This window comes from Psychrobacter lutiphocae DSM 21542, from assembly GCF_000382145.1.
Classification (GTDB): domain Bacteria; phylum Pseudomonadota; class Gammaproteobacteria; order Pseudomonadales; family Moraxellaceae; genus Psychrobacter; species Psychrobacter lutiphocae.
Genome location: NZ_KB907637.1, coordinates 1 through 57671, shown reverse-complemented (window position 1 = coordinate 57671; position 57671 = coordinate 1). Strand labels below are relative to the sequence as shown.

At 40.9% G+C, this 57671-nt stretch carries 46 protein-coding genes and 1 other RNA gene; 15 read left to right on the top strand and 32 right to left on the bottom strand.

All coding sequences use genetic code 11. From position 1 onward, the window contains the following. Positions 1-878: 878 nt before the first annotated feature. Positions 879-2483, top strand: coding sequence for an acetyl-CoA C-acetyltransferase (locus H140_RS0107515; protein WP_455233765.1), 1605 nt, complete (start codon positions 879-881; stop codon positions 2481-2483). 180 nt (positions 2484-2663) lie between these two features. On the opposite strand, the gene H140_RS0107510 is transcribed toward H140_RS0107515, so the two are convergent. From H140_RS0107510 to rsmG, 7 genes are all read right to left on the bottom strand, one after another. Further along, on the bottom strand, positions 2664-3839 hold the full coding sequence (locus H140_RS0107510) for a DNA polymerase III subunit delta' (RefSeq protein ID WP_019673049.1): 1176 nt from the start codon (positions 3837-3839) through the stop codon (positions 2664-2666). A gap of 51 nt (positions 3840-3890) precedes the next feature. Next, positions 3891-4787 carry a 3-deoxy-manno-octulosonate cytidylyltransferase gene (gene kdsB, locus H140_RS0107505; protein WP_019673048.1) on the bottom strand — a complete coding sequence of 299 codons (897 nt, stop codon included), beginning with the start codon at positions 4785-4787 and terminating at the stop codon, positions 3891-3893. A gap of 130 nt (positions 4788-4917) precedes the next feature. After that, positions 4918-6036 (bottom strand): tetraacyldisaccharide 4'-kinase, encoded by a 1119-nt coding sequence (gene lpxK / locus H140_RS0107500; protein ID WP_019673047.1) that lies wholly within the window; start codon positions 6034-6036, stop codon positions 4918-4920. A gap of 26 nt (positions 6037-6062) precedes the next feature. Beyond that, entirely contained in the window at positions 6063-7910 is a 1848-nt protein-coding gene (gene msbA / locus H140_RS0107495) for a lipid A export permease/ATP-binding protein MsbA (protein ID WP_019673046.1), read from the bottom strand. A 39-nt stretch (positions 7911-7949) separates the two neighbouring features. Further along, positions 7950-9008, bottom strand: coding sequence for a ParB/RepB/Spo0J family partition protein (locus H140_RS0107490; RefSeq protein WP_019673045.1), 1059 nt, complete (start codon positions 9006-9008; stop codon positions 7950-7952). Between the two features lie 458 nt (positions 9009-9466). After that, positions 9467-10234, bottom strand: coding sequence for a ParA family protein (locus H140_RS0107485; protein WP_019673044.1), 768 nt, complete (start codon positions 10232-10234; stop codon positions 9467-9469). 370 nt (positions 10235-10604) lie between these two features. Beyond that, complete coding sequence (gene rsmG, locus H140_RS0107480) at positions 10605-11279, bottom strand: 16S rRNA (guanine(527)-N(7))-methyltransferase RsmG (RefSeq protein ID WP_019673043.1); 675 nt, start codon at positions 11277-11279, stop codon at positions 10605-10607. A gap of 230 nt (positions 11280-11509) precedes the next feature. On the opposite strand from rsmG, the gene H140_RS0107475 reads away from it, so the two are divergent. From H140_RS0107475 to H140_RS0107465, 3 genes are all read left to right on the top strand, one after another. Next, complete coding sequence (locus H140_RS0107475) at positions 11510-14068, top strand: Lon protease family protein (RefSeq protein WP_019673042.1); 2559 nt, start codon at positions 11510-11512, stop codon at positions 14066-14068. Between the two features lie 40 nt (positions 14069-14108). Further along, entirely contained in the window at positions 14109-15200 is a 1092-nt protein-coding gene (locus H140_RS0107470; protein WP_019673041.1) for a helix-turn-helix transcriptional regulator, read from the top strand. Positions 15201-15506: 306 nt separating this feature from the next. Further along, a complete protein-coding gene (locus H140_RS0107465) occupies positions 15507-16262 on the top strand; it encodes a TerD family protein (protein WP_019673040.1) in 756 nt (251 codons plus the stop codon). 203 nt (positions 16263-16465) lie between these two features. Here H140_RS0107465 and H140_RS0107460 read toward each other — a convergent pair whose 3' ends face one another. From H140_RS0107460 to aceE, 3 genes are all read right to left on the bottom strand, one after another. Then, positions 16466-17461, bottom strand: coding sequence for an ion transporter (locus tag H140_RS0107460; protein ID WP_019673039.1), 996 nt, complete (start codon positions 17459-17461; stop codon positions 16466-16468). A 324-nt stretch (positions 17462-17785) separates the two neighbouring features. Continuing rightward, entirely contained in the window at positions 17786-19534 is a 1749-nt protein-coding gene (locus H140_RS0107455) for a 2-oxo acid dehydrogenase subunit E2 (protein ID WP_019673038.1), read from the bottom strand. A gap of 42 nt (positions 19535-19576) precedes the next feature. Beyond that, positions 19577-22339 carry a pyruvate dehydrogenase (acetyl-transferring), homodimeric type gene (gene aceE, locus H140_RS0107450; protein WP_019673037.1) on the bottom strand — a complete coding sequence of 921 codons (2763 nt, stop codon included), beginning with the start codon at positions 22337-22339 and terminating at the stop codon, positions 19577-19579. 613 nt (positions 22340-22952) lie between these two features. Here aceE and H140_RS0107445 point away from each other — a divergent pair. Then, a complete protein-coding gene (locus tag H140_RS0107445; protein WP_019673036.1) occupies positions 22953-23591 on the top strand; it encodes a hypothetical protein in 639 nt (212 codons plus the stop codon). 312 nt (positions 23592-23903) lie between these two features. Here the strand turns inward: H140_RS0107445 and zapE are convergent, their stop codons facing one another. Both zapE and H140_RS0107435 read right to left on the bottom strand, forming a co-directional pair. Next, positions 23904-25031 carry a cell division protein ZapE gene (zapE, locus tag H140_RS0107440; RefSeq protein WP_019673035.1) on the bottom strand — a complete coding sequence of 376 codons (1128 nt, stop codon included), beginning with the start codon at positions 25029-25031 and terminating at the stop codon, positions 23904-23906. A 64-nt stretch (positions 25032-25095) separates the two neighbouring features. Then, a complete protein-coding gene (locus tag H140_RS0107435) occupies positions 25096-25761 on the bottom strand; it encodes an alpha/beta hydrolase (RefSeq protein ID WP_019673034.1) in 666 nt (221 codons plus the stop codon). A gap of 771 nt (positions 25762-26532) precedes the next feature. Here H140_RS0107435 and H140_RS0107430 point away from each other — a divergent pair. Beyond that, complete coding sequence (locus H140_RS0107430) at positions 26533-26919, top strand: hypothetical protein (protein ID WP_019673033.1); 387 nt, start codon at positions 26533-26535, stop codon at positions 26917-26919. A 113-nt stretch (positions 26920-27032) separates the two neighbouring features. Here the strand turns inward: H140_RS0107430 and H140_RS0107425 are convergent, their stop codons facing one another. The 10 genes from H140_RS0107425 to H140_RS0107380 all read right to left on the bottom strand — a co-directional run bounded on the left by H140_RS0107425 (position 27033) and on the right by H140_RS0107380 (position 37713). Then, complete coding sequence (locus H140_RS0107425; protein WP_019673032.1) at positions 27033-28067, bottom strand: ABC transporter permease; 1035 nt, start codon at positions 28065-28067, stop codon at positions 27033-27035. A 3-nt stretch (positions 28068-28070) separates the two neighbouring features. Further along, positions 28071-29144 (bottom strand): microcin C ABC transporter permease YejB, encoded by a 1074-nt coding sequence (locus tag H140_RS0107420; RefSeq protein ID WP_019673031.1) that lies wholly within the window; start codon positions 29142-29144, stop codon positions 28071-28073. 53 nt (positions 29145-29197) lie between these two features. Continuing rightward, positions 29198-29980 (bottom strand): hydroxyacylglutathione hydrolase, encoded by a 783-nt coding sequence (gloB, locus tag H140_RS0107415; protein WP_019673030.1) that lies wholly within the window; start codon positions 29978-29980, stop codon positions 29198-29200. 240 nt (positions 29981-30220) lie between these two features. After that, the gene (locus H140_RS0107410; protein ID WP_019673029.1) at positions 30221-32077 is read right to left on the bottom strand and encodes an extracellular solute-binding protein; all 1857 of its coding nucleotides are present in this window, start codon (positions 32075-32077) and stop codon (positions 30221-30223) included. 70 nt (positions 32078-32147) lie between these two features. Continuing rightward, positions 32148-33287 carry a 3-phosphoserine/phosphohydroxythreonine transaminase gene (gene serC / locus H140_RS0107405; protein ID WP_019673028.1) on the bottom strand — a complete coding sequence of 380 codons (1140 nt, stop codon included), beginning with the start codon at positions 33285-33287 and terminating at the stop codon, positions 32148-32150. A 338-nt stretch (positions 33288-33625) separates the two neighbouring features. Continuing rightward, on the bottom strand, positions 33626-34453 hold the full coding sequence (locus tag H140_RS15165; RefSeq protein ID WP_156819118.1) for a hypothetical protein: 828 nt from the start codon (positions 34451-34453) through the stop codon (positions 33626-33628). Between the two features lie 315 nt (positions 34454-34768). Next, a complete protein-coding gene (locus H140_RS0107395) occupies positions 34769-35674 on the bottom strand; it encodes a MetQ/NlpA family ABC transporter substrate-binding protein (RefSeq protein ID WP_019673026.1) in 906 nt (301 codons plus the stop codon). Between the two features lie 78 nt (positions 35675-35752). Continuing rightward, the gene (locus tag H140_RS0107390; RefSeq protein ID WP_019673025.1) at positions 35753-36436 is read right to left on the bottom strand and encodes a methionine ABC transporter permease; all 684 of its coding nucleotides are present in this window, start codon (positions 36434-36436) and stop codon (positions 35753-35755) included. Between the two features lie 3 nt (positions 36437-36439). Next, complete coding sequence (locus H140_RS0107385) at positions 36440-37195, bottom strand: methionine ABC transporter ATP-binding protein (protein ID WP_019673024.1); 756 nt, start codon at positions 37193-37195, stop codon at positions 36440-36442. Positions 37196-37506: 311 nt separating this feature from the next. Beyond that, a complete protein-coding gene (locus H140_RS0107380; protein ID WP_019673023.1) occupies positions 37507-37713 on the bottom strand; it encodes a DUF2905 domain-containing protein in 207 nt (68 codons plus the stop codon). A 484-nt stretch (positions 37714-38197) separates the two neighbouring features. Between H140_RS0107380 and purD the strand changes: the two genes are divergently transcribed. Then, positions 38198-39481 carry a phosphoribosylamine--glycine ligase gene (purD, locus tag H140_RS0107375; protein ID WP_019673022.1) on the top strand — a complete coding sequence of 428 codons (1284 nt, stop codon included), beginning with the start codon at positions 38198-38200 and terminating at the stop codon, positions 39479-39481. Between the two features lie 354 nt (positions 39482-39835). Continuing rightward, entirely contained in the window at positions 39836-41293 is a 1458-nt protein-coding gene (locus H140_RS0107370) for an ABC1 kinase family protein (RefSeq protein WP_019673021.1), read from the top strand. A gap of 293 nt (positions 41294-41586) precedes the next feature. On the opposite strand, the gene H140_RS0107365 is transcribed toward H140_RS0107370, so the two are convergent. Then, positions 41587-42471, bottom strand: coding sequence for a class I SAM-dependent methyltransferase (locus H140_RS0107365; RefSeq protein WP_019673020.1), 885 nt, complete (start codon positions 42469-42471; stop codon positions 41587-41589). Positions 42472-42628: 157 nt separating this feature from the next. Here H140_RS0107365 and H140_RS0107360 point away from each other — a divergent pair, with 157 nt between their 5' ends. Then, the gene (locus H140_RS0107360) at positions 42629-42853 is read left to right on the top strand and encodes a DNA gyrase inhibitor YacG (RefSeq protein WP_019673019.1); all 225 of its coding nucleotides are present in this window, start codon (positions 42629-42631) and stop codon (positions 42851-42853) included. 96 nt (positions 42854-42949) lie between these two features. Beyond that, complete coding sequence (locus H140_RS0107355) at positions 42950-44146, top strand: aspartate aminotransferase family protein (RefSeq protein WP_019673018.1); 1197 nt, start codon at positions 42950-42952, stop codon at positions 44144-44146. Positions 44147-44244: 98 nt separating this feature from the next. On the opposite strand, the gene ruvA is transcribed toward H140_RS0107355, so the two are convergent. The 3 genes from ruvA to H140_RS0107340 all read right to left on the bottom strand — a co-directional run bounded on the left by ruvA (position 44245) and on the right by H140_RS0107340 (position 46791). Beyond that, on the bottom strand, positions 44245-44883 hold the full coding sequence (gene ruvA, locus H140_RS0107350; protein WP_019673017.1) for a Holliday junction branch migration protein RuvA: 639 nt from the start codon (positions 44881-44883) through the stop codon (positions 44245-44247). A 163-nt stretch (positions 44884-45046) separates the two neighbouring features. Further along, complete coding sequence (locus H140_RS0107345) at positions 45047-45367, bottom strand: hypothetical protein (RefSeq protein ID WP_019673016.1); 321 nt, start codon at positions 45365-45367, stop codon at positions 45047-45049. 215 nt (positions 45368-45582) lie between these two features. Beyond that, positions 45583-46791 (bottom strand): phosphoglycerate kinase, encoded by a 1209-nt coding sequence (locus H140_RS0107340; RefSeq protein ID WP_019673015.1) that lies wholly within the window; start codon positions 46789-46791, stop codon positions 45583-45585. Positions 46792-47214: 423 nt separating this feature from the next. On the opposite strand from H140_RS0107340, the gene H140_RS0107335 reads away from it, so the two are divergent. Next, positions 47215-47544 carry a TraR/DksA family transcriptional regulator gene (locus tag H140_RS0107335; RefSeq protein WP_019673014.1) on the top strand — a complete coding sequence of 110 codons (330 nt, stop codon included), beginning with the start codon at positions 47215-47217 and terminating at the stop codon, positions 47542-47544. Between the two features lie 218 nt (positions 47545-47762). Here H140_RS0107335 and H140_RS0107330 read toward each other — a convergent pair whose 3' ends face one another. After that, the gene (locus H140_RS0107330; RefSeq protein ID WP_019673013.1) at positions 47763-48830 is read right to left on the bottom strand and encodes a serine hydrolase; all 1068 of its coding nucleotides are present in this window, start codon (positions 48828-48830) and stop codon (positions 47763-47765) included. A gap of 737 nt (positions 48831-49567) precedes the next feature. Here H140_RS0107330 and H140_RS0107325 point away from each other — a divergent pair. Further along, on the top strand, positions 49568-50203 hold the full coding sequence (locus H140_RS0107325) for a response regulator (RefSeq protein WP_019673012.1): 636 nt from the start codon (positions 49568-49570) through the stop codon (positions 50201-50203). Positions 50204-50273: 70 nt separating this feature from the next. Here the strand turns inward: H140_RS0107325 and H140_RS15160 are convergent, their stop codons facing one another. Both H140_RS15160 and gpmI read right to left on the bottom strand, forming a co-directional pair. Then, positions 50274-51851: a S41 family peptidase gene (locus tag H140_RS15160; protein ID WP_019673011.1), complete on the bottom strand. Its 1578-nt coding sequence runs from the start codon at positions 51849-51851 to the stop codon at positions 50274-50276. Between the two features lie 300 nt (positions 51852-52151). Further along, positions 52152-53744, bottom strand: coding sequence for a 2,3-bisphosphoglycerate-independent phosphoglycerate mutase (gpmI, locus tag H140_RS0107315; protein ID WP_019673010.1), 1593 nt, complete (start codon positions 53742-53744; stop codon positions 52152-52154). A gap of 293 nt (positions 53745-54037) precedes the next feature. On the opposite strand from gpmI, the gene ssrS reads away from it, so the two are divergent. Next, positions 54038-54230: non-coding RNA, 6S RNA (gene ssrS / locus H140_RS15515), on the top strand. A 302-nt stretch (positions 54231-54532) separates the two neighbouring features. On the opposite strand, the gene H140_RS0107310 is transcribed toward ssrS, so the two are convergent. Then, positions 54533-55180, bottom strand: coding sequence for an FxsA family protein (locus tag H140_RS0107310; RefSeq protein ID WP_019673009.1), 648 nt, complete (start codon positions 55178-55180; stop codon positions 54533-54535). 313 nt (positions 55181-55493) lie between these two features. On the opposite strand from H140_RS0107310, the gene ruvC reads away from it, so the two are divergent. Continuing rightward, positions 55494-56078 carry a crossover junction endodeoxyribonuclease RuvC gene (gene ruvC, locus H140_RS0107305; protein WP_019673008.1) on the top strand — a complete coding sequence of 195 codons (585 nt, stop codon included), beginning with the start codon at positions 55494-55496 and terminating at the stop codon, positions 56076-56078. An 18-nt stretch (positions 56079-56096) separates the two neighbouring features. Here the strand turns inward: ruvC and H140_RS14195 are convergent, their stop codons facing one another. Together H140_RS14195 and H140_RS14190 are read right to left on the bottom strand one after the other, a co-directional pair. Next, a complete protein-coding gene (locus tag H140_RS14195) occupies positions 56097-57008 on the bottom strand; it encodes an META domain-containing protein (RefSeq protein ID WP_019673007.1) in 912 nt (303 codons plus the stop codon). 89 nt (positions 57009-57097) lie between these two features. Beyond that, positions 57098-57385: a glutathione binding-like protein gene (locus tag H140_RS14190; protein WP_019673006.1), complete on the bottom strand. Its 288-nt coding sequence runs from the start codon at positions 57383-57385 to the stop codon at positions 57098-57100. Between the two features lie 40 nt (positions 57386-57425). Between H140_RS14190 and H140_RS15510 the strand changes: the two genes are divergently transcribed. Next, a partial coding sequence (locus tag H140_RS15510) for a helix-turn-helix domain-containing protein (RefSeq protein ID WP_156819117.1) occupies positions 57426-57671 on the top strand: 246 nt, incomplete at its 3' end.

Genomic DNA, 57671 nt, shown 5'->3' with positions numbered 1-57671 from the left:
TTAAAAAGTGTTTGCTCGATTAAAAAGCTATCTGCTTAAAAAGTAATGCGCTTAGAATAATAATGCTATTGGTCTGTGTAATTTTCAAACGCCTACTGACCGCAATTGGTAAAAAACAACGACTCACCAGTTCAACTTTTATCCGTCTGTTAAGCAAAGACCGGTATATCCTCCTAACCTAACGGCAATCAGATGCTGACAATCAAAACGATATCTAGCTTAACACCTTTATTTCACGGTGTTTCAATGTTCCTGTAAACAAATGTATAGCAAATTTAATCGTGTAACACTCACTTCACACTTGTCACCAATCTCACACCAATACACACGATCAGTGATTGCCTATTATTAGCGATGTGATAAAATAAAAAACCTAATGTTATGATTGCACACAGTAAACATAACATTATATTATTATAGAGTAAGTTCCGACACAATACTTTAGTAACAATGTTAAAATAACCTCGATAGTTAAAATAACCTCGATATAATGACTTCCTAGTACGAGTTAATGCCTTACTACAAAAAGAAGTCGCTAATACCGATATCTGTTATACAGCCCCTAGCCAATATGATATCAAATGACTTATTTATAAGGATATAGACTTAAAATGAGCAATTCAAAAAAAACCAACAAACAAGCTGCGTCAAAAAGCTCTGTTACTTCAACTGTGGTAAGCAAAGATGGTGAAGCCTTGCTAGATGAGACTCAAACTGCACAAAACGAAACAATAAATAACTCAGTGGACTTTTCCAAACTACAAAAAGAAGTCGCTAATACTGAAAAATCCGAGGCAGATGCGGTTATCAGTGAAGACAGAGCAGCAAAACAAAAAATAATTGCTGACGCCAAAGCGCAAGCCGAAGAAGATGACAACTTGTCACAACCAGATGCGCCAGAAGCCGCAAACAAAAAGCCGGAAGCAAAAGCTGAGTCTAAAAGCGATACTAAAACTGAGTCTAAAAGCGATACTAAAACTGAGTCTAAAAAAGCTGAATCTGATAAGGCTGAGAAAAAAAACGCTAAAATGCCAGAAATTGAAAAATCTGAAAAACCAGCAGAACCAAAAGCTGCTAAACCTGAATTAAAAACTGAAACAAAAGCTGAAGATCAAGCAGCAACAACCCCTAACCAGGTAGCTCCTGCCAAAACTAACACCACAACAAACAATAAGGAAATCCCTATGTCAAACGAAACAAAACTTCCACGCCGCGTCGCTATTTTAGGCGGTAACCGTATCCCATTCGCCCGTTCAAATGGTGCCTATGCAGATGCCAGCAACACAGACATGTTAAGTGCTGCTCTAAACGGCCTAGTAGAGCGCTATGAGCTACAAGGCGAGCGTGTTGGTGAAGTGGTCGCAGGGGCTGTATTAAAGCTAAGCCGTGACTTAAATCTAACGCGAGAATCTGCACTAAACACAGCACTTGACCCACAAACTCCAGCTTATGACGTCTCACAAGCCTGTGGTACTGGTCTACAAGCCACCTTTGCTTCAGCCAACAAAATTGCCCTAGGTATCATCGATTCAGCCATTACTGGTGGTGTTGATACAACTTCTGATGCCCCTATCGCAGTAGGTGATGGCCTACGTAAAGCACTGATCAAACTAGGCGCTGCCAGAACCAACAAACAACGCTTGACTGCCCTAACCAGCATCAACCCAAAAGATCTAATTGATGCCCCACAAAATGGTGAGCCACGTACTGGACTATCTATGGGTGAGCACCAAGCCATCACCGCCCTTGAGTGGAATATCTCACGTGAAGCACAAGATGAGTTGGCAGTAAACAGCCATCATAATCTTGCTCGTGCTTATGAAGACGGCTTCTTTGATGATCTAATCACCCCATTCAAAGGTCTAACCCGTGACAATAACTTGCGTCCTGACTCTTCATTAGAAAAATTGGCAACATTAAAACCAGTATTTGGTAAAAATAATGCCAACCCAACTATGACAGCCGCCAACTCTACACCACTAACTGATGGAGCTTCATGCATCCTATTAGGTACAGATGAGTGGGCAAAAGAGCATGGTCTAAAACCATTGGCTTACATTGCACATCAAGAAACAGCAGCGGTCGACTTCATTGGTAAGAGTGGACCTAAAGAAGGGTTATTAATGGCGCCGGCTTATGCCGTACCTCGTATGCTTGAGCGTGCTGGTTTAACCTTACAAGACTTTGACTTTTATGAGATTCATGAAGCATTTGCCTCACAAGTCTTATCAACATTGGCCGCTTGGGAAGACGAAACTTTCTGTAAAGAGCGCCTAGGTCTAGATGCACCACTAGGGTCAATTGACCGTAGTAAACTAAACGTCAATGGTTCATCATTGGCCGCTGGTCACCCATTTGCGGCAACAGGTGGTCGTATCCTAGCCACAGCTGCTAAATTATTAGATCAAAAAGGTGGTGGCCGTGCACTAATCTCTATCTGTGCTGCCGGTGGTCAAGGTGTGACTTGTATTCTTGAAAGATAAGATTTTTAAAAGATCTTGAAAGAAAGATAAGCCTAATCGCTTAATTTCTTAGCAAATATATGCACACCATAAAAAAGAGCCTAAACTGAATTTGGGCTCTTTTTTTATCGATTTATGTTTTCTATGTTTTTATAACTGATAAAAATAACTGCTAAAAAATCGTCATCAATAAAATAAAAACTATAAACGGGCAAGCGACGCCATCAAATGATCATAAGCTATCTTATCTTGTACATTTTGTTTACAAGACAATTTGATATCATCTATTTCTGCTAACAAAGCACAAATAGATTCAAGCGGAAGTTGCAACAGTTGTGGCTCAAACTGCACATCCCTCTGCAAACTTGCTATTCCTAGGTTATAACGACTGATATCCATCAGCATAAACTCTGATAGCTTAATAAAATCGTCTATTTCTAGTGTTTTTTGCCAATAATCGCTGGCCGCAATACTACTACGCCGACCTGATCTCAACGCCATCCATGCATTAAGCCAAATTTGACGGAATCCATACCAAGCACTGGTCAGCATCTTCAAAGCCGTTAGCGGTGCACCATTAGCTAGGGCCAACGCCTGATTAATTTGTTGTGCAAGATTACTCTCATCAGTATATTCAAACAAGGCCTCTGTTTTAACCTGTTGCATCAAATATGCTTGCACCGATTGCACAGCAGTTGGCGCAACTGCCACCTGCTGTACCCGACTTTTAATGGTCGGCAACAAGCGGGTGGGCATATCAGATATCAGCAAAATATGGACACCATCCCTTGGTTCTTCTAGCGTCTTCAACAAGGCATTGGCTGCTGCAACTGTCATTTGATCAGCATTATCTATCACACATACTCGGCGACCGCTGCTACCTTGACTAATAAAGGGAAGTAGCTGGCGAATATCCTCTATTTTTATTGTAGTTGATAAAGCTGGGGTGGTTGCTTTATTGCTTTTTGTTCCTTTAGTCGCTTTTTCAGAAGCAGAAGTTTTTTTATTTTTAGATTTACTATTATCACCTGCCATGCCTGCATATTGTGACTCTATCTCTGTTGGTAAACTGGCGACTGGCAACACTTGCAAATCAGGATGTGTACCTGATGTCAGCCACTGACAACTTTGACAGTGACCACAACCACCCTGCTCACTTGCTGGCTTGGTCAGATTTTGATCTCGATACTCACACAATAGCCAAGCGACAAAACGCCAAACAAATGCCCGCTTCCCGATGCCTTGCATGCCAGAAAATAGTAACCCATGCGGTAGCCTGTCATAACGGGCAAGTAACCGTGCCCATGCCTGCTGTTGCCAAGGAAATATAGGTGCAAAATAAACACTTGGTTGGCTTTGTTGGGTATGCTGATTCATAAAAATGCCACTTGCTTGGTTAACACCTGCTGAAGATTAACTGCTAGCAGATTATTGTAGCACACTAATAGGCAGCGCATTTAATCGATCTAAGTCTTGCTGTATATCAACCCCAGGAGGCAGCTGAACGCTGGCCTGATCTATTGCAATTTTGCCACCATTTTCAAGGACGCGTAGTTGCTCTAGGCTTTCCAATGTTTCTAATGATCCAGCAGGCCAACATACAAAGTCCTGTAATAGTTTGACACGATAAGCATAAATACCCAAATGACGGTAGGCATTTTTTGGAACCCTTAACTGAATTGCTGGTGCTTGGCTTGCCATCGCGCTTGCCGTATTATCCGCATTATTAGAGTTAGAGTTGGCAGCAGATTGCGCCATGACCTGCGCATGATCTCGATCACAAGGAATGGGAGCACGGCTAAAATAAAGCGCTTGTTGCTGATTGTCAGTTACTACTTTTACCACAGAAGGGCGTATAAATTCAGCATAATCAATAATGGGCTCATATAACGTCGCCATCACACACTCGGGTTTATCAATTAGCAGGTCTTTTACCTGTTGCAACAACTGTGGCGGTACTAATGGCTCATCACCTTGCATGTTCACCACAATGTCCTCAGCATCCCAGCCCTTGATTTGCGCCACTTCACTTAACCTGTCCGTACCAGACGCATGGGCAGCATCGGTCATCACCACATCATAGCCCGCTTGCTGACATACAACTGCTATGCGCTCATCATCGGTGGCAATACATAAGTCATCAGCGAAAGTAGCTTGGCTTGCTTTTTGTGCCACCCATAAAATCATCGGCTTACCATGAATCTCTAGCAAAGGCTTGCCGGGCAAACGACTACTTTGAAAACGAGCAGGTATCACAATATGCACTTTTGATTTTGATAATTTTGATAACTTAGAGGATGTAACGGTAGATTGTGACGCACGCATTTAACTTCTCACTGTTGTGGTTACTAGACTTTTTATTTTTAAGATTGGTTGGTCATTTAAGTATCAAACAATTCCCCTAACGAACAATTCCCCTAACGAACAGCTTTCTCAATAAGACAGGACAGACCCATTAATCAGACAACACCTTTAGCGCCTTGAGCTGTTGTCTCAGCCAAATATAACAGCTATCTGATAGCTGAGCCTGTACTGGCAGCACCCAGATAGATCTTTGTTTTAGCAATGGATTATTGGCAACCAGTGGCGCTATTTTGACCGCATCTTTGGCCGTCACCACCACAGGATAGTCTGATAACGGCAACAAATCAGCCTCGCTAAACTGGTGATGATCTGGCATCGGCTTTTTTATCACCTGATAGCCCAAACTGGTTAAAGTATCAAAAAAACGTTGCGGATAACCGATACCACTCATGGCATAGACCTGATTGTTTGCGCTATTTGGATTGGGCTTATCTTGCGCGCTTTGATTGGCTAATAAAGGCTCCAACGCATTGGGCATCAGTTGCATAGTAAGTCTATCAGAGACATCGGATACAGGTTGCTGACTGCTAGCAAGGCTGTTATGCGGTGCAGGTTTTTGATGAAAAATCACCGTACCTTGTTTTAATCGAGACAAAGGCTCACGCAAAAAGCCAGTTGGCAACAGCTGTTTATTACCAAAACCGCGACCACTGTCCACCACAATCCATTCAATATCACGCTGCAATTTATAGTGTTGTAACCCATCATCGGCAATAATTAACTGAGTATCGGGTTGCTGCTTCAGTATTAATTCAATGGCCTGCTGGCGATTGGGGCATACCGCAACACAAGCCTGAGTTTCACGGAAAATCAAACAGGGCTCATCCCCTACTTGCTCTGGACGACTGGTTGCAGTGACCACTTTCGGCATCACAGACTCATCACCACCATAACCTCGGCTTATCACCCCGACCCTGATATCTTGTGATTGCAAATACTTTACCAGCTCAATAATCAGCGGTGTTTTACCACTGCCACCAAGAGTAATATTGCCTACCACCAACACTGGAATAGGCGCTTTATAGCGAGAAAGCAAGCCTTTGTCATATAGTTGACGGCGCACCAATACAACCGCACCATACAACCAACTGACTGGTAATAATAGCCATAGCCACCAAGCCTGTGCTTGCCATGCTGCAACCATTTTTAATTCAAGACTAGGCCTAGACTTGCTAAGCTGACTTGCTGTTGGGTGCTTATGCTTACTCATTATTATCTGCTATCTATGTTGCCTAACTAAGAACCATAATTACTCATCTGCTGTTCAGCAAAATCCCTATCATACATATGCGCATATTGACCTGACAGTGCCATTAACTCATCATGAGTACCCATTTCGATGACGCGTCCTTTATCCAGCACCACAATTTTATCAGCAGACTCAATGGTAGTTAGTCGATGCGCAATGACCAAAGTGGTTCTATCTTGCATGATATTTTCTAATGCTTGCTGAATAAAATATTCAGACTCATTATCTAACGCACTAGTCGCCTCATCTAAGATTAAGATAGGTGCATCTTTTAATAAGGCACGCGCGATAGATAAGCGCTGACGTTGCCCACCTGATAACTGTAATCCTTCTGCACCAATAGAGCTGTTATAACCTTCAGGCAACTGCATAATAAAATCATGTGCAAAAGCTGACTTAGCAGCAGCAATTATCTGCTCCTCACTCTTATCTGCCAGATCACCATAAGCAATATTATGACGGACAGTATCATTAAACAACACTACTTGCTGATTTACCATGCCCACTTGTGAGCGCAATGACGTTAATGAAATATTTTCAATAGGTACGCCATCAATATAAATACAACCCTGACTTGGCTCTAAGGTTCGAGTTAATAGGTTAACCAAGGTAGTCTTGCCAGCCCCACTTTTACCCACAAACGCAACGGTTTCACCAGCTTTAACAGTTAAGCTAAAGTCTTGTAAAGCAATGGTGCCATCTGGATACTGTACTGCTACATTATCAAAAATGATTTCACCATCAACCCGCTCTAATATGGTGCCACTAGCATCTTCCTCAAGTTCATCGAGCAGCGCAAAGATAGACTGACCTGCGGCAATCCCACGCTGCAACTTTTGATTAACATCAGTCAAGCTACGTACTGGCTTACTAATCAGACCCGCAGCTGTTAAATAAGCAATAAACTCGCCTGCGGTGGTATTGGCAATCACCTCTGGGCGCAAAGCTAACCAGATAACTATTGATAATGCACTGGCCATCAGTAATTGTACAGCTGGCGTATTAATACTATTGGTCACCACTATCTTCATGCCTTGTTTTAAGTTCTCTAACGAGGCACGTTCAAAGCGTTTCTGCTCATAGGTTTGACCACCATAGTTTTTGACTACTTGATAACCACCAATGATCTCATTGGTAATATGACTCACATCACCCATGGTCTTTTGGATACCCATCGATAAGTTTAAATAGCGCTTAGAAGCTTTTTGGACAAGCCATAAAATAGGTGGCAATACCAAAAATAAAATTAACGTCAAACGCCAATTGGAATACATCAGATAGCCTAACAATGCCAATACAGTTAAGCCGTCACGCAACAAGGTTTTTAATGAATCTGTACTGGCGGCAGTGACCTGCTCAACATCAAAGATAAGCTTAGATGAAATGGTGCCTGATGGATTTTCTAAGAAAAAAGAATTAGGTAGGCGTAACAGCTTTTCAAACACCTCCACCCTTAGCTGATAAACCAAGTTACGTGAGATCAACGCTGAAAAGTAATTACCTAAAAACGTACCAAAACCACGGATAGTAAATAACACCACGATTAAAAAAGGAAATAAATTGCGCTGACTTTGGGTACCTGTGTTAATGGCGTCGGTAATAAACTGAATTAGCTTAGCAATACCAATTTCAGTCGCTGAATTAATAACAAATCCTAAAATAGTCAGCAAAATAGCCCACCAGTAAGGCTTGACGTATTTTAACAATCTAATATAGGTTTGAGTGCGTGTTGGTTCAGGCTGACTATTAGCAACACCAGATTGTAGCTGTTGGTTTGCTTGTTGGTCAGATTTTTTAGAAGTTGACGCAGCATCCTTGGTTGATGTAGTGGTCATCATATGCCTTTTTTAAGTTGCGTAGGGTGCGGCTAACGCTTAAGATTTGAAATGTTGTAACAAAGCATCCAGCTCTTCTGGACTATGAAAGAATATCTCCATACTACCTTTACCATCTTTCTTTTGTTTTAATTTAACGGTCGCCCCCAAATAATCTGATAGCTGCTTATTCAGTCGCTCTACTTCAGCGTTACTTTGCTGTTTACGCTTGTCCTCTTTTTGTGGGTTTAAAATAGACTTAACCAGCTTCTCTGCCTCTCTTACTGTCATAGAAGCATCGATAATTTTTTCTGCAATAATTGGCTGTTGCTCAGAAGACAAAGACAATAATGCACGTGCATGCCCCATATCTATCTTACCATCATTTAAATAAGTCTTAACGTCTTCATGCAAGTGATTAAGTCGCAACAAATTAGACACTGTGGTCCTGGCCTTACCGACAACATCGGCAATCATCGCATGACTCATACCAAACTCAGTATGAAAGCGCTGTAAGGCAGCAGCCTGCTCGATAACAGATAAGTCTTCACGCTGAATGTTTTCAATTAGCGCCAGTGCAATAGCCAACTCATCGGATAATGCACGTTCAATAGCTGGTATTGTCGTTTGCCCTGCCAGCTTAGCAGCCCGCCAGCGACGTTCACCAGCAATAATTTCATGCGTAATACTATCGGCAACCTTCTCTTCAGTCGCTAATAATGGACGAATAACTATTGGTTGCATCACACCATGTTGCTTGATAGAAGAGGCCAACTCACTCAAAGCAGTTTCGCTCATATCACGTCTTGGCTGATATTTCCCTGCTTGAAGACGCTCAACATCTATCTGCACTAAGGTCATCTCTTCATCTAAAAGATCTTTACCAGTTTTTACTACTGGCTCAGCTTTTGTGGTATCTGTGGCTTTTTTTCTGCCCGTCGTTTTTTTTGACTCTACCACCTGCTGTGTAGCTTTTGCACCACTATTTTCTATGTTGCGATCACTGTTAAGCGTGCTGTCATCACGTAAAGCGGCTGCGGTGATGGCTTTTTCTTTTTTAATAGACCCGAGTAGAGCATCTAACCCTCGGTTTGCAGCTAATCCACGCTTTTTTGCCATGTTGGTTATCCTCTACTACCTGCTTACCTGAATCTATCCAGTTGCTTGGTTTTATTTAGCTATACCTAGGTGAGTTATGCTTAGATTGATGTGTCGCTATATTGATTTATCTCGGACAACAAAACCTTAGCACAATAAAACACAACCAAACAACAGTCAAGGTCATCAATATTTAATTTCGTTCAATCTGTAAAACTTTAAATACTCAACAACTATTTTTGGGCTGTCCATTGTAATGAACTGTGCGTAGCTTGCAAGGGCAATACACATTTTAATTATAATCTAAGTAGTTCTCTGACTATACTTAGTTAAGCCCGTACAGTACCACATAAACAACAAACACATAAACAAGGCTCAGCAATAAGCTCTCGGGACTCGATAGTAACTAAAACCAAGAACCAAGTAAAACCAAGAACCAAGTAAAACCAAGAACCAAGTAAAACCAAGAACCAAGCTGATTAAGCTAAGGGTGATTGCTGACTTTGCTTAATCACTTCTGAGGCCAATTTGCGATATGCCTGCGCCCCTTTTGAGCCTTTTTCATAGGATAGTACCGGCACACCATGTGCTGGTGCTTCCGCCAAACGTACGTTTCTTGGGATGATGGTAGCAAACATTAAATCACCAAAATGCGCCTCTAATTCAGCAGATACATCATTGGCCAATGTATTACGTGAATCAAATAACGTTCTTAATACCCCGCGAATATGAAGTTTTGGATTTAACTCTTTGAGTCTATCTATGGTTTGTGACAAATCAGCCAATCCTTCAAGTGCATAATACTCACACTGCATTGGAATAATGACGCCTTGGGTAGCCACCATCGCATTAATGGTTAACAAGTTTAAGCTTGGCGCACAATCAATAATGACATAATCATAACCTTCAAGCGACCCCATCGCCTGACTTAATAATAAATGACTGTCGCTTTTGTTCATTAAGGTAATATCAATACCAGATAAATCTCGATTAGCGCCAACCACATCAAAACCAGCTGGACTTTGATAAATAGCGTCTGTTAGTGCAATACCATCTAACAGTACATCAGCAATGCTCAACGGCAACTCTCTTTTTTCTAGCCCAGTCCCTGATGTGGCGTTTCCCTGTGGATCTAAATCAATGAGTAATACTTTTTTGCGTCTAGCAGCCAAGCTAGCAGCTAAGTTCACTGCTGTTGTAGTTTTGCCGACACCGCCTTTTTGATTTGCAATTGCCAATATTTCCATAGGGTTACTCTATTACCTCAATAAAAGCAAGGATGATATGCGTTGAAGTTGATAATTGATTTGATTATTGTTTGTTAAAAGTCAATTATTATATTATTAATAGTTTATTGTTAAGGGTTAATGCCTAACAATGAGTGGTTAATAGTTATGAGTGGTTAATAGTTAATAGCAGCCAGTTATTATCAGCCACTATAATTGTAGTCAGATAAATGAGTTACAAGGCAACCGAGTACAAGTACTACTGAAGTAGGCTAAACGAGCCGCTGTAACTCTTTTAAACGGCTGTGACTATCATAGCAAAAGCATAGCAAAAGCATAGCAAGTAATAATAACAGCAATTAGAGCAATCAGATTATATTAAGCTTATCAGTTAAATAAGCTTATATAGATTAGTCAAATGACGGGTCTCATTCAAAAAAGGCACAGCTAATGCTACATTTTCAATCTGCCAAGTAGCAACTAAGCTTGCCGTATCTTCTTCCTCTGGTGCTAATCCTTTCATTGCTTGCAACCACCCACCTTTAGCAAGGGCTGGCTCAGCAGCAGCCACAAAATCTGTTAAACTAGCAAAAGCTCTGGAAGTCACTACTGCAAACTTTTGTGCCTCTTCAAGCTCAAAGTTTTCAATACGGCTGGCCACAGGGGTAACATTATTTATTTGAAGCTCTGTGATAGATTGGCGAATAAAGCGAATCTTTTTTTGGTTACTATCTAGAACCGTCACTTCACGCAGTGGCTCACAAATAGCCACCACAACACCAGGCAACCCAGCCCCTGTGCCGATATCTAGCAACTTACCTGACTTTAAATGCGGTAAAATAGCCAAGCAGTCAATAATATGTTTAATTAAGGCCTGTTTTGGCTGCTTAATAGCCGTCAAATTATAAGCTTTATTCCAAAATAGCAGCTTATCCAAGTACAACAACAGCTTAGTTTGTTGCTCAGCAGTGATGCTAAGTTTAAGCTGTGTAATCGCTTGTGATAACAGCTGATTTAGCTCATCATATTGAGAATGTATTACGTTAAAATCAGTGGGGTTTATCATTTTATCATTACCATACCGTATTATAATGCCAGCAAAGTCCAAGCCAACAAATTAAATAACTCTGGTATTTTCCAATCAATTTGTGACATTTTATGAAAACTTTATCAAATCAAGCCAAGCTAGCCGAACATTATAACACGTTCACAATTTTTTTAGATGTTATCAAACCAGCATCTAAGTAGTAATTTTCCTAGATTTGGCACTGCCAAAAAAAATAAGCTAATTAAACTATGTCAAACTCAAAAAAACACAATTTAAAAAAATACAGTAAAAAAATGCAAAACCGTCAAAATATTGCCAAAATAATCAATGACTGCAAAGTCGCACCTGCACAACTAAAAAAATACAGTGACAGCAGCATCTTGCCAAAATCTACCAAGCTGGCACCTAATCTAGATTTAAACTTTGGTCAAGACCGAGCAGTACATGCGTTGCAAACGGCTTGTGCCATTAAGGCTACTGGCTATCATGTTTTTGCTGCTGGTGAAAACGGCTTAGGTAAACGCACCTTTATTCAGCATTATCTTCACCAATATGGCGTACCACAAGCACCTTTGGTTGAATGGGTCTATGTGGCTAACTTCAAACATCCCCAACAACCAGTTGCCCTAGCTCTAGGCAAAGGGGACGCACAGCTATTGACCACAAAATTAACCGAAATTTGGCAACAGCTATATCTGAGCTTATCACAAAAAGTCATCGATTCTAAATCTACAACCAAGATTGATGCCAATATCACAATTAATACTGATGCTAAGATAGCCAACACCAACACCAACATCAGCCCTAAACTGGTTAATACCGAGCAAACTAAAATAGCACAGCTACTACTAATACACGCACACCACTATGCTAAACCCTTATTTACAGACTTATATAACACCTTTGCCCACCATAGCAAACTTATAAACTATTTACAGCAATTACAAAAAGATATGCTGAATGAAGTGCTGGTCAAGGTGCTAACAGATACGCCAAGCCTCAGTCAGCTATACCAGTTAAACAAAGCTCAACAACAGCAAGAGTGTGGCAAAAAAAAGACTCAAATAGCTAATACACCCTTTTCTCTTTATTTGCCAGAAAAGTATCACCTACAAACGATGCTCAAGCACCCTGAGTCTCAACAGCCTGATCCTCAACACAAAGTCAGCCAGCATGGTGCACCGATTGTATTTGTGCCAAACCCAAGTTTGGCCAATTTGTTTGGGCGTATATATTGCAATCAAACTAATAATGTGACTAGCAAGCCACATACTAGCTCAGATGAGCTTTGGTTTTTATCTGACCACCACAATCCAAATCAAAATCAACCTCAAAATCCGCTTATCCAAGCGGGCGCGCTACATCAAGCCAATGGCGGCTATTTATTAATCGAAGCTCATCAACTTAACGACTATCCTGATGCTTGGCGAGCGTTAAAGTTAGCATTAAGATCCAATCAAATTGACTTTGACTATGCTCAACAGCATCGAAGTATCACTACACAGCCAAATCGTCCACTTATCACCCCAGAACCGATACCACTGGCAGTGAAGGTTATCTTGCTAGGTGATCCAGATTTATATGATATGTTTGCAGATCAAGATGTTGACTTTACCAGCTTATTTAAGATTCGTGCTGATTTCCATCCAGAAGTTGCTAGAACTGCCGCCAATGAACGGCAAATGAGTGCCAAACTAGCAGATATCATTGATAAATATCAAATTAATCATTTTGATGCCGATGCACAGGCAGTGGTACTAGAATATTTGAGCTTACAATCTGAAGATCAAAATAAGCTAAGCTTGCATGCAGACAGCCTTATTCAGCTGATGTTAGAAGCTAGCCGTCATGCAGACCTAGAAGCAAGCCATAGCAAAAAGCAGAGGCAGCAGTTAGTCAATGCCACCCATGTCAAACAAGCACTTAGCGACATGATCTACCGTAGCAGCTATCTAAAAGAGCTATATTTGCAGGACATCACCGATGGACAACAATTGATCAGCACTTCTGGTACTGCCATTGGTCAAATCAATGCCTTAACCATTATTGATTATGCCAATAGCGAGTTTGGAATGCCTGCTTTATTAACTGCAGTAGTACAAAACAGTGTCGGTTCTGGTGATATCTTAGATATTGAGCGTGATGTCGAGCTAGGTGGCAGTTTACATGCTAAAGGGATGTTAATTATGAATAGCTACCTGCGTGCTTTGTTTAGCCCCTACTATCCACTTAACTTCACCGCATCATTGGCCTTTGAGCAAAGTTATGCTCATATTGATGGTGACAGCGCAACCTTAGCAGAAGCCTGTGCCTTATTGTCTGCTCTAGCAGAGACTCCTATCTCGCAAGAGTTAGGAATTACAGGCTCTATGAATCAGCTAGGACGAGTGCAAGCAGTTGGAGGTATCAATACCAAGGTGGCGGGATTTTTTGATGCTTGTGTGCATCAAGGTTTAACTGGAAATCAAGGCGTTATTCTGCCTATTGCCAACATCTCACAACTCATGCTGCGTGATGATATCATTATGGCAGTCAAGGCAGGAAAGTTTCATGTTTATGGAGTAAAAACGTTAAGTGATGCATTGACCATCTTGGCAAATAAATCTGTCGATAGCAAAAATAAACACGGTCATTACCGTAAGTCTAGCTTATTTGGCAAAATTATTACAAACTTACAAAAATGGGAAGAGCAGCTAAACCCACCAGAGCAGACAGAGGAAGCAAGCAACTGCAATACAAGCACCATACCTAACAGCAAGCCAAAAATTAAGTCAAGAAGTAAACTAAAAACGAAAAACAAAACATAACCCAACCACAGCTCAACACATTGTCATTAAGGGTAATAGCATGGCTAATAACAAACAAGGTAACAACACCAAATCCAGCAAAAAAACCAACAATACATCCAGTAACAGCCACGACAGTGCTGGTAACAAAACCGCTACGACAGCACGTCAATGGGAGCTACTAAGCTTACTCCAACGAGGCAGCTGGCGAGGCACGCAGCACTTGCATGATCAATTGTTACTGGCTGGATTTGATATTAGTTTGCGCACTGTACAGCGAGATCTAAACGCCTTGGCCAAACGCTTCCCCATTGAAAAAAATAATGCCAACCCACAAGGCTGGCGCTGGCGTGATGATGCACCTGTACAAAGCTTACCACATATAAATTTATCTCAAGCAGTGGCCTTTAGTATGGTAGAAGCTAATTTAGTACAACTACTGCCCCCTGCTATCTTAGATGCACTTAGACCTTGGTTCGATTTAGCCAGACAACATCTTCGCAATAGTAATTCCAGTTATACTTGGCTAGATCGAGTGCGGATTGAGCCTGCTACCCAACCATTAATTGCACCAAAAATCTGTCGTGACTGCCAAGATGGTATTTACCAGGCCCTCTTTGAAAACCTACAAATCTATGCCCTTTATACCCCACGTAACAAAGATGTTGCTGGCGAATACTGGTTAAATCCTATTGCAATTATTCAACGTGGTGTTGTCATCTATTTATTGGCAACCAAAATAGATGATCCTGAACAAATCATACGTATTTTTGCCCTACACCGCTTTAGCTCAGTGACCGTTGAGGAGACAAATGCGATAATACCAACTGGCTTTGATTTAACTACCTATTTAGACTCAGGCGGTATGGGTTTTGCGCATTATTTGTTCAAAGATTTACCCAACCACGGCAAAAACACTAAAATTACGCTGGTTTTCCAAGGCAATGCCAGTACCAACTTATTAGAAAGTCGCTTGAGTGAAGATCAGCAGGTGGTTTTTGATCCAGAACATGGAACGCAGACCATTACCGCAACGGTTAACCTAACCTCACAGCTTGTTTGGTGGTTACGTGGCTTTGGCAAAAAGCTGCTGTCTATTGAGCCTGAGATTTTGGCAACTGCAGTATATCAGGATGATCCTGAGAGCTCTTAAATAAGGTTTTATACAGAGCCTATTAACCTTCACATAAAATGCTATAATCACATCCGTTAGCATCTTAATAACTTAGCATCTTAATAACTTAGCATCTTAGCAAGTAACATAATAGCATAGTGAATAGAGTTAGTAGATAAGACATAGTGTCTCACTCTCAACGCTTGATGTCGGCTGTGGCCCAGTATTTTAAATAAAAGGTCACATATCGCTAGACTAAAAGCCAGCTTACAATGAGTTTTAATAAGTTGAGGATGGGATATATAGTAGAATGGGATATATAGTAGAATGTAATAGGAGTTTCTTTTGAGCTTAGACAATACCCATCTAGACAGTGGCACATCAGGCAATAGTGTGTCAGACAGTAGCAAGCAGCCAAATAGTAATAGTAGCCAAACCACTAGTAATCAAACGACCAGTATCGACGTACCAATTGCTGATGATGGTGTTGCCCAGTCAAGCCTATTAAGCCAACTGCCTATTCAAGGCAGTACTTTGCTATATGGACTTAACTTTAAATATACCAAAGTCACGAAAAAAGGACTGTTCAATCGAATCAAAGGTAATACCCAAACCTTAGATCTAGACATATCCTGCTTACTATTTGATGATAAGCTACAACTAATTGATACTGTTTGGTTTAAGCAACTTAGAGACAGCTCAGAAGCCATCCGCCATCAAGGCGATAGTATTAATGGCAAAGATAGAGGCTCAGCAGCACAAATAGATCGCAATGTTGATATGGAAACGATTGAGTTACGCTTATCACGCCTACCTGAAACCGTAACACATCTGGCGCTGCTGCTGTCCTCTTATTATGACTATCCAATTCGCCAAGTTGAACGTGGTAACCTTTATATTAGTGATGATGAAGGCAGTGAGGTATATACCTCAGATTTGACCTTACTTTCTCATGATGGCACTGCTATGTGTATTGCTATTTTAAGTCGTGAGTTGGGAGAATGGCGATTGACCATCAAAGACTTAGTATTAAACAGCCCCAATATACAGCAGATGATTAAGGCTATTCAGCATGATTTGGCTCGTATTTATGCTACTTAGAGCCTATATTTACTTAGAGTCTATATTTACTTAGAGCCTATATTTACTTAGAACCTATATCTATAAGCTACAATTGGCTATTTATGCCTAAATATAAACATAAGCCACTGACTAACACTTAGCCAGCTAACTTTTGACTCAATAACACTTAGACAGCTAACTTTTTACTAACACTAGCTCTTTACCACTCGGCTTAACGATAGCTACAAATGCTCACCACAGTGTGGGCAGAAGTTCTTTTTGTCTAGTTCAGTAAGTTTTTGCTCATACTCATGCTCACGTAATAGCTGTAAGATTATCTCCTGCGCTTGCTCTTTGTTTAAACCCAACTCACGGCGAATTTTATCAATTTTGTATCTATCTTTGATTAAATCGATGTGCTCATCTTCTAACAACAATTCACGGAATCTTTGCTCCAGTTGCTCACGTCTTTGCTCAAGCTCTGAAGCCAAACCAGACGCCAAGATACCCGCTGGTAAAGCAGCCAGTCCCACCCCTAAAATGGTCATCACAGCTCCCAAAAATTTGCCCATAGTGGTAACTGGAATCACATCTCCATAACCGACCGTTGTTAAGGTCACAACTGCCCACCACATTGATTTTGGAATAGACTCAAATACCTCTGGTTGTGCTTGATTTTCTACCACATAAATACCACTAGCAGCGGTAACAATCATAATAATTAAAATAAAAACAACCGCTTTAAACGATTCTTTTTCTTTATTTAATACGATTAACAAAATACGCATGGCAGCAAAATAACGGGTAAGTTTTAATAATCTAAATAGCCTCAATACCCTTAAAAAACGCAGGTCAACAGTGACAAAGTAGTTAATAAATGCAGGTAAAATAGACACAAGATCAATGATAGCACCTGGGCTCTTAATCCAGTTCCAGCGTCTTTTCCAGTTTGGTATGTCTGAGTTTTTGTCTTTATCACGTTCGACAATCGACCAAACCCTTAGCATATATTCAATACTAAAGATCACAATGGAGAAGTCTTCAAAGGCATGAAATAGATGTTGGTTAGGAAAATACCAGCGATCGACAGACTCGGCAATCACTGCCGATACATTCAATAGAATTAAGATAATTAAAAACTTATCGACAAATCTACTTAAAGGCGTTTTGTACGCATCATTTTCAATAATATCGTATGTTCTATTTCGCAGCTGTTGATAGAGGTGGTTTTTAATCATATGTAGTTTACAGTCATTATCAAAAGTAAGCAGATATTATAGAGGACAGCCAACCTTTATACTATTACCAAAATATATTTTTAAAGAGCGCAAAACACATTTTTAAAGAATGTCAGAATACATGTTGATAATCATCAACAATAATAATACCAAATCTGAAAATTAAAATATCAAGCAAAACAAGTGCAAACGCTACAAGTAGTAGGCTTATTGAGTTTGGCAAAGATAGATTATTTTTCAAAAAAGGTATAACCCTAAAACTCAAAGCCTTTGACCACTATTGTGATCAAAGGCTATTTGTGTGATTAACAATATGTACGGAAGTTATAGCAAAATACGTCTTGGATCTGCTAACAGCTTAGCGATATAACGGGTGAATACGGCAGCATCAGCACCATTAATCACTCTGTGATCATAAGACAATGACAGTGGCAACATCAATCTTGGCTCAAAGCTTTGAGTTTGCGTATTCCAACGTGGTTGCATTGATGCTTCAGAAACACCCAGAATACCAACTTGTGGCCAGTTAACCAGTGGTGTAAAGTAAGTGCCACCTAGATTGCCTTGGCTTGAAATAGTGAAGCTTGCACCTTGAAGTTCTTTTACGCTCAATTTTTTGTTACGTGCTTTTTCTGCCAACTCACCAATTTCGATTGCAATTTGTTTAATTCCTTTAGTTTGTGCATCTTTTATTACGGGTACAGTTAAGCCATCATCAGTAGCAACTGCAATACCCATATTCACAGTTTTTCTAACAAGGATTTGGCTATTGTCATCGCTCAGGTGACTGTTAAACTTGGGATGCTGCATCAGCGCATAAGCAGTGGCTTTTACGATAAAGGCCAAGATAGTCAAGCCGATACCTTGCGCTTTGAACTCAGCTTTTAACTCACCACGAAGTTTTTCAGTTTCTGTAATATCTGATAAGTCAAACTGAGTTACTTGAGGCAAATACGTGTTGTAGTTTAACTGAGGAATAGACACTTTTTGTAAGCGACTAAGCGCTTGTGTTTCTATGTCGCCCCAGATATCTTGCTTACTCATATCTGGCAAGCTTGGTAAGCCTGAGCCAATCACACTATCGCCTGCTGATGTAGCTTGTGATGAAGCTTTCATACGATTTTTGACATAATCAAAAACATCTTCTTTGACGATACGCTGGTTGATGGCTGTTCCTGTCACTTGAGTAATATCTACCCCAAGTTGACGGGCAATTTTTCGTACTGCAGGTCCTGCATAGACATTAGACAGTTTGGCATTCACTTCAGATTCAGACAGCTTATTAGCGGGTGCCTGTGCGCTTTGTTTTTGCGCAGCTGGTTTTTGAACTGGCTCAGCTTTTGATTGAGCTTTTGACTCTGTTGTGATTACTGACTTGTCAGCCACAGGCTCAGACTTGCTTGGCGCCTCTTCAGACGCTGTGCTAGTGCTATCAGCTTGACTGCTTTTGATTACAATATAATCTTGACCATTGGCAACAGTATCACCGGTATTGACCAAGATTTGCTCAACGGTTCCAGACACAGGTGATGGCACTTCAACTGAGGCTTTATCAGACTCAACTAATAAAATCGACTGCTCTGAATCGATCTTATCACCGACGCTGACCATAACCTCCGCTACCATTGCCTCATCGACACCTAAATCAGGCAGTGCATAAGTTTGCGAACTACTCAGTTGCGTCGCTTGTGATGTGACTTGAGCATCCTCGTCACTGGTATTTTTTGACGACTCTTCAACTTCTGGCTGATTGGTTGTCGTTGTGTGTTGCTCCGACTCATTTAACGTCTCGCCAGCATCAGTTGCACCATCAGCATCAGTTGCACCATCAGCATCAGCCTCAACATTAGCAGGCTCAATCTCAATCAAAACAGAACCTTCAGAGATACTATCCCCTACGGCGACGGCTACTTTGGTGACTTTACCTGCAGCTGAGCTTGGTACTTCAACTGCTGCTTTATCAGATTCAACCAATATAATATTATCTTCTTCATTAATTACGTCACCGACAGTGACATAAATTTCACTGATTTCGGCACTATCTACACCTAGATCTGGGGCTTTAATTTGCATGTTATTCTCCAGCATATACTGTATTGGATAAAAAGCGATTACTTAATCTTTACCGTCATCCTCTTCTTCTTGCAACTCAGGCACTGGATTTGGATTTACTTCAGAAGGTGCTGGAGCATCTGGGAAATGATCAAACTGTGGTTGTGGTTGCCATGCTGGCGCTTGTTCAGTATCAATACCTAGGCTAACAATAGCATCTTTCACCAAGCGCATTTCCACCTCTCCTTCATCAGCAAGACGCTTCAAGGTCGCCACAACAATATGCTCTGCATTGACATGGAAGAAATTACGTAACTGCTCACGGCTATCTGAGCGACCAAAGCCATCGGTACCTAAAGTGGTATAAGGACGGCTATCTGGTAACCAAGCACGGATTTGCTCTGCATAATTGCGCATATAATCCGTTGCAGCAACGACCACACCTTCATGCTGTGCTAACTGCTCTGTAACCCATGGCACTTTTTCTTCTTCCATTGGGTGTAAGCGGTTGTAGTCATCACAGGCCATACCATCACGAGTAAGCTCATTAAAGCTGGTGACACTCCAAACGTTAGCGCTGATGTTAAACTCTTCAAGTAAAATCTTAGCCGCACGGCGTACTTCACGTAAGATCACACCTGAACCTAATAGCTGTACATGGGTGCTGGCTTGCTTGTCGCTGTTGTCTTCAAGCAGATACATACCACGCTTGATGCCTTCTTCAGCACCTTCAGGCATGGCTGGATGCTCGTAGTTTTCGTTCATTACAGTGATGTAGTAGTACACACGCTCGCCTTCACCGTACATACGGCGTAGACCATCATGCATAATTACTGCTAGCTCATAGCCATAGCATGGGTCATAGCTGACACAGTTTGGCACAGTACCAAATAGGATGTGTGAATGACCGTCTTGGTGCTGTAGACCTTCACCGTTTAGAGTTGTACGACCTGCGGTACCACCTAATAAGAAGCCTTGTGCCTGACAGTCTCCTGCTGCCCAAGCCAAGTCACCAACACGTTGGAAACCAAACATAGAGTAGAAGATATACACTGGAATCATTGGCAAGGCGTTTACTGAGTAACTGGTTGCTAAGGCAATCCAAGCACTCATTGCGCCCGCTTCGTTAATACCTTCTTGTAGCATGTGACCATCTTTGGCTTCTTTGTAGCCCATTAAGGCATCACCATCTTCTGGGGTATAGGTCTGACCAACAGAAGAATAAATACCTAACTGGCGAAACATCCCCTCTAGTCCAAACGTGCGCGCCTCATCTGGTACGATAGGCACCACACGATCTTGAATGTCTTTATTTCTTAACATGGCTGCCAAGATACGCACAAAAACCATGGTAGTTGACTGCTCTTTACCGTCGCTACCTTTTAATATGCGATCAAAAATAGAAAGCTCTGGAATATTTAGCGGAATATGGCCACTACGACGGTTGGGCAAATGACCACCCAAGGCTTCACGGCGGCCACGCAAATACCTCATCTCTGGCGTATTTTCATCAGGACGATAAAACGGAAGTTTATCTAACTCTGCATCTGTAAAAGGTAAGTCAAAACGATCTCTAAAATAGACCAAACCTTCCTTGTTTAGCTTTTTGATTTGGTGTGCTCTGTTAACGGCCTGTGCTTGGGTTGATAAACCATAACCCTTAACGGTTTTAACCAAGACAACAGTTGGTTGACCTTTGCTCTTCATCGCTTCACTGAAGGCTGCATAGACTTTGATTGGGTCATGACCACCACGGTTTAAGTGAAGGATATCATCATCAGTTAACTCCTCTGCCATTTCAGCAAGTTCAGGGTATTTACCGAAAAACTCTTTACGGGTAAAAGCACCATCGCGCGCTTCATATAGCTGATACTCACCATCAACTGTTTCATGCATACGTTTTTTCAATGCACCTGAATGATCTTTGGCAAGTAACGTATCCCAGCGACCGCCCCAGATAACTTTAATTACGCGCCAGCCAGCACCACGGAATACAGACTCTAACTCTTGAATAATCTTACCATTACCACGCACTGGACCATCTAAACGCTGTAAGTTACAGTTAATAACCCAAATTAGATTATCTAGCTTTTCACGACCAGCTAATGAAATGGCACCTAAGCTTTCTGGCTCATCGGTTTCACCATCCCCTAAAAATGCCCAGATTTTGCGATTTTCATCTTCTAATAAACCACGGTTCACTAGATACTTTTGAATATGACCTTGATAAATTGACATGATAGGGCCTAAGCCCATTGAAACTGTTGGGAACTGCCAATAATCTGGCATTAAATAAGGATGTGGATAGCTCGACAACCCTTTACCACCCACTTCACGGCGATAATTATCTAATTGCTCTTCTGACAAACGCCCTTCTAAAAATGAACGAGCATAAATACCAGGCGCTGAATGACCTTGGTAATAAATCATATCACCACCAAAGTGATCACTAGCCGCACGGAAAAAATGGTTAAATCCAGTTTCATAAAGTGTGGCACTTGAAGCAAAAGAAGCCAAGTGGCCACCTAACTCATCATCATTTTGGTTAGCACGCATCACCATCGCCAACGCATTATAACGAACGAGCGCTCTAATCTTACGCTCAATAGTCAAATCGCCAGGGTAAGTCGGCTCATCTTCTACTGGAATGGTATTGATATAAGCCGTATCCAGTCGGTTAAAAGGCAATCCCTCTTGTACAGCCATATCATATAAGGCTTTTAACAAAAAACGAGCCCTATCTTTATCTGCATTCTTAATCACAGACTCGAAGGCATCAAGCCATTCTTGCGTTTCTGTATGATCGACGTCATTATAATATTTCATAATTATTATCCTTTAGTATAGGGTTAAACTAGTATAGGGTTAAACCTGCTATACAAAATAAAACAAAGCTTTTCAAATAAACCTAATATCTAGGGCGTATCCTTATTTTGAAAATGGTAATAAAAATAAGAAAAATCGCAGTCAATCTAGGAAAAAACACAGATTATATCATGATATTAACCCGTTATTTGACGCTATATGACAAGATTTAGTTATTTTTAGCCCATCCAAATATCATTGCACGAGTTGAAAACACATCTAACCTAGTTCAGGTTATGTCAAAGGTTGCTAATAACCAAATCTAACAAAGTATAAACTCTTAATCCGTTAAAATGAGTAAACACTTGTAGCGTCTTTAAGTATACCTCTATTTTCTAAACTTACCTATTTTTTAAAAAAAATGATTATGACAAAAGTATTTCGCTATAAAATACCATAACCTGCTATGATAATTGCAGATGCTCAGATAATTGTAAATACTCGCTTTAACGACTATATTGTACTAAAATTAATGTGTCTAAAATCTAAGGAATATCCCCTAACAAGTTTGAGTGTATTGGTAATAGACCCTTGTTAATCTTTTAATTTAACAAGAACCAAAAAGGAGTTTATCTTGTTCGTAGTTAACTCAAGACCCAAGTTAGTCACAAACGCCCCCTTATCACTATTACTTATAGGCCTACTACCAGCAAACCAATTGCTGCTTAAAAGTCGATTATTATTAACAGAAGATTTACTGAAACACCCGTTACTTTTTAAAAAATGGCAGTTACTCAAACACCTATTTACAACTGCCACACCTGCTTTTATCGCCTGCGTCATTAGCATACTATGTGGATTTGTTCCCTCACCATCTGCGCATGCTCACGATGCCTTAAAGATGACACTCACTTCAAGCAAAGTCATCATAAGCCAAGATGGTAGCCGTAGTTATATTCCTGTACGCACTGCAAAAGTAGGCACCCTAATTCAATACAAAGCTACTTATAACAATACCTTAGATACCCCTATCCAAAATACCACCATTACCCTACCCATCCCCACCAATACTGAATTTAATGGTGAGGCTTATCCACCAAGCGCCCAAGCTTCAATTGATTATTATAATTACCAAGACATCCCTTTAAGACGTGTTATAGAGGGCAAAATAGTGGACATCCCTTTTTCTGAATATAAATCTTTACGCTGGAACATCAAGTATATTCCTGCCCGCAAGTCCATTAACGTCGCCTTTAACACCATAGTTAATTAATACTAAAACTAATTAACATCAAAGCCAATCAATGCCAAATTTAGTGAGCATTATAAGCAGTTAATTAATACCAAATCTGAAAATTAAGTTATTGAGAAAACAAGTGCAAACGTTACAAGTAGTAGGTTTAGCGAGCTTGATAAAGATAGGTTATTTTTCAGAAAAAGTATAATCTCTTATATACACACAATACACACACAAAAAAAAGGCTTATCTTTGAGCAGATAAGCCTATATTGCGATGATGGTGTTAGTGAGTTATTAGAGAGTGTCTTTAATTGGTGCAATGGTTTTTTTAAATGGGCTAAAACAGCTAAATCTCAGTGGCATCAACATCACTTACACTATTTGTGTCCAACCTATGCTCAAGCTTTAGATAGTCTTCAGATTGCATTTCTAGCAGACGTGAACGAGTACGCTCAATTTCAAAGGCCAGCTTTTCACCATGATATAGCTCTAAAATACTTTGCTCAGCCCGAATTAAAAGTTTGACACGTCTGTCATAAAACTCATCAACCAAATAAATAAACCGACGGGTTGGATCACGAAGAACATCCGATAATTCTGGCACATTATCTACCAGGACGGTACTAAAGTTATTCGCTATCTCAATAAAGTCTGCTGCAGATCTTGGCTCCATGCAAAGCTGGCGAAAATCACAGTATAAAACCGTTTTAGTACGGGCATTGATCTTGATTTGACGGCCATTGATTTCTATCGGTTCTTGGCTAATTTTTTGGTTACTAGCTAGCGCAGTAAAGCGATTGGCCAACCAGTGACTGTTGTCTTTCGTCAAAGGATATTTGTATAACTCTGCCTGTTGTAATAAACGTAAACGATAGTCAATCCCAGAGTCAATATTCATCACTATGGTATGCTTTTCAAGTTCAGCAATAGCTGGCATAAATCTATCCCTATGCAAACCATCCTTATAAAGACCAGATGGCTCAATATTTGACGTTGCTACCAAGGTAATACCCCGCTTAAATAGCATGGTAAATAAGTCACCTAAAATCATAGCGTCTGAGACGTTTGATACAAAAAACTCATCAAAGCAAATCAAAATGGCTTCATCATGGATGATATCAGCCACTTTTTCTAATGGATCACTACTGCCTTGCAGTTTGTTTAGCTCTTTGTGTACCCGTTGCATAAAATGATGAAAGTGCATCCGCATCTTACGCTCAAGCGGAACTGACTCGAAGAAGATGTCCATCATCCAGGTTTTACCACGACCGACTCCACCCCACATATACAAACCTTTTGGCGGCTCTGGCTCGGGTTTAAAGAAGCTAAACAGCCCCTTTTTCTCTTGTTGACCTTCTAGCAGCTGATGATAAACATCATCAAGATATGACATCGCCTTTTCTTGAATGGGATCATGGTTAAATTCATCGGTAGCTATTGCATCTTGGTAGCGTTGTAATGGTGTTTTGCTCATAAAATGTCAATCACTGTTGGTTATTTATTGTGTTATTGGTTTTTTATCAAAATCAGTTGCTATTTTATACGGCATGTTGCTCAAGTAAAGATTTAATTTCGGTTAAACGGCCATGAAAGAAGTGACCTGCCCCTTCGACCACATAAGTCGGTATTTCTTTTGAGTTTGCAAAATCTTGCATACTACTAGGCTTAATGACGCGGTCAGCATCCCCATAAATCTGGATGGTTTTATTGGTTGGTAACATCACATCCGAAGCATCATTGTTCTCAACCGAAGGTGCCATTAGTACAACCTTGACAATCTCCATATCCTCAAGCCCCCAAATATGCGGTGTAACCATTATCTGCTCGGCTACACGTGCAATAATATAACCGCCAAACGAAAAACCGCCCAACCATAGCTCCCTGGCAGGTGTCTTTTGGCTAATCCATTGTAATACTGCCATCGCATCTTCTATCTCACCTTTGGCATAGTCATGTTCACCAGTTGATTTTCCTGCACCACGGAAGTTAAAGCGTACCGCGTGCATACCCTCATCACGAGCAAAATTAAATAGCGTGGTCACCACTTTGTTATTCATGGTGCCATCATATAAAGGATTGGGATGACAAATGAGCGCCACACCCTTAGTATCAGGATCTGCTGGATCTCCATGTTGCCAAAGTGCTTCAACCTCAAGCTTCCCTGCTGGACCATCAATAAGTAGTTTTTCTGATTTATTCTTCATAGCAATCTCTTATCTGGACGAAAATTTATCAAGAGTAAAAAATGAAAGCAGCATACTATCAAAAAATAATCTTAACATGGGTTAATCTCTGTTAAGCAAATCTTTATTTTTAGGTGCTATGTAAAAATCTGCAACCATATTGTTAATCCCTGTTAGCACTGTTCACATCATTTAACTATAACAACACCGAGCCTTGAGTAAGTCCGTTACAGACAGCACACTCTTTATATGAAGATTTTGGTAACAGTTAAGTAACAACTTCTACACCATTACTTTATATTATGCACAAGTCTAGATAGCATAGGTCTTTATAATGTTTTCTATTAATACGCCAATCTCAACTTAAAATACCGGCTGTGATTTATACGAGATTTGACTCCCTTCCTTTCTCTGTTAGCTAAGCGCAGCTTGACTCTTGCAAAGCTAAAAAGCTCTCCCAGAGCTTTTATTAACGCTTCTCAGGGTTGGGGATGGGTTTTCAGCAAATATCACTAAAACCCCTAATTCCCTGAGGAGGGATAAAGCAAAGCACTGCTTTGCCCCGACGCAAGAGAAAATCTATGATTTTCTAATCTCCAAAAGGGGGACTTCCCATCCTTGTCAGTATTTTGTAACAGATGGGCTATAATTACTGTCAATAAACCAATTATTGATATTGCTAGCTATTCTTGTTGAGAGTGATGTTTTAATCCTATTTTCTATTAATTCAGCTTTTACATTAATCCTGTTTATAATACAACCAATCAGATAGCAACTCTTGGAGATTTATCAATGATAACCCCAAAATGGCAATTTTCAACCAAACTGACAACAACTGGCTTTTTATTGGTATCCGCCATCGGCTTGAACGCTTGCCAATCAACAGCACCAAGCGCACCTGTTATTCAGCGTGCTAACTCTACCTATGAGACCACAGGTATCGGCAAAACCAAAGTGGCAGCTCAACAGCAGGCGCTAGACAGCGCTAAAAAAACCTGTGGTATGCGCCAAGCCATTGTCGTCAAAGATGATCTTAAATACAACGGTGTATTTGATGAGCGTACTGGTCGTATGGTTGATCAAGTGGGCTCAATTGCTGGCGCTGTATTGGGCACAGGCAAACCTAACTTATCACGTGATGACGATTATGAATACGAAATAAGCTTCCGCTGCCAGTAGCTTAAATAAAAGTAGCTTAAATAAAAGTAGCTTAAATAAAAGTAATCTAGAATAAGAATATTCCAGCCAGAATTTAAACACGATAGCGAGTCATGACGACTCGCTATTTTTGTTTAACGTCTTGGATCAAAAGCATCACGTAAAGCTTCACCAATAAAGATGAGCAACGACAGCACAATGGTTAAGCTAAAAAATGCCGATAACGCCAACCAAGGCGCATCCAAGTTATTTTTACCTTGAGTCATCAATTCACCCAGCGAAGGCGAGCCTGGCGGCAACCCATAACCCAAGAAGTCCAGTGACGTTAGCGCAATGATATTGGCCGTCAAAATAAATGGCAACTGTGATAAGCTTGAAGCCAGTGCATTAGGCAGGATATGGCGCAACATAATACGGCTGTCAGATACGCCTAAATTACGTGCTGCTCGCACATAATCAAAATTACGAGCTCGCAAAAACTCTGCACGTACCAAGCCCACCAAGCTCATCCAGCCAAATAACAACATTAAGCCAAATAACACCCACACACTTGGACTAAACAAACTGACCAAGATGATGATCATAAACAACTGTGGCAAGCCAGCCCACACCTCCATTAGTCGTTGACCTATCAGATCTAGCCAGCCTCCAAAATATCCCTGAATAGCACCAATCACAATACCTATGAATGAGCCGGCAAGAGTTAACGCCAAGCCAAACAGTAAGGACACACGCAACCCGTACAAAATACGTGCCAGCACATCCCGACCTGTATCATCTGTACCAAGCCAATTACTAGCATTTGGTGGTGCAGGATATGGCATGGCTATCTCAACACTAGGCGTCTGATCTGCAAACTCAATCGGTGGCATTAGCATAAAGCCAGCCTCATTAATCAGCTGCTTTACCGCAGGATCTTTATAATCAGCTTCAGTCTCAAACACACCACCAAAGGTCGTCTCTGGATAAGCCTTTACAATCGGAAAATACAACTCACCGTCATAGCTGACTATTAGCGGCTTATCATTAGCAATGAAGTTGGCGCCCATACATATCACGAAGATAAAGCAAAACGCAATTAACGCCACCACGCCTAACCGATTCTTTTTAAAACGGTTGACTCTGGCTTGCCAGATCGGATTTAGACCAAAACGCTTGCTGTCATTCATCTGTTAGCGCCCCTCAAAGTCAATACGAGGGTCAATTAAGTGATAACTAATATCACTGATCAATTGTAGCAATAGCCCAACTAAGGTAAAAATAAACAAGGTGCCAAAAATAACTGGATAATCACGCTGCACAATGGCTTCAAATCCAAGTAGCCCCAGCCCATCAAGCTTAAAAATAATTTCAATCAAAAAATTGCCAGTAAAGAAGATACTCACAATGGCTGCCGGCACACCAGCAATGATAATCAACATCGCATTACGAAACACATGGCCGTAAAGTACTTGATTGTTAGTTAGTCCTTTGGCACGGGCAGTTAGTACATACTGTTTAGACAACTCTTCCATAAAGCTAAACTTAGTTAAATAAGTTAATCCAGCAAAGCCACCTATGGTACTGGCAAGTAATGGTAATGCCAAATGCCAAAAGTAATCTTTTATCTTACCTAGCGTTGACAGCTGCTCAAAATTTTCTGATACCAAGCCTTGCAGCGGGAAGATTTGCCAATAGCTACCACCAGCAAATAACACCAACAAAATAACGCCAAACACAAACACGGGTACCGCATGACCAACCGCCAACATCATCGCTGTTAATCTATCCACACCAGAGCCATGGTGCATCGCTTTAAAGATGCCTAGCGGAATAGCAATTAAATAAATCAATAACGTACTCCACAGCCCCAATGAGATAGAAACCGGTAGCTTTTCGACAATTAACTCAGTGACTGGCTTACCTTTAAAGAAAGACTCGCCAAAATCTAGTTGCGCATAGCTTTTTAACATCAACCAAAAGCGTTCTGGTGCTGGTTTATCAAAGCCATATTGCGCCTTAATTGCCTCAACCATCTCATCGGTGAGACCTCGAGAGCCTCGATAGCCGCTGCCACTCTCAGACATCACACCTGGACCCATGCTTGCGCTTGCCGCCTCACCCTTTAATTGTGCTTGTTCTATTTGTGCGATTTGCTGCTCAACTGGACCACCTGGCGCTGCTTGTACCAATATGAAGTTGGTTAACAAAATCAAGAACAAAGTTGGAATGATCAGCAAGATGCGTTTTAGAATATAGCGACCCATAGCGTCAGCCCTTTAAGAGTATTCCAGTTATAATTAGATACTGCACGCTATCGCTAGAAGGTATCTTTTAGCTCTCGCAGTGCGGTAAATACCGTCAACGGCTTTGTATCAGCTAAATCCACTTTGGCTTTCACCCCGTCAATCACAGATTCTTCACTCGTTCGCAAAAAAACATTGACTTGCTTTTCATGCGCTAAGGTCACTGGCAATGATGGCTTGCCTTGTTGGTTTAAAGCCTCAACCTCTACTAAGGTTTGCTGTATTTGCTTATTGTTTGGCTCAATACTAAGCCCAAACTTTAAATTGGATGCTGTATATTCATGAGCTGGATAAAATAATGTATCTTCAGGCAGTTTGCTAAACCGCTTCAAACTATCATAAAGCTGCTCCATGGTACCAGTAAAGACTCGGCCACAGCCCGCACTAAATAAGGTATCACCACAAAATACATGCTTGGTATCTTCATTATTATCAAAGATATAAGCCAAATGAGACTTGGTATGTCCAGGTACCGCCCACACCTGAGCACCATAGCCCCATGCTCTGACTGAGCTACTTTCATTAACCACCTGATCTGGCGAAACCCCATGCTCTGTACCAGCAACCACATGAGTCATAGGATACATTTCTCGTAATTCAGCCACCCCACCAACATGATCATTATGATGATGCGTTATCCAAATAGCAGTAAGCTCTAATCCGTTTTGTTGTAAGTACTCAATGACGGGCTGTGATTGACCGGGATCTACAACAATAGCTTGTTTGTTTTTATCGTTGATCAATGTCCAAATGTAATTATCATTAAATGCTAAAATCGGCGTAATCGTAAGACTCATATGACTTCCTATTGCTTAAATGTTGTATTGATATCTTATGTGTATTGGGCATGCTGGTTGCGGCTATATCAAAATAAAGATTGTCAGCCATATCCTTGTATCAGTTCTATAACCTATATCTTCTATAACCTATATCCATTCTGTACTTGTATAGAGTGTTGCTTTCCAATGCAGCCCCTAATGCAGTCATTAAACTATACTATTTTAACCTTCTATACTATTTTAACGTTCTATACTATTTTAACGTTTTAAATAACCATTAACCTTAGATTCAGCCTCGCCATCCACCCACCAATAATCCAAACCAACGCTATTATCTGGTAGCTTTTTGACATGGCGATACTTATCCCAATACACCACTCGTGTATTAGAAGTACCGTACATAGGAACCATATAATAGCCTGCCCTCAACAGGCGGTCTAATACCTTACTATACAGCACTATCTCTTCTCGATTGTCCGCCAGTATCAGCTTGTCAATCACCGCATCTATCGCCTCATTTTTGATGCCACTATAATTTTGGTTACCTGCTTCATCAGCGGCTTTGCTACCCCACATATAGCTTTGCTCAGCACCAGGTGACAAGCTTTGTGGAAAGCCGCTGATAATCATATCGTAATCAAAACGACGCAGACGCTCTAAATACTGAGGCATATCTACTTGCCTAATTGACGCATCAAAGCCAAGCTTTTTTAGATTACGCACATAAGGCAAAAGCACACGGGTAATTTTGTCATCAGCGATTAAAATCTCAAGCTTGGCAGGCTTGCCATCTGCTTGATACAGCTTCATATCTTGATAATAAAAACCGGCCTGTAACAGCTTATCACGTGCTCGTAACAACGCTTCACGGGGATAGCCTTTACCATCAGACTTAGGCAACTGCCATTCTGCTAAAGCCTGCTGCCTTTGAATCGGTTCAAGCTTGTCTAATAGCGGCGCCATGACTTGTTTTTCTTGCGCACTCGGCAAGCCGGTCGCTGCCAGTTCTGAACCGTGAAAGAAACTTTCTAAACGCTCGTACTGGTTATAAAACAAGGTCTTATTCATCAATTCAAAATCAAAGGCTTCCGTCAATGCTTGGCGTACACGAATATCGGAGAATAATGGTTGACGCAAATTCATCACCAGCGCTTGCATCATTACTGGGTTGTGGCTACTGATACTTTCTTTTGTGATCATCCCTGCTTTAACTGCAGGAAAGTTATATGCGGTGGCCCACTTTCGTGCTGAGCTTTCTTGCCGAAATTGATATTGACCGACCTTAAATCCTTCTAACGCAACTTCGTCACTGCCATAATATACAAACTTAATATAATCAAAATTAAAACGCCCTTTATTGGCCATCACCTTCTGTCCCCAATAGTTGGGGTCACGGCGATAAGTAACACTGCGTCCTTGCTCGACATGGTCTAAGCGATACGGTCCACTACCCATTAACGGCGTTAAACTTAAAGTTTCAAAGTCTTTTTCAACTGAAGCTTTTTTAAAAATTGGAAACTGACCAACCGTTAACAAAATCTCTTTGTTATCGGCTGAGGCAAAGTGAAACTTTACACGGTGTTGATCTAGCACCTCAATGCTGTCAATAGCGGATAAATAACTACGTACTTGCATCAAGCCTTTGGTTAAATATGCCTCATAAGTGGCTTTTACATCAGCAGCAGTTACCGCCGACCCATCCCAAAACTTCGCCTGAGGGTTAATGTGATAGATAATCCAGCTGGTATCATCAGGATCATAGGTGACCTTCTCTGCCAACTGTGGATACATCACAAATGACTCGTCTAAAGATCCCGTCATTAACGTATCATATAGATACTCCGTACCACGCATTGCAATACCTGTGGTCATCCATACATTGGCACTGTTAAAAGTCCCTAACGCCGATTGAGATAGCATGCCACCTTTAGGTGCATTTGGGTTGGCATAGGGCAAATATGGCGCTGTGATATAGAGCGCTTCGGTATTATGCCCTAAGGCAGACACTGTAACAGACTCTGCCATAGCTATTGGAGTGGTAGCAGTGACAGTAGCTGTCATCAAAGCAGCTATCACGCTAAGCTTTAGCCTTCCATTTAGTTTGTCTGTTGCCATCCTTTCTCCGCTATCAACCCTTTTCTTTCACTTTTTTAGCCATTGTTATTATTTTAACTATTGTATTATTTTAACTATTGTTATGTGCAAACTCGCTCATAAAGTCGCACAAGGCTTGTACCGACTCTAAGCTTACTGCATTATAGATGCTGGCACGCATACCGCCCACATCACGGTGACCTTTTAGATTTAATAAACCTGCCTGCTCTGCTTCTGCTAAAAACTGCGCATCCAAACTGGCGTCTTTTAAGGTAAAGGGCACGTTCATAATGGAGCGATACTGAGGATCAACATTATTATGATAAAAGTCGGTGCTATCAATGGTTTTGTAGAGCAGTTCTGCTTTTTGACGGTTTAACTTCGCCATCGCCTCTAAGCCACCTTGCGCTTCTAACCACTCAAATACCAAGCCAGCCAAATACCATGAATAAGTCGCTGGCGTGTTAAGCATAGAGTCTTTATTGGCTTGATTGGCATAGTCCAGCAAGCTTGGGCACCATGCACTGGCTTTACCAATCAAATCATCACGTACAATGACAATCACCAAACCAGCTGGGCCAATATTCTTCTGAGCACCAGCATAAATTAAGCCAAATTTAGACACATCCACTGGCTCTGATAAGATACAAGACGACATGTCAGCGATCAAAGGCGCGTCTACTTGAGGCGGCTCAAACATCTGCACCCCATGAATGGTCTCATTGGCGCAGTAGTGAAAATATTGAGCGCTTTCTGACATTTGCCATTCGCTAACCGGCGGCACAGTAATAAAGTTACCTGCCTTGCTGGTGGCCACTTCATTGATCTGACCTAGACCAAGATCGGCATAGCGTTTCGCCTCTTTAATGGCTTTGGTTGACCAAGCGCCTGTGGTTAAATAATCGGCAACGCCTTGCTGCTGACCATCATCCAGTAAGTTTAATGGAATAGCAGAAAACTGTAAGGTTGCGCCACCTTGCAAAAATAGCACTTTATAGTTGTCCGGTATATCCATCAGGCGGCGTAGACTTTGTTCAGCCTGTTGAGCAACCTCAACATAGTCTTTACTGCGGTGGCTCATCTCCATAACAGAGACGCCCTTGCCATGCCAATCTAGCATTTCAGCTTGTGCTTTTAATAGCACCTCGGTCGGCAGAGACGCAGGACCAGCACAAAAGTTATGCAAGCGGTGTGGTTTTTGATTTGTATTAAGTGTCTGAGCATCTGTCATGGTATTCCCCTATTCAAGTTCTTCAAGTACAGTTTTTCAAGTACAGTTTTTCAAGTACAGTTTTTCAAGTACAGTTTTTCAAGTACAGTTTTTCAAGTACAGTTGTTCCAGTACGGCTATTCAGTGTCAACCTGCTTATTCATTAAAATATATTTAATAAAATATGCGACAACCTGAACCTTTTTCGTCAACCTTTCGGTGTTATGGTGCACCCTAGATCTGGGTTAAAATAATACGGTTAAATATCATACCTCTTTTACTTACGCCGTGTCTCTAATTGCCAAAATTTTATGGCTATAAAGCTACTAACTTCAAACTAGCTACCAATTTTAAAACAACTAATCCAAATGGGGCGCAATCATTTGCCATAGTTGGCGTTTACTTTGACTGTCCGCTAACATCTCGGCCAAATAAGGCACACGCACCACTTTGTCATGTGCAACCCCCTCAGGCATAGGCGTTAATGCGGCAACATTAACATCTACACTTTGTGCCACTCGAAATACAAACCCCGCCAAGCAGGCATTGGCACTTTCTTGATCGCTAATGCCAGTACAAATCGGAAACTTCTGTAAATCGGCAGTTAATGAGAGACCGTGTAGGATATTTTGCCACAGCTGATACACCTGTTCTTCAGCAAAGTCAGCGGTATCTGCTAACAGCACCCAGCCATGATAATGCGCAGCCACCACCTCAAAGGGAGCTACTTGCACCGCAGGAAGCACAGGCTTAGTGACTGCTGACTGCTTTTGTTTATTAGCATCATGTGGCTTGGTTTTCGCAACCAGCGACTTTATCGCCTCTGCTGGCGTGTTAACTGCTGGCGTTTTAGCTGTTAGTTCTTTGTTAGCTGTATTATTCGTCTCAGTTGGCAGTGCCTGCTGTGCGGTCGTGTTTGAGCCAGTCTTGGCTTGTTGCTGTGCCTGTTTGTTAATCTGCGCCTGCTGCTGACCCTTATCAATATGCAGTAGCTCACTGTCTTGAGCAACATAGGCAGCATAATTGGCATAATCTACTTGCTGAGTTTGTCGATTTTGTGACACCCACACATCCACCCCCATCAAGGCCAGTATCTGTCTTTGCTGCACTGCCATAATAGGTAGGTTGGATACACCGGTTAAGGTGCTCTGCTTATCAATTGCAGACGATTGGATTGAAGTCATCACAAGGTTAGCACTTATAAAGTTGAATGAATAAAACAGCTCAAGTCTAGCTTACAAGCTCTTATATCAAGCTGGTATATATTGAAGCTAGCAGTTTACCAAAGTTTTGCCAATAACTCGACGTCCGCTTAACCTGTTCGCTGAAAAAGCGTCCGTAAAATATCAATAGCACAATAAAGTCAATAAAAGTAATGCGAATAAAAACAAAAAACCCAGCCTACTAAATTTAGCAGCTAGGTTTTTTTGTTGTCTTGCTTATCAGTGGCTCATGGTTAGCTGCTTACTAGCAGCTGCAATGGCAACTATAAAAACAATCCGTTACTGAGCAGCAGCGTCACCTGTGGTTTCAGCTTCGCCTTCTTGCTGCTCACCCCAAATCTTAGGATATTTGTAACCTGGGAAAGTTTCATGCGCGTAAGTTTTGAAGCTTGGCGAGTTATAAGCCGCTGTTACGTCTTGTACCCACTTGCTGTCTTTATCAGCCGTTTTAACCGCTGACCAATTTACATAAGCAAAGCTTTTTTCCTGAAACAGCGCATCGGTTAATTTAATACCTGCATCCGTTGCATAGTTGCCATTAATCACTGCAAAATCTACTTCATCACGTGCACGTGGTAACTGTGCTGCTTCTAGCTCAACGATATCGATATTCATTGGGTTTGTCGCAATATCAGATTTAGAAGCAGTTAATGGATCTACATCATCTTTTAGGGTAATCCATCCCAAATCATCCATCATAACCAAGGCACGTGCAAAGTTACTAGGATCATTTGGTGCAGATACTTTCATACCATCAAAGGCTTGATCTAATGCGGTTTTCTTACCAGAGTAGATGCCAAGTGGTGCCGTTGGTACTTGGAACACTTCAACCAGATCGAGGTTGTTTTCTGCTTTAAAAGTGTCTAGATAAGGCTTATGTTGGAAAACGTTAATATCCAAATCGCCTTCTGCTAGTGCTAGGTTCGGACGGACATAATCAGTGAAAGTCTTCAGTTCAACTTGATAGCCTTGTGCTTCAAGATCTGCTTTCACTTGGTTACGTACCATATCAGCGAAATCACCTTCTGTGGTACCAATCACAATGGTGGTTTTCTCAGCATTATCACCAGCAGCAGCTTCTGTAGACTCTTGGTCTGCTTTACCACAACCTACCAAGACTAAGCCTGAAACACCAACAATAGTAGCGGCAGCTAAAACTTGCTTACGAATATCAACTAAACTCATTTATTTGTCCTTATCTTAAAAATTAATTATATTAAAAACCAACACTAACATCTAAAGCCACGACAGCAACGTAAAACCTTAACGCTTATCTAGCTTATTAGCAAGCCAATTACCTAGGCCTTGAATAGCGATAACCATTATTGACAGCATAATGACAATAAAAATCATCACTTCCGTTTGATAGCGATAATAACCATAACGAATAGCCAAGTCACCCAAACCACCACCACCAATCATACCAGCAGCAGCAGAATATGACAGCAAGCTAATACATAAAATGGTGATAGATAACACCAATCCTGAACGTGCCTCCGTCAGTAACACCTTAATAATTGTCAGTGGATTTGCACCCATCGACTCACTGGCTTCCACAATACCACGAGGCACTTCACGTAAATTTTGCTCAACCAAGCGGGCAAAATAAAATGAACCGGCAATAGCCAATACCAATGAAGCTGCAATCGGACCGATACTGGTGCCAATTAACGACTTGGTAAACGGGCTCATTGCAATCATCAAAATGACGAATGGGAAGGCACGCATAAAGTTGGTAAATCCGCCTAATACAGCATATAAAGGCTTATTTTCTAGCAGCTGTTTGTCACTGGATAAAAACAAAAACACACCAAATAAGCCGCCAATAATAATGGCCGCTGTGGTTGCAATGCCAAGCATCACAAAAGTATCAATGGTTGCTTGCCAGATCTCAGCGCGTAATTGCCATAAGCGTGTCGTGGCCTCTTGATAACTTAATGCCAACATCTGCTAGTCCTCCTGAACCAATTCACGGCCAATTTCTGTATTTGCAACAATTTGACCATCGGTAATTTCAGCCACTTCTAATAAATGCCCTTGATGCAGTAGTGCAGCTCGATTACAGATACGGCGAATCACGCTCATTTCATGGGTAACGATCACGATAGTAACGCCAAGCTTTGCATTGACTTCTTTTAGGGTGGTCAATAAAGCTCTAGTGGTCGCTGGATCGAGCGCACTGGTCGGCTCATCAGCAAGTAGTACCTTTGGATTGGGCGCAATGGCGCGCGCAATTCCGACCCGCTGTTTTTGTCCACCCGAAAGTTGGGCTGGATAATGATAAGCTCTGTCTGTCAGATCGACAATTTGCAAGCACTCCATGACTCTGTTATGGATCTTATCCTTGGCATAACCGGCAACTTTTAAATTAAATGCCACATTCTCAAACACAGTGCGGTTTGACATCAAGTTAAACTGCTGAAATATCATGCCGACATTATGACGGGCAACCCGCAACTGCTTGGCATTCATACTGGTCAGCACGTCACCATCAATAGTAACCGTGCCACCATCTGGGCGCTCAAGCAGATTCATTAGGCGTAATAAGGTTGATTTACCAGCACCTGAGTACCCCATCAAGCCAAAGATTTCACCTTGCTTTATTGACAACGAAATAGGCTCAACAGCTGTAAACCAGTGCGGTTTGCCATCTTTTTGAGTTTGGAATTTTTTGTATACGTGATCTAAAACAATCATATCGCTCATGGCAGTCATCTTGAGTGTCAAATTTACAGCTATTTATTTTTTAATTATTAGCTACAATTCTAAAGCGTTTCACTGAATAGCAAAACTCTAGAAACCAAAATTAAAGAACGCAATAATATAGCATACAGCGCTGTAACACGCATCAACTTCTAGCAAATAAAGTCATGCCAGTATTGAATATAAAAAAAGTGGTTTGAAATATAAGAGCTATGATAGTGATATCAGAAGGGGCTGTATAGAATAGACCCGAGATTGTAGTGGGCTTAAACTTAGTTGGCCAGACATCACGCAAAATTCAGTCAAGCATAAAACTAGCGTCTTAGTAAGCTCATTAGTAGGCTCAGGACCACACTAACAATAATCATAGTGACAATTGGAAAGTAGATGCGTGTACTACCCGATTCATAACGAATATCACCAGGTAACTTGCCAAACCAACTAAATGCGTTGGGAAATAAGGTTAGTATGATACCGATAGCAAGGATGATTAACCCTATGCTAATAAAAACTTTACCCATAATATTAGGCCTCACTTTGATTATGATTGGTGATATGTTAAAGAATCTGTATTAGTGTTTCATGTATTTTAACCATCTCTTCTATCTATTATTTCTATCTATTATTTTTATTATCTCTTCTTTCTGTTTATGATACAAAAATAAATCCTTTATATTAACCGACCTAAAATCAACCTATTACAAAAAATTAACCGTTTAAATAGCAAAAATACAGTCGTTTTCGTCTTTATTTTTAATTAACCACAACAAACCTGCCCCAACCTGCTAGTTTTTGATAAAATGACTGCGCTTGTTGCTCCCTTTATAATCGCAGTCAGATATTTGAGGTACAAGGCAACCGAGCGAAAGTACTACATTTGTAGGCTTAGCGAGATTAACACCGTACCTCTTTTATATGACTATGACTACAACGTTCAACAACACCCCATAACACACTGATTGATTGACTAACACACACAAATTATAAAGCGAACAAGGGTTTTCTATGAATATTTTAATTATTGGTTCTGGTGGACGTGAGCATGCACTGGCTTGGCAATGTGCAAAAGATGCCGATGTAGCAACTGTCTATGTCGCGAATGGCAATGCTGGCACTGCCTTAGAGCCAAAATGTGAAAATATCGACCTAGATACCAATAATCACGATGCCGTTATCGCCTTTTGTCAACAAAACAAAATCGAGCTTGTCATTGTCGGCCCAGAAGCCCCTCTGGTAGCTGGCTTAGTAGATGACTGCCGCCATGCTGGTATCACTATCTGGGGACCTACCCAATATTGCGCACAGCTTGAAGGCTCAAAAACCTTCGCCAAAGAGTTTATGCAAGCCAATAACATACCCACTGCACACTATGCCACCTTCACCAAGATTGAGCCTGCTAAAGACTATGTCAACCAACATGGCGCACCAATAGTAGTGAAAGCAGATGGATTAGCAGCAGGTAAAGGTGTGATCGTCGCTGAGACCGTTGATCAAGCGCATGAAGCCATTGAAGATATGCTTGGCGATAACAAATTTGGTGATGCTGGTAGCAGGGTGGTGATCGAGCAGTTTTTACAAGGCGAAGAAGCTAGCTTTATTTGTATGATTGATGGTGACAATATCCTACCTATGGCGACCAGCCAAGATCACAAACGTGTTGGTGAAGGTGATACTGGGCCTAACACTGGTGGTATGGGTGCCTATTCCCCTGCCCCTGTGGTCACCGATGAGGTACATCAAAAGGTCATGAGCCGAGTTATTCAGCCTGTGGTCACTGCGATGAAACAAGCTGGCCACCCTTATACTGGCTTTTTGTATGCTGGTCTGATGATTGATGAGCATAATGATCCGTATGTGATTGAATTTAACTGCCGCTTTGGAGATCCAGAAACTCAGCCTATCTTAATGCGCTTACAATCCTCACTGGTAAAACTGATACAACAAGGTATCGAGGGCAACTTACCAGCGCAAGCCGACTGGGACAGCCGTGCTGCATTGGGTATTGTCCTAGCGTCAAAAGGCTATCCTGAAAGCTCGTCCAAAGGTGATGTTATTACTGGCTTGCCAGCGCTGGATGCACAGCAAGACGCTATCAAAGTATTCCATGCAGGTACTAAGCAAGATGCCGAGCATGTGGTCACCAACGGCGGACGTGTGCTATGTGTTACTGCGCTAGGCGACAACATTGCACAAGCACAAAAAGCAGCGCTACAAGCAACAGCGGCCATTAGCTTTGATGGTGCTCATTATCGCCGTGATATTGGTTATCGTGCTTTAAATCGTGATTAATAAGTGACATTTAATAATTTTAGAGAATTGTAAGCAAAACTCGAAGGTCAGCGTCTTTCAACAGGAACAGTGCTATTCTATATTGAAAATATGTCACAACTGGACAAAGCTATTTTTGCATTTATTATGGCAGCTTTTATAGTCAAAGAAATCTAAAATGGCTACAAGGCAACCGAGCGAAAGTACTACAAATGTAGGCTTAGCGAGATTAACAACGTAACCGTTTAGTACTTCTTAGTACTTCTCTGACTGTATTTCTAAACTTATTGGCTTTGTATTTTGTCACTGACTTGTAGTTGTCGTTAACAGCAGTTTAATTACGGTACAGTATTTATCATCCAATATGGTTAAAACATGGCAAACTCATCATTACCTCCCCAGTCCGATTTAAACAACAGGCTTGATAGCAGTTCAAATAACGGCACTGAGATGGAGCAATTAAAAACCTCTCGTTTAGACCGTCGCTTATCCATTGCTAAGACCTCTTTAAATCTTGGTCGCCGCTGGGCTGGAAATAGCTTTAGCAGCTTATTTTTAAGCAAAGAAGAGAAGGCTTTACGCAATCAAGCCTTTATGAAAGAGCAAGCGGCTTATTTGGCAGACGAGCTTGGTAAACTTAAAGGCTCTGTGGTAAAGATAGGACAAATGCTTGCCTTGTATGGTGAGCACTTCTTACATCCTGAGATTACCGCAGCCTTATATCGTCTTAATGACAGCACCGCTAGCTTAGCTTGGCCTGTGGTTGAACAAGCCATCCGTAGTCAGTTAGGAGATCGTATTAATGATTTAGACATCTCAACATCACCGATAGGCACTGCCTCTTTAGCACAAGTACATAGGGCGACCATTAAGGCTACGGGTCAACAGGTAGTTCTTAAAGTACAGTATCCAGGGGTTGCCGATGCCATTGATTCTGACCTAAGCTTATTCAAGCATCTGCTAAAAGTGACTAATGCAGTGCCTCAGACCAAAGCGCTTGATGAATGGTTTAACGAAATTAGTGACTTACTCAAAGTTGAAGTCAACTATAAAGCAGAAGCTAAAACTACGATGCGCTTTCATGAGCGATTAACAGACGATGAGCGTTATGCCGTTCCTGAAGTCATTGAAGCCTACTCGACTGATAGAGTGCTGTGCTTAAGCTTTGAAGAAGGCGTTCCGGTGACTCATGCTGACCTGAAGGCCTTACCTCAACAGCGCCGTGACAAGCTGGGTCAAGCGGCAATTGATATCATGCTCAATGAGATATTTGTTTGGGGCGAGATGCAAACAGATCCAAACTTTGGTAACTATCTGATTCGTTCAGAACCCGCTGATAAGCCAGATGGCAAAGACGTTCTCGTACTATTAGACTTTGGTGCGATGCGTCAGTTTGATGATGACTTATTGACCATTGCTCGCGGCTTAATGCTGGCAGGCTTTAACTATGACAAACAGCAAATGATACAAGCGATGCGTGGCTATCCATTTTTTGATGCTATGAGCGCTGAAGTAAAGTCAAATATGGCCGATGTTTTTTTATTGGCAACCGAGCCCTTTCGTTCACCAAAGCTACAACAAACTACTGTCAGTGACTTAGTTGATGCAGAGGGTTATTATCACTGGGCGGACAGCAATTTGCACAAACGCTTGATGGAAACCTCAGGTAATGCCATGCAGTCACGCGAGTTTAGTTTGCCACCAAAAGAGTTTATGTTTATTAGTCGCAAATTTATAGGTGCTTATACTTTTTTAACGGTATTGAACGCACGCACCAATACGTTTGACACCATCAACCAGTTTGTACCGTTAGATCAACGCGAAGGCCGTTAGACCAGAGAGAAAATTCAGTTTGTTGATGGTGATACAAATAAAATAAATTGCAGTCAGACTAGGGCGCATCCCTATTTTAGTGAGACTAAAAATAAGGTTATAAGCAACCGAATAAAATTACTCCTGGCGTTAGCTAATTAGGTAATCGCCATTACTCTTTTGTTTGCCCATGACTATATTGAGCAGTCTAATATATTAAGCAGTCTAATGCCAATTCTGAAAATTAAGATATCGAGGGAAACGAGTGCAAACGCTACAAGTAGTAGGTTTAGCGAGTTTGACACAGATAGTTATTACTCAGAAAAGGTATAAACTAGTTGCGCCTGCCACCTATCAAAACGGGTAACATAACCCTTAGGTTTGGTTAAATTTAACTCCCAACAGGTTTCACCACGTGCCAAATATTTGATTTCAAAATGGGTGCGCTGACTGTCTGTGGCAACCTGAATACGCTGGGTATCTAGCTGCCAAGTGTCTATCGCCTGCTGATAAGCATTGTCGATATACTCCTCGATATTACTGGCTAAGATAACCTTGCCTTCCGGCTTTAATCGCGATAATAAAAACTCAAAAAAAGGCATGTTTAGCCATTGCTGATTGGAGTTTTTTGGTTCAGGATTGGGATATAGCAAATAAAAAGCATCCACACTTTGCGCTGGCAGTGCGTAGACACAGTAAGGAATGGCGTCTGCGTGCACTGGCAGCAAGTTATCGAGATTTAACTGTTTGTCCGAACCCAGTGCGTTATTTAAATTAAGTTGTCTTAACTTTTTTGATTCATTGTTAAAATCAGACGCTTGCGGGTCACTGCTAGCCGCTTTTACCAGGCTCTCAAAAGCAGCAAACTTATTTAATGTGCGTTCAATAGCGATCACATCATGTTGCGGATGGCTGGCAGCATACAAAATAGCATGACGACCTTTGCCTGCACCAATCTCAACGATTAACGGACGTCTGTTGTTTTGCTTATCTTGGTCGTTTGGCAGACTTTGACTACCCTGACTAAGCTGTTGCTGATTACTATTTTGTGAAATGGATTGCTGCACAAATCTTGGCAATTGAAAGTCTCGAGGCACTGTTAACTTTTCTGGTTTAAATGCTCTGCTTTTATGATGCGTTAGTTTATTAACTGCTGTGTTTTCCACGTTTGCCTCTTGTATTAATTGAAATTTGTGCATACTATCGTTTTATGCTTTCTAGTTTCTATGCTTTCTAATATTTTATACGTACTATTATTTAAGAGATACTATCAGGTTATAAGCGCTATCATTTTATAACTGTTATCATTATAAGCAATTCATGTCGTTATCAATAATAAACAAAGATTTAAATATTATGAGTCATACCAATATCAACGCCAATACAGATAAGACGTCCTCAACACCCCAAACACCAAAAAGCTATCCTTGCCCTCAGTGTCGCAAAGCCACAATCTGGCAGGATAACCCTTATAAGCCTTTTTGCAGTGACCGCTGTAAGCTCATTGATCTTGGCGCTTGGGCGAATGAAGAGTATCGAGTGCCTTCTGAAGACGACCCATTTTCTACCGATTTAAATTAACAGCTCTAGGCTTTAGAACGAACCCGCTAAAACTAAGTTAAGCCCACCTGATAAACAAAAAACCTATAACTCAAACAACCGCTTAAGGAATTTAGTATGCCTGCTTCCACCCCACATTCCTACATTACCCCGACTTATAACCCGCAGCCCATTAGTTTTACCCGTGGTGAAGGCAGTTGGCTCTATACCGCCGATAATACCGCCTATTTAGATGCGCTCACTGGTATTGCTGTTTGTGGTTTGGGTCACTGCCATCCACAAGTGACTGAGGCCATTCAGCAGCAAGCCGCTACTTTAGTGCATACCAGTAACTTATTTCAAATCGAATGGCAAGAAAAAGCTGCCGAAAGCCTATGTACTGCAGCCGGTATGGACAGTGTGTTTTTTGCCAACAGTGGCGCTGAAGCCAACGAAGCCGCATTAAAAATGGCACGTCTTTATGGCTTTAACAAAGGCTATAAACACCCAAAAGTAATCGTTATGGAACGCTCATTTCATGGGCGTACTTTGCTGTCAGTCTCCGCCACTGCCAATCCTAAAGCGCGCGAAGGCTTTTTTACTTTAGACAGCGACTTTATCCGTGTACCCTTCGGAGATATCGAGGCCATCAAGCAAGTGGCACAAAGTAAATCCGAAGTTACTGCCGTTTTACTTGAGCCAATCCAAGGTGAAGGTGGCTTAAATATCGCAGACAATGGTTTTGATTTCTTAACCGATATCCAAGCGCTATGTGAGCAGCAAGACTGGTTATTTATGCTTGATGAGGTGCAAACTGGCAATGGACGTACTGGCAAATTTTTTGCCTATCAACATAGTAATGCCCAGCCAGACGTGGTCTCTACTGCTAAAGGCCTGGGAAATGGCTTTCCTATTGGTGCGTGCATGGTCAGCGGTCGAGCACGTGATTTGCTACAAGTAGGTAGTCATGGCTCGACCTATGGCGGAACCCCCTTAGGCAGCCGAGTGGTACATAGTGTTTATGATGTGCTACGTCAAACTGGTATCATGCAAAATGCCAAAACAGAGGGCGATTACCTACAAAGCAATCTAAGCGATGAGCTAAAAGCTCTAGGCGTTACTACCCGTGGCTATGGCATGATGATTGGCGTGGTCTTACCTGAACAAACTGATTGTAGCAACTTGGTGAACGATGCTCGTGAGCAAGAGCAGCTGATTGTCAATGTCACCGGTGGTCATGTGGTGCGTTTATTACCACCACTTAACCTAGCCCGTGATGAGTCTGATCAGTTAATTGAAAGACTCACCCGAGTGGTTAAGCACACTTTGGCATAGAGCCGTACATTAGTTTAGCATTTACCTGCTATTTGTAGTGACTGCTTATACTTGATGCTTGATGCTTGCTATTCAGGCTTTTTTTCTTAAGCTAATAGCTATTTTTTAAAACTAGATAACTGCTGCAAAGTTAACTTTAATAAGCTTTGCGTATCTACAATCTGCTGCCCTGCTTCAGTGTCACGGGCAGCTTTAATGGCTTGCTGTGCCTCTTTGTCACGATAACCCAAGCTGATTAGTGCTGACTCAACTTCCGCTAAAATAACCCCTTCTTTGCCAAGCTGTGTCGCTGGCACACTATCCACACTGCTCAGTAGATCCGTATCACTGTCAATATGATCAAACTTACCTTTCAGCTCAATAAGTAAACGCTGCGCTGTTTTCTTACCGATACCTGGAACACGAGTCAAAGCAGCTTCGTTATCTGTTTCTACGCTATGCTTTAGCTCTGAAGCTGACATGGTGGACATCATTGCTAGCGCCATTTTTGCACCCACCCCATTGACTCGGATTAACTGACGAAATACATCACGCTCACTGATGCTCAAAAACCCAAATAACAGCTGTGCATCTTCACGCACATGCAAGTGTGTCCACAATATCACGCTTGCTTCAAGCTGCAACTGACAAAAATCAGGTAATGGCAACTCCACTTCATAACCCACACCCGTATTAGTCATAATACAAGCTACTGGTGCAGCTAAATGACACACTCTACCTTCAATAAGTCCAATCATAATATCAATTAATACTCAAACGATTTATTAAGACAATCATAAAAAAGAAGACAATCATAAAAAAGGCTCTGAAAATTTCAGAGCCTTTGTTAGCTTTTAACTAAACAAGCTTTTAACTAAACATAAGTTATTTAGCTAAATATAAGTGATGTAAAATTGAAGCTTAGTATTGTTGATCTTCATCTTCAACTTCAGCCATTGGATCTGACTCAGTCGCATTAGCCACATCTGAAGCGCCTTCTGCAACGGCAGTCGCACCATCAGCTACAGCCTCTGCTGTATTTTCAACTGCTGTATTTGCACCTTCTGCAACAGCATCGCCTGCTTCTTGTAACTGATCACCTGCATTCGAAACAGCCTCAGAAACATCATTACCTACGTTTTCAGCGGCTGTATCAATAGAGTCTTCACTCTCTTTACTACAGCCAGTGACTGCCAATATACCAGCAACCAGACCAGCAACAATGAGATTACGGTTTAACATGCAAACTCCTCACATAATGTGATATTAATATTTATAGGGTGCATTTTAATGCTTATTAACTCAAAAAACAATGAATAATTAAAAAAACCTGTATTAAGTTTTACTAAATTAGCCCTCATTTATAACATAAAGAAACATTAAGAACATATTGATTGCCACTAGAGCCTATTATACAGTCAAGTATTAGGACTGCTACTGGCTAAAATTAAATTGCCTTACACCTTGCTATTTTTTTCTAATGCGGCGACAGCTGGCAAGACTTTACCTTCCACAAACTCTAAGAAAGCACCACCACCAGTTGACATATAACTTACACCATCCTCAACAGCAAACTTGTGAATCGCTGCTAGCGTATCTCCACCACCAGCGATAGAGAATCCTTGGCTGTCACTCACGGCCTGTGATAGCAAGCGTGTGCCTTCAGCAAAGGCATCTACTTCAAACACACCCACTGGGCCATTCCACAAGATAGTAGCTGCATTTTTTACTGCTTGAAAGATATGGGTAGCGCCTTCTGGTGCAATGTCCAAAATCATTTCATCTTCTCTAACTTCAGATATAGAACGAAGTATTGGAGTAGCAGACTGCAATGAGTTTAAAAAGTCATCAAAGTTAATTTGTTTTTTATCGGCGACAATGACATTTTGTGGTAATAAAATCTGGGTTTGCGCCATGATATCTTTAGCTGTATTTATCATATCTGCTTCATATAAGGATGCACCAACTGAATAGCCTTGAGCGGCAATAAAGGTATTGGCAATACCACCACCTACGATAATCTGGTCACATATCTTAGCCAAGCTAATCAACACATCAAGCTTAGTGGATACTTTTGAGCCCCCTACAATCGCAACCAACGGCTTTTTAGGCTGATGCAGTGCTTTTTCAAGTGCATCCAGTTCAGTTGCCAATAAGGGACCAGCACAAACTACTTTGCCTGAGCTAGCAGCCGCTTGAATAACACCTTCAGTCGAGGCTTGGGCGCGGTGTGCTGTGCCAAATGCATCCATCACAAATACATCACATAGCTGTGCATATTGCGCAGACAGTTCAGGGCTGTTTTTCTTCTCACCAGTATTGAAGCGAACGTTCTCTAACAGTGCCACTTCACCAGCGTTGACTGCCACTTCTTCACCCAAATAATCTTTGTGCAGGGTAACTGGCTGATCAAGCTGCTGTGACAAATACTCTGCAACAGGCTGTAACGAGTACTTTTCTTCATATTCTCCTTCACTAGGACGGCCTAAGTGCGAGCAAATCAACACAGCAGCACCTTTATCTAAAGCCATCTTTATAGTTGGTAAGCTAGATTTTAAACGCGCATCATTGGAAATTTTACCATTTTGGATAGGAACATTTAAATCTTCACGAATCAGTACTCGCTTTCCAGATAAGTCTTGGTTTTCCATTCTAGCAAAGTTCATGTATTTACCCTTAATTTATAAATCTATTAATTAACGATTGGTTTAACGCAGATAAAATTTATGCAGATTTTAGCACATTTTGCCTTCATCTTTTTATTGAGTTCACCAGCCATCGCCCCCATTATATGAATATAAGGACAATATTTAGTAGCTTCATAATGAAGATTTATTTGAGAAATAATGCTAATATCATAGACAGATATTAGCTAAACAAAAAATACCGTAAGCTAAACTAGTCACCAATAACCCACTTCAATCTTAACGCTTGAGGTAAGCTGTGTCTTTAGTCCAGCACCTTTAATAAAAATTAAGGCTTGTTAAGTAAAAGCCATAGCTTACAGCAATTTCTAATACGTTGTGAGTGGGATAATAACTTATAATGATAGTTCAAGAAATAACAACAACCAAATAAGGAGAGTCCTAATGAGTATTGATTTTGATGCTGCAAAAGCTCGTTTGTTGCAGTTACAGCAGGAGTATCAAAACCGTATTGATAAAATCGAAGATCACATTCAAAATCCGCAGGATGATTTGAATGAGCACTGGGATGACCAAGCGATTTCAATGCGTGAAAATGAAATGCGCAAAACCTTATTGTTTGAAACTAAGCAGAGCTTAAACTATGTTAATAATGCGCTTAGTCGTATTGAAAATGGTACTTATGGTGAATGTACAGTATGTGGTGAAGATATCGAAGACAAACGCTTACAAGCCATTCCATACGCTACACTTTGCATGAAGCATGCGTCATAGTCTCTACCAAAGTCAAAAGCTCCATGCTAACTTAGTTTTACTGGTACAGTCTGTTTGTCAAAAATTAGCTCATTAAAATAATCACATCTAAAATCTGAAAACGACAGCTCTAAAACGACAGCAGAAAAAAACGCCCTGGACACTAGGCATCAGGGCGTTTTTTTATGATGAGATTAAAGGCTTTTTTATAACACACACCAAAGTTAAATTACTCAGGGTTAAATTGAGCGTCGTGACGCCAAATTGGTCAAAATAGTCTCTGCATCGTTCCAGCGTGTCGATGAACTATTAGCGCCCAAAATAACAATGATAGCAGGACGATTATTGACTTGAGTTTCCATTACTACACAACGACCTGCTTCATTAATAAAACCAGTTTTTGAAATACCGATTGGATAAGTACCATTACGAACCAGTACACTTGTATTATTAGCAGGATAGTTACGGTTACCAGCTGCATAGTTAGCAACAAAAAAATCATAGCTCTTAGTCGTTGAGAAACGGCGAATTACCTCATACTGACCAGCAGCTTGTACCATTTTGACCAAGTCGATTGGAGAGGCAACATTACGCTTATCTAAGCCTGTTGGATCGCCAAAGAAAGCGCTACTCATACCTAATGAATGCGCTTTTTGGTTCATCGCACGCATAAATGCATCATAGCCACCTGGGTAGTTTCTCGCCAACGATTTTGCTGCTGGATTTTCAGATTTCATCAGTGTCATTAGCAGCAACTCAGCACGGTTTAGACGATCTCCTGATTTGAGGCGTGAGCTGGCACGTTTTGGACCCACAAAGTCCTCTGGATCTAGTTTAATCTCTTCACGCATATCTAAGCCAGCATCTAACACTACCATAGCAGTCATTAGCTTAGTAATAGACGCGATAGGACGCGCAACGTCAGCATTTTTTTGATACAAAGGTCTGCCAGTTTCCACGTCCATGACAAGCACACCACGTGAGGCAGTTGAAATCGGTAAGGTATCATAATAACCAGCATGGTTACTGCTACTTGCAAAAGAAGGAGTGCTGTTATAACTACTGCTATTGTAACTACTATTATAGTTGTTTGTATGGTTTCTTGATATCGTGCTGCCTTGATTAGCGTACATGATATTACGTGCTTCAGACAAACCACCAGCAGTACCCCACTGTATTTTTGCAGTGCCTGTCTTATTAGGCTCTACAATGGTTAATGCAGCATGAGACGCACTCCCTACTGTACCCAAACCCAATGCGATGCAAACAAAGATATAAGATTTATTGAAAGATTTTTTTATGCTCATAAGTCATCCCACTTGAGTCAAAAATTAAGGTATAGGCTTTTAAAAAATTATTACTTTTAGCCAGTATTTGATTGCTTTAAAAATACTATTTGATTAAATACTCGCTTCCTGACATCATGTTGACGCTCAAAGCTTACACCATTAAGTTAGTAATAAACTACAATACTAAATTTAATTTATTTAGCAGATATGGTTTTTTGTAAGTAAAGGCAATAATAAAAATACAGCATTTGATTGCTATCATTGCTTAATTTTAAATAATAGGACCCAATAATTATATCTAGATTTCATTCATAGTTAGACTTCATTGATCCAGTTGACTCAGTGTTTTATTTATTCATTACTTCATTAACTAAGTTATAGTGACTGGATTCAATGGATAAAAAATCGAGACTTAACAAATCGAAGACTAGATCTAGTCACTAAACTTAGTATCTAGTCACTAAACTTAGTATCTAGTCGCTAAACTTAGTATCTAGTCGCTAAACTTAGTATCTAGTCGCTAAACTTAGTATCTAGTCGCTAAATATAGTAAAAATGGGTGCTATAGCCTGCTTGTTACTTATATTAACATCATTAACAGCAGTCGTTAAGGGTTAATTTTTAACTTTCTAATACAATTAAGATTAGTTGTCAATTCAAAACATTTCTTTTACGATACAGCAACATAAAACACGAATACTAAGTAGTAACAAAAGAGAGTTATAATAGTTTTAAGCCCTCCTTAGGAAATAGTTATGATTAAAGTTTTGGTAGTGGATGATCATGATCTGGTCAGAATGGGGATTAGTAGGATGTTAGCTGATGACCCTGAGATTGAGGTGATAGGAGAAGCAGATAGCGGTGAAATGGCTATCAAAATGGTACGTTCATTACAACCAGATGTGGTCTTACTAGATGTTAACATGCCAAATATTGGCGGTGTCGAAGCCACCAAAAGGCTACGCCAATTTGATGAAAAAGTTAAAATTTTGGCAGTGAGTAGTGTTTCTGCTCAACCATATCCCTCAATGCTATTAAAAGCAGGCGTTAATGGCTATATAACCAAAGGCACACCATTATCAGAGATGATTAAAGCCATCAAAAAGGTCAACCAAGGCAGCAAATACTTTAGTAGTGACGTGGCCGAGCAGTTGGCAGATATGCTATTAACAGATAACGAAGAGTCACCTTTTGATCGGCTAAGTGAGCGTGAAAAACAAGTAGCCATGATGGTTGTTAACTGTCAAAGTCCACAGCAAATTGCTGATCAACTCTTTGTCAGTGTCAAGACCGTTAATACCTATCGCTATCGTATCTTTGAGAAAGTGGGTGTTGACAGTGATGTAAAGTTAACTCATTTAGCGATGCGTCACGGACTAATTACACCATAGTTGCCTTAGCAATCGACAAAAGAGTCAGTAACCAACAAAAGCAGTTAGTAGCTATATCAGACTGGCTGTTTTAGTAGTCCTCAATTACAGATAAACCCTCAAATTTATCATCAAATTTAATACCCAATGGCCTATCTTGTGTCAACAAGTAGTTTACTGCTCTTTGTTGCCAATCAACCCCATCATGCTCAAAATGAATATCTGGTGTTACTCCAATTCCATCAATAGGATCACCGCTAGTACTGCGATACTCCGCTACTGTTAGTTTTAGAGCGCCACCAGATTTGAGTGGAATTACCTCTTGCACTGTACCCTTACCAAAGCTCTGTTCACCCAAAATCTTGGCACGTTGATTGCTTTTAAAGCTACTAGCTAGCACTTCCGCAGCAGATGCAGAATATCGATTTTGTAAAATAACCACTGGCAAATCAGACAAGTAAGGCACACCATTAGATTTAAGCAATTGACTACGATTGGTTCTATTTCGCACTTGTATCAAATTACTATCTCTGATAAACAAGCTGGCCAAATCAATGGCGGAAGATAATACACCACCAGGGTTATTGCGTACATCTAATACCACCCCAGTAATCGGAACTCCCGTTTGTCGTAGTGCATCAATGAGCTGGTCTTTTGTACCATTTTGAAAGACAGGCAAGCGTACCACAGCAATATCTTGCTGAACCGTCACTTGCAATTTATTATCAGCAGCCAAATTGCGCTGTAAATTCAGGTTACGTCTTGTGCCTCTTTTGCTTAGTAAAGTGACTGATACTTGAGATCCAGCAACCCCTGACAGCAACTGGGTAATATCTTGTGGTGTCATGTCTGATGTCAGTTCTGCTCGCTTAATACGCAGCAATCTATCACCAGCTTCAACACCCATCTCCTTTGCCGATGATTGAGCCAACACTTCATTTACTATCCAATAACCACTGGTATTATCGTAACGAGCAAAAATACCAACCTGCCCTACTTCACCATCAGTAAAACTCCGTAGGCGTTCATAGCTCTCTTCCGTCAAATATTCAGCATGACTGTCTAGCTTTTCTAGCATGCCAGTAATTGCATGCTGAAATAACACTTCATCATTAACAGGGTGTAAGTAGTCATGACGAATAACATCAATAACTTCCACAAAAGTTTCGATGGTTTCTGGTGAAATAGCGTTTAAAGGCACATGCTCAATACCCAGCTCAATGTCTGAGCTTATACTTACGCCTGTAACTGGATCAACCTCATTATCTGCATAGACAGATTCATCAAACTCATCTTCAGTAGCAATAGCATCAATATCATCACAGCTGTCGGTGCATGGCGTCTCATCGTCAAATCCATTGGTAGCATGAGACTCACTAGTAAAGTCAATGCCATCAAAGCTACTGCCATCAAGTCCATCTGTTGGCATGGAGTCAATATCTAGATCAGTTTTGGTTAATTCAACTGGTCTTACTGCTGTGTTTAGCATTGGAACTTGCACACCAGAAAATCTATCATGTGGGCTATGCGCTTCGACACTAGCTGCTTGCTTATCAGTCAAAATAGCATCTTGACCGTTTATTTGTGCATAAGCTCCACCTAAAAAGACACTGCTGCCAACCCAAAAAGAGACACAAATCGTGATATATTGAAACGCTTTACTGCTCATTATGCATTCTACTCAGCTGATTATATTTAACTTTTTAGTGTGGTTTTGGGCCTAAATTTAGAGTCTAGGGTATGTCTTCAATTCAGTTCACTATCTAACTCATACAGCTGCTATCAGTAATTTATACAGCTATCAGTAATTCATACAATTATCGGTAATTCATACAATTATCGGTAATTCATACAATTATCGGTAAGGCTAAAATAGCTAAACCTTGTCATACGCTATTAAGTATCTGACTCAATTTATGTTATTTTTATCACCATTAGCAAAATAAAAACAAAGACACACCCTAGAAAATTATTTGGTTTCTAATAAGTTAATACCTGTCATCTCTTTTGGTATATCAAGCCCCATTAGACTTAATATAGTAGGTGCCACATCACTTAGCTTACCACCGCTACGTACTTTAAACTGCATGTCACCTACATAAATCAAGGGTACTTGTTCTGTGGTATGCTGTGTGTGTACCTGACCACTTTCATAGTCTTGCATCTGCTCACAGTTACCATGATCTGCAGTAATCAATAGATGTCCGCCTTCTGCTAGCACTGCTTCAGAAACTGCACCAATTGCTACATCCAGTGCCTCTACTGCTTTGATAGCCGCCTCGAAGTTTCCAGTATGGCCAACCATATCACCATTAGCATAGTTAACAATTAAGACATCGTAATTACCAGAATGAATTGCTTCTACTAGGTTTTTTGTAACTTCTGGAGCACTCATTTCTGGTTTTAAATCATAAGTTTCGACATCTGGAGATGGAATTAAGATACGTGACTCACCCTCATACTCATCTTCTTTACCCCCACTAAAAAAGAAGGTGACATGCGCAAATTTTTCAGTTTCAGCAATTCTTAACTGGGTTTTATGATTATCTTGCAGATACTCACCTAAAGTATTGTGCAAGGTAGTTGGCAAATAAGCGACTGATGTTTTTGGACTGGCAGCCAGATCATCTGAATAATGAGTCATCATCACAAATGCAGATAGGTTTGGCTGTTTTTTGCGCGCAAAACCAGAAAACTCATGATCTGGTAGAACAAAAGCTTGTGACAACTCACGCGCTCTATCGGCACGGAAGTTCATAAAAATCAAGGCATCATTGTCATCAATGGTTATCGGTGTTTCACCATGCTCAATCACATTGGTTGGGCTGACAAACTCATCTGTTTCACGCGCTTTATATGCCGCTTGAATCGCACCGTCAGCACGTGTTGCCATGCGCTCAGCGGTACCAAGTGTCAGTAGATCGTAAGCTTTTTGTACTCTATCCCAACGGTTGTCACGATCCATGGCAAAGTAGCGTCCAATAATACTGGCAATCTGTACCTGACTTTCATAGTGCTCATTTAGGTTGTTCAGAAAGTCACGTAAGCGCTGGATATATTTATCTGCTGACTTTGGTGGCGTATCACGACCATCTAAGAAGCAATGCACATAGATACCATTTGCACCATGAACCACAGCCGCATGACACATGGCCTCGATATGATCTTGATGCGCATGCACACCGCCATCTGATAGCAGGCCCATAATATGTACATTGCCACCTGCATCTGTTGCTGTCTTAATAGCATCAACAATGGCTGGGTTTGTGTAAAAATCACGGTTTTTAATATCACGTGAGATACGAGTAGAGTCTTGAAACAATATCCGTCCAGCGCCCAAGTTCATGTGGCCTACTTCTGAATTACCAAACTGACCTTCAGGCAAACCTACATCTTCGCCTGATCCTGAAATCAAGCCATGCGGATATTGCTTGATAATACGATCTAGATTGGGAGTGTTGGCAGCAGCGATTGCATTATCTCGCTCATCTTCACGATATCCAAAGCCATCTAAAATCATTAGTACGTGTGGGATTTTTTTATTATTATTTGCTGCTACCATATTATTACTCTCCGATTATGTCATCAATGTGAAAAGCTATTTATTCAATAGCGCAATTAAAAAAACAGACAATTAAAACAAAATCTAACTTTAATACTGATGAAATGAATGTTTCACAAGCTTTAATTGTAACACACAAGCCTAATTTACAATAATGGAAGATTGTGGTTATTAACAAGCTGTGCTAATTCGCTAGTTACTCAAACTATCAATTCGCAACCAAGCCAATACGCTTTTTAACAAAGTTATCTGAAGATGCATTTGCAACTGTCTCGAATATTGGTTAGAATCTAAAGACTCTGAAGTGTTCGCCAGTGGATGATATTCCCTGAGCCGATAATGCACTAAATGGATGTGCTATCTATTGTTTCATTGTGTATGCCTGCACTGCTTACAGTGTCTCAGGAAACCTTAAGAGACAATGACACGTCCGCCCTGAACTTCACGGTTCATGGGTTCCCATCTTACAGCGGCACTTCGGTCCTAATTTTTTACTGATATCTTTTACTTTATGATTCAGTTTATTTAAAAAGCCCTTTTAAAAAAAGGGCTTTTTTTGTGCCTCTTAGAATCTAGGATACTGTATAGTTAAGTATAGTAGATAACTCACTCTCAACTTTAAACCTAGCAGTGATTTTAGCCCAGAAATTTTAATAACTAGTTATGTTTTACTGGATTAAAATCACCAGTTAACATTGAATTTTAATAAGTTGAGAGAATTTTAATAAGTTGAGAATGAGATTACCATTAATAAACAGCTCCTGAACATCAAAAGCACCTAATCATTACTAGTCATCATTGGCTGGTTTATCTAGCTTTTTAACATCCTTCATAACAGGTTTGGCTGAGCCATCCACTGTGGTCGTTTGTTTAAAGTTACCACTACCAAATGGACTACTGCCACCAGGTTTATTCGCAAATGGATCTTGGCTACCAAAGGGGCTTTGGCCGCCGCCAAATGGGTTTTGACTACCGAATGGATTACCACCAGCACCACCGAATGGGTTTTGACCACCCATTTGTCCACCCATCTGCTTAGCCATCATTTCCATCATTTTTTGTTGGTTATTCATCACATAGTTATTCGCGATATCTTTTAGCTTTTTTTGTACTGGAGGTAAAACAACCAATAACGCCAGTACGTCAGATAATAAGCCTGGGATAAGCAGTAATAAGCCACCAACTGCCATACCGACTGTTTTCATAATTGTGTCTTCGGGTGGGCGCATAGCAGGGTTTAACATACCGCCTGCTTTCATTTGCTGTGCCATTGGATTTAAAGTTCTCATACCGCAGCGAATAAGTGATAAACCTATCACAGCGGCGGCTATAAACCAAAAGAATATCCACCAACCGCTAACAAATTGAGCTGCCAGATACCACAGTAGCATTTCAATGATAAACCATACGATAGCGATGCCAACTAATTGACCCATAATGTGTCGTCCTATGTTCGGTAAAACTAATAACTAAAATTAATAGCTTATATTAAGATTTGTTTAACATTGATGACGCAAGTCTATTTTCTATATGTATTACAATTTGAAAATAGCTTTTGTGCTAAAAACACCAATATTTAACAGACCCTAAAAGTCTAAGTGAAAAGATTAAATTAAAAACTCGTTTAAAAAATTAGATTAAAAACTGATACATCTTATGTATATAGGGACGGCCTGCTATACTATCAAATCAAATAAAGATTTTGTTAAAGTTTCCACTTAAATAACTCACTAAAAACCTACAAATATTATGGCAATCATTATTGGAATAGATCCTGGATCTAGATTAACTGGCTACGGTATTATTCATCAAGCAGGCGACCGTTTACGCTATTTGGATGCCGGAACCATTCGCACTGAGACCAAAGAAATGCCAGAACGTCTCAAACGTATTTTTAGCGGTATCACCCGCATTACTCAATATCACTTAAAGTATGCTAATGAACCCATTCACGCTGCTGTTGAAAAAGTATTTATGGCATCCAATCCTGACTCAGCGTTAAAGCTTGGGCAGGCTCGTGGAGCGGCTATTGCCGCCTTGGTCGCATTAGATCTTGAGGTATCTGAATATACCGCCAGACAAATTAAACAAGCGGTATGTGGCTACGGCGCTGCAGATAAAGAACAAGTTCAAGAGATGGTGTGTCGTATCTTAAATCTTGACGTTACTCCGCAACAAGATGCCGCTGATGGGCTAGCCTGCGCTATTTGTCATGCTCATTCTAGTCACTCAATGAATAAGTTGCTTATGAATACCAACTTGCGTGGGCGCGGTTCGTCAAAGAAAAAAGGTCGCTGGCGATTAACCGAAGATGACCTTACCAATTTAAAATAAACCGTCCTAACGGGCGTGTTAATCTTTCGCATCAACGATAGCGCTTTCAACGACTCTATCAAGTACGTAAGCATATTGCTTGCCTTTAACATCGACAGGGTCAACAGTAAAGCGCTTTAGACGCAGCACTTGAACTAGCCCAGAGTCATGCTGATATCCTTCGATAGGCTCCACAATCAGCTGCCAATCACCGACGCTCGTTTTGATACCTTGAGCGTCATAAAATACTTCTCTGACTTTCAAACAAGTCGTACCATCATCTGGGTTAGGACAAGGTTGTAGCTGATGATCTATCTGCCAAAAAACAGTGTCGCCCTTGTGACCATAGCGTGTTTCTGGAGTTTGCTGACCTTGCCAAACTAAGGTCGACCCGTTTTCAGTTTTCTGAGTCAACACTGGGTTGTCTGTAACCGTCAAGCTAAGTTGACTGCGACCATCCATAAGCTGCGCCAACTGCTTTTCAGCAGCATCTAATTCTTGGCATAGCATCATAGTGCTGATTATGTCACCCACCTGCATCACATTTGATTGAAGTGTATAGCTCGCCCCCATTGAGTTACAGCCAACACCAAACCCAATACCATAGCCGTTGCTTTGCTCACCAAAGCTCGCTGTCACTTGTTGCTTGATTTTGTTTAGTGCATCAATCGGACGATTTTGACTATCGGTTGCTTTTAGCAGTTGCCAATCATAGGCAGCTAAAACACTGTTATTAATTTGTCGAGCTGCCTCAACACTGTGATTGATACCTTTATCCGTGTGCTGTGATGGCATGGTTTTTTGCTCTGATGGCATGGCTTTTTGCTCTGATGGCATGGTTTTTTGCTCTGATGGTATGGTTTTTTGCTCTGATGGTATAGTCTGATGACACCCTGTAAGCGTAATAAAAGTAGCAAAAGTCGCTACCGATAAAGTGCGAAGCGTTAACATAGCAGCTCTCTACTGAATAAGTTTTTTAACTGGATGGGCTTTTAAACTAGATAAAGTTTTTAATTAGAAAAACAAGTTTTGTAGTCAAATCAGTTCTTTTTAAAACCAAATCTCTCATCCATCATCTTATAAAAACGTGCAATGCCACTGCCATGTGTTGTTGGATCAAACTTCAACACTCGTCCAAAGTCCAAACCGATATAGAGCACAATATCTGCATAGGTCAATTGCTCACCCATCAAATAAGTGTTTTTCTGCAAAATATTGTCAAAATATGGCAGTACTTTAATCACACGCTCAATCGATTTTGGACCAATTTCTGGTACTTGGTCGATACGCTGCGCCTTTGAAGGGTGGGTGTGTTGAAATGCCAGCATAAAGTTATACCAAACCCAAAATATATAGTATAATTCAATTATGACCAAACTAACAAATACCCTAGACGATCACGACTTTGGCAAATACTCAAAAACTGAGAGCAATCCCAGAGCCCGCCTACGACTGCTGATCTTACACCAGTACAGCATAGGCAAATCCACGATAGATATTGCCAAAGACCTCTGCATACACCCCGAAACTGCCAGACGTACTAAGAAGCGATATTATGAACGAGGACTTGAAAGCATCTACGATCGTCATCGTCGAGGCCGTCACAGCAAGCTT

What these genes read in the sequence shown, in the direction of transcription:
- H140_RS0107510 (WP_019673049.1), bottom strand. Translation starts at nt 3,839, where the DNA reads ATGAATCAGCATACCCAACAAAGCCAACCAAGTGTTTATTTTGCACCT.
- kdsB (WP_019673048.1), bottom strand. Translation starts at nt 4,787, where the DNA reads ATGCGTGCGTCACAATCTACCGTTACATCCTCTAAGTTATCAAAATTA.
- lpxK (WP_019673047.1), bottom strand. Translation starts at nt 6,036, where the DNA reads ATGAGTAAGCATAAGCACCCAACAGCAAGTCAGCTTAGCAAGTCTAGG.
- msbA (WP_019673046.1), bottom strand. Translation starts at nt 7,910, where the DNA reads ATGACCACTACATCAACCAAGGATGCTGCGTCAACTTCTAAAAAATCT.
- H140_RS0107490 (WP_019673045.1), bottom strand. Translation starts at nt 9,008, where the DNA reads ATGGCAAAAAAGCGTGGATTAGCTGCAAACCGAGGGTTAGATGCTCTA.
- H140_RS0107485 (WP_019673044.1), bottom strand. Translation starts at nt 10,234, where the DNA reads ATGGAAATATTGGCAATTGCAAATCAAAAAGGCGGTGTCGGCAAAACT.
- rsmG (WP_019673043.1), bottom strand. Translation starts at nt 11,279, where the DNA reads ATGATAAACCCCACTGATTTTAACGTAATACATTCTCAATATGATGAG.
- H140_RS0107475 (WP_019673042.1), top strand. Translation starts at nt 11,510, where the DNA reads ATGTCAAACTCAAAAAAACACAATTTAAAAAAATACAGTAAAAAAATG.
- H140_RS0107470 (WP_019673041.1), top strand. Translation starts at nt 14,109, where the DNA reads ATGGCTAATAACAAACAAGGTAACAACACCAAATCCAGCAAAAAAACC.
- H140_RS0107460 (WP_019673039.1), bottom strand. Translation starts at nt 17,461, where the DNA reads ATGATTAAAAACCACCTCTATCAACAGCTGCGAAATAGAACATACGAT.
- H140_RS0107455 (WP_019673038.1), bottom strand. Translation starts at nt 19,534, where the DNA reads ATGCAAATTAAAGCCCCAGATCTAGGTGTAGATAGTGCCGAAATCAGT.
- aceE (WP_019673037.1), bottom strand. Translation starts at nt 22,339, where the DNA reads ATGAAATATTATAATGACGTCGATCATACAGAAACGCAAGAATGGCTT.
- zapE (WP_019673035.1), bottom strand. Translation starts at nt 25,031, where the DNA reads ATGAGCAAAACACCATTACAACGCTACCAAGATGCAATAGCTACCGAT.
- H140_RS0107435 (WP_019673034.1), bottom strand. Translation starts at nt 25,761, where the DNA reads ATGAAGAATAAATCAGAAAAACTACTTATTGATGGTCCAGCAGGGAAG.
- H140_RS0107430 (WP_019673033.1), top strand. Translation starts at nt 26,533, where the DNA reads ATGATAACCCCAAAATGGCAATTTTCAACCAAACTGACAACAACTGGC.
- H140_RS0107425 (WP_019673032.1), bottom strand. Translation starts at nt 28,067, where the DNA reads ATGAATGACAGCAAGCGTTTTGGTCTAAATCCGATCTGGCAAGCCAGA.
- H140_RS0107420 (WP_019673031.1), bottom strand. Translation starts at nt 29,144, where the DNA reads ATGGGTCGCTATATTCTAAAACGCATCTTGCTGATCATTCCAACTTTG.
- gloB (WP_019673030.1), bottom strand. Translation starts at nt 29,980, where the DNA reads ATGAGTCTTACGATTACGCCGATTTTAGCATTTAATGATAATTACATT.
- H140_RS0107410 (WP_019673029.1), bottom strand. Translation starts at nt 32,077, where the DNA reads ATGGCAACAGACAAACTAAATGGAAGGCTAAAGCTTAGCGTGATAGCT.
- serC (WP_019673028.1), bottom strand. Translation starts at nt 33,287, where the DNA reads ATGACAGATGCTCAGACACTTAATACAAATCAAAAACCACACCGCTTG.
- H140_RS0107395 (WP_019673026.1), bottom strand. Translation starts at nt 35,674, where the DNA reads ATGAGTTTAGTTGATATTCGTAAGCAAGTTTTAGCTGCCGCTACTATT.
- H140_RS0107390 (WP_019673025.1), bottom strand. Translation starts at nt 36,436, where the DNA reads ATGTTGGCATTAAGTTATCAAGAGGCCACGACACGCTTATGGCAATTA.
- H140_RS0107385 (WP_019673024.1), bottom strand. Translation starts at nt 37,195, where the DNA reads ATGAGCGATATGATTGTTTTAGATCACGTATACAAAAAATTCCAAACT.
- H140_RS0107380 (WP_019673023.1), bottom strand. Translation starts at nt 37,713, where the DNA reads ATGGGTAAAGTTTTTATTAGCATAGGGTTAATCATCCTTGCTATCGGT.
- purD (WP_019673022.1), top strand. Translation starts at nt 38,198, where the DNA reads ATGAATATTTTAATTATTGGTTCTGGTGGACGTGAGCATGCACTGGCT.
- H140_RS0107370 (WP_019673021.1), top strand. Translation starts at nt 39,836, where the DNA reads ATGGCAAACTCATCATTACCTCCCCAGTCCGATTTAAACAACAGGCTT.
- H140_RS0107365 (WP_019673020.1), bottom strand. Translation starts at nt 42,471, where the DNA reads ATGCACAAATTTCAATTAATACAAGAGGCAAACGTGGAAAACACAGCA.
- H140_RS0107360 (WP_019673019.1), top strand. Translation starts at nt 42,629, where the DNA reads ATGAGTCATACCAATATCAACGCCAATACAGATAAGACGTCCTCAACA.
- H140_RS0107355 (WP_019673018.1), top strand. Translation starts at nt 42,950, where the DNA reads ATGCCTGCTTCCACCCCACATTCCTACATTACCCCGACTTATAACCCG.
- ruvA (WP_019673017.1), bottom strand. Translation starts at nt 44,883, where the DNA reads ATGATTGGACTTATTGAAGGTAGAGTGTGTCATTTAGCTGCACCAGTA.
- H140_RS0107345 (WP_019673016.1), bottom strand. Translation starts at nt 45,367, where the DNA reads ATGTTAAACCGTAATCTCATTGTTGCTGGTCTGGTTGCTGGTATATTG.
- H140_RS0107340 (WP_019673015.1), bottom strand. Translation starts at nt 46,791, where the DNA reads ATGAACTTTGCTAGAATGGAAAACCAAGACTTATCTGGAAAGCGAGTA.
- H140_RS0107335 (WP_019673014.1), top strand. Translation starts at nt 47,215, where the DNA reads ATGAGTATTGATTTTGATGCTGCAAAAGCTCGTTTGTTGCAGTTACAG.
- H140_RS0107330 (WP_019673013.1), bottom strand. Translation starts at nt 48,830, where the DNA reads ATGAGCATAAAAAAATCTTTCAATAAATCTTATATCTTTGTTTGCATC.
- H140_RS0107325 (WP_019673012.1), top strand. Translation starts at nt 49,568, where the DNA reads ATGATTAAAGTTTTGGTAGTGGATGATCATGATCTGGTCAGAATGGGG.
- H140_RS15160 (WP_019673011.1), bottom strand. Translation starts at nt 51,851, where the DNA reads ATGAGCAGTAAAGCGTTTCAATATATCACGATTTGTGTCTCTTTTTGG.
- gpmI (WP_019673010.1), bottom strand. Translation starts at nt 53,744, where the DNA reads ATGGTAGCAGCAAATAATAATAAAAAAATCCCACACGTACTAATGATT.
- H140_RS0107310 (WP_019673009.1), bottom strand. Translation starts at nt 55,180, where the DNA reads ATGGGTCAATTAGTTGGCATCGCTATCGTATGGTTTATCATTGAAATG.
- ruvC (WP_019673008.1), top strand. Translation starts at nt 55,494, where the DNA reads ATGGCAATCATTATTGGAATAGATCCTGGATCTAGATTAACTGGCTAC.
- H140_RS14195 (WP_019673007.1), bottom strand. Translation starts at nt 57,008, where the DNA reads ATGTTAACGCTTCGCACTTTATCGGTAGCGACTTTTGCTACTTTTATT.
- H140_RS14190 (WP_019673006.1), bottom strand. Translation starts at nt 57,385, where the DNA reads ATGCTGGCATTTCAACACACCCACCCTTCAAAGGCGCAGCGTATCGAC.